This window comes from Spongiibacter marinus (assembly GCF_016906995.1).
Taxonomy (GTDB): Bacteria; Pseudomonadota; Gammaproteobacteria; order Pseudomonadales; family Spongiibacteraceae; genus Spongiibacter; species Spongiibacter marinus.
Window position 1 is genome coordinate 1 of sequence record NZ_JAFBBD010000009.1, and the last position, 57,041, is coordinate 57,041.

55 protein-coding genes (1 of these 55 running past the window's edge) are annotated in these 57,041 nt (G+C 53.9%); 21 read left to right on the forward strand and 34 right to left on the reverse strand.

Features of this window, described 5'->3' with window-relative positions:
* Positions 1-112: 112 nt before the first annotated feature.
* Positions 113-703: a DUF938 domain-containing protein gene (locus HNR64_RS14090; RefSeq protein ID WP_204997074.1), complete on the reverse strand. Its 591-nt coding sequence runs from the start codon at positions 701-703 to the stop codon at positions 113-115.
* Between the two features lie 99 nt (positions 704-802).
* Between HNR64_RS14090 and HNR64_RS14095 the strand changes: the two genes are divergently transcribed.
* Positions 803-1,261, forward strand: a complete 459-nt coding sequence (locus HNR64_RS14095) for an EVE domain-containing protein (RefSeq protein WP_204997075.1) — start codon at positions 803-805, stop codon at positions 1,259-1,261.
* 3 nt (positions 1,262-1,264) lie between these two features.
* Here the strand turns inward: HNR64_RS14095 and yaaA are convergent, their stop codons facing one another.
* Positions 1,265-2,038 (reverse strand): peroxide stress protein YaaA, encoded by a 774-nt coding sequence (gene yaaA / locus HNR64_RS14100; protein ID WP_204997076.1) that lies wholly within the window; start codon positions 2,036-2,038, stop codon positions 1,265-1,267.
* Between the two features lie 18 nt (positions 2,039-2,056).
* A complete protein-coding gene (locus HNR64_RS14105) occupies positions 2,057-2,554 on the reverse strand; it encodes a DUF4265 domain-containing protein (protein ID WP_204997077.1) in 498 nt (165 codons plus the stop codon).
* 126 nt (positions 2,555-2,680) lie between these two features.
* Here HNR64_RS14105 and HNR64_RS14110 point away from each other — a divergent pair, with 126 nt between their 5' ends.
* The 4 genes from HNR64_RS14110 (at position 2,681) to HNR64_RS14125 (ending at position 5,929) form a co-directional block, all read left to right on the forward strand.
* Positions 2,681-3,205 (forward strand): TRAP transporter small permease subunit, encoded by a 525-nt coding sequence (locus HNR64_RS14110; RefSeq protein WP_204997078.1) that lies wholly within the window; start codon positions 2,681-2,683, stop codon positions 3,203-3,205.
* The gene (locus HNR64_RS14115) at positions 3,198-4,565 is read left to right on the forward strand and encodes a TRAP transporter large permease (RefSeq protein WP_204997203.1); all 1,368 of its coding nucleotides are present in this window, start codon (positions 3,198-3,200) and stop codon (positions 4,563-4,565) included. The genes HNR64_RS14110 and HNR64_RS14115 overlap by 8 nt, the downstream gene beginning before the upstream one ends.
* A 78-nt stretch (positions 4,566-4,643) precedes the next feature.
* Positions 4,644-5,033: an acyl-CoA thioesterase gene (locus HNR64_RS14120; protein WP_027874832.1), complete on the forward strand. Its 390-nt coding sequence runs from the start codon at positions 4,644-4,646 to the stop codon at positions 5,031-5,033.
* A 35-nt stretch (positions 5,034-5,068) separates the two neighbouring features.
* A complete protein-coding gene (locus HNR64_RS14125) occupies positions 5,069-5,929 on the forward strand; it encodes an SDR family oxidoreductase (RefSeq protein WP_204997079.1) in 861 nt (286 codons plus the stop codon).
* A gap of 16 nt (positions 5,930-5,945) precedes the next feature.
* Here the strand turns inward: HNR64_RS14125 and HNR64_RS14130 are convergent, their stop codons facing one another.
* A complete protein-coding gene (locus tag HNR64_RS14130) occupies positions 5,946-6,365 on the reverse strand; it encodes a beta/alpha barrel domain-containing protein (RefSeq protein ID WP_204997204.1) in 420 nt (139 codons plus the stop codon).
* A gap of 42 nt (positions 6,366-6,407) precedes the next feature.
* On the opposite strand from HNR64_RS14130, the gene HNR64_RS14135 reads away from it, so the two are divergent.
* Positions 6,408-7,496, forward strand: coding sequence for a TonB-dependent receptor domain-containing protein (locus HNR64_RS14135; protein WP_204997080.1), 1,089 nt, complete (start codon positions 6,408-6,410; stop codon positions 7,494-7,496).
* Positions 7,497-7,508: 12 nt separating this feature from the next.
* Here the strand turns inward: HNR64_RS14135 and HNR64_RS14140 are convergent, their stop codons facing one another.
* Together HNR64_RS14140 and uvrD are read right to left on the reverse strand one after the other, a co-directional pair.
* Entirely contained in the window at positions 7,509-8,651 is a 1,143-nt protein-coding gene (locus HNR64_RS14140; protein WP_204997081.1) for a TRAP transporter substrate-binding protein, read from the reverse strand.
* A 34-nt stretch (positions 8,652-8,685) separates the two neighbouring features.
* Complete coding sequence (gene uvrD, locus HNR64_RS14145; protein WP_204997082.1) at positions 8,686-10,851, reverse strand: DNA helicase II; 2,166 nt, start codon at positions 10,849-10,851, stop codon at positions 8,686-8,688.
* Between the two features lie 136 nt (positions 10,852-10,987).
* Between uvrD and HNR64_RS14150 the strand changes: the two genes are divergently transcribed.
* Positions 10,988-11,842, forward strand: coding sequence for an SIS domain-containing protein (locus tag HNR64_RS14150; protein WP_036256936.1), 855 nt, complete (start codon positions 10,988-10,990; stop codon positions 11,840-11,842).
* An 8-nt stretch (positions 11,843-11,850) separates the two neighbouring features.
* Here the strand turns inward: HNR64_RS14150 and HNR64_RS14155 are convergent, their stop codons facing one another.
* The 5 genes from HNR64_RS14155 to HNR64_RS14175 form a co-directional block, all read right to left on the reverse strand.
* On the reverse strand, positions 11,851-12,954 hold the full coding sequence (locus tag HNR64_RS14155; protein WP_204997083.1) for a PepSY domain-containing protein: 1,104 nt from the start codon (positions 12,952-12,954) through the stop codon (positions 11,851-11,853).
* A 13-nt stretch (positions 12,955-12,967) separates the two neighbouring features.
* Positions 12,968-15,073 carry a TonB-dependent receptor gene (locus HNR64_RS14160; protein WP_204997084.1) on the reverse strand — a complete coding sequence of 702 codons (2,106 nt, stop codon included), beginning with the start codon at positions 15,071-15,073 and terminating at the stop codon, positions 12,968-12,970.
* A 69-nt stretch (positions 15,074-15,142) separates the two neighbouring features.
* Positions 15,143-16,756, reverse strand: a complete 1,614-nt coding sequence (locus HNR64_RS14165; protein WP_204997085.1) for an ABC-F family ATP-binding cassette domain-containing protein — start codon at positions 16,754-16,756, stop codon at positions 15,143-15,145.
* Between the two features lie 145 nt (positions 16,757-16,901).
* The gene (locus HNR64_RS14170; RefSeq protein WP_204997086.1) at positions 16,902-17,396 is read right to left on the reverse strand and encodes a GNAT family N-acetyltransferase; all 495 of its coding nucleotides are present in this window, start codon (positions 17,394-17,396) and stop codon (positions 16,902-16,904) included.
* 26 nt (positions 17,397-17,422) lie between these two features.
* Positions 17,423-17,833 (reverse strand): hypothetical protein, encoded by a 411-nt coding sequence (locus HNR64_RS14175; protein WP_204997087.1) that lies wholly within the window; start codon positions 17,831-17,833, stop codon positions 17,423-17,425.
* A 508-nt stretch (positions 17,834-18,341) separates the two neighbouring features.
* Between HNR64_RS14175 and HNR64_RS14180 the strand changes: the two genes are divergently transcribed.
* The gene (locus tag HNR64_RS14180; protein ID WP_204997088.1) at positions 18,342-19,052 is read left to right on the forward strand and encodes a hypothetical protein; all 711 of its coding nucleotides are present in this window, start codon (positions 18,342-18,344) and stop codon (positions 19,050-19,052) included.
* A gap of 19 nt (positions 19,053-19,071) precedes the next feature.
* Here the strand turns inward: HNR64_RS14180 and recG are convergent, their stop codons facing one another.
* From recG to HNR64_RS14195, 3 genes are all read right to left on the reverse strand, one after another.
* Positions 19,072-21,147, reverse strand: coding sequence for an ATP-dependent DNA helicase RecG (recG, locus tag HNR64_RS14185; RefSeq protein WP_204997089.1), 2,076 nt, complete (start codon positions 21,145-21,147; stop codon positions 19,072-19,074).
* Entirely contained in the window at positions 21,144-22,067 is a 924-nt protein-coding gene (locus HNR64_RS14190; RefSeq protein ID WP_204997090.1) for a LysR substrate-binding domain-containing protein, read from the reverse strand. Before HNR64_RS14190 ends, recG begins: the two co-directional genes overlap by 4 nt.
* Before the next feature lie 68 nt (positions 22,068-22,135).
* Positions 22,136-23,134, reverse strand: coding sequence for an NAD(P)H-quinone oxidoreductase (locus HNR64_RS14195; RefSeq protein ID WP_204997091.1), 999 nt, complete (start codon positions 23,132-23,134; stop codon positions 22,136-22,138).
* Positions 23,135-23,230: 96 nt separating this feature from the next.
* Here HNR64_RS14195 and HNR64_RS14200 point away from each other — a divergent pair, with 96 nt between their 5' ends.
* The gene (locus HNR64_RS14200; protein ID WP_204997092.1) at positions 23,231-24,091 is read left to right on the forward strand and encodes an SDR family oxidoreductase; all 861 of its coding nucleotides are present in this window, start codon (positions 23,231-23,233) and stop codon (positions 24,089-24,091) included.
* Positions 24,092-24,094: 3 nt separating this feature from the next.
* On the opposite strand, the gene HNR64_RS14205 is transcribed toward HNR64_RS14200, so the two are convergent.
* From HNR64_RS14205 to HNR64_RS14230, 6 genes are all read right to left on the reverse strand, one after another.
* On the reverse strand, positions 24,095-24,478 hold the full coding sequence (locus HNR64_RS14205) for a RidA family protein (protein WP_204997093.1): 384 nt from the start codon (positions 24,476-24,478) through the stop codon (positions 24,095-24,097).
* 52 nt (positions 24,479-24,530) lie between these two features.
* The gene (spoT, locus tag HNR64_RS14210) at positions 24,531-26,717 is read right to left on the reverse strand and encodes a bifunctional GTP diphosphokinase/guanosine-3',5'-bis pyrophosphate 3'-pyrophosphohydrolase (RefSeq protein ID WP_204997094.1); all 2,187 of its coding nucleotides are present in this window, start codon (positions 26,715-26,717) and stop codon (positions 24,531-24,533) included.
* Positions 26,718-26,738: 21 nt separating this feature from the next.
* A complete protein-coding gene (gene rpoZ / locus HNR64_RS14215) occupies positions 26,739-27,002 on the reverse strand; it encodes a DNA-directed RNA polymerase subunit omega (RefSeq protein WP_204997095.1) in 264 nt (87 codons plus the stop codon).
* 81 nt (positions 27,003-27,083) lie between these two features.
* Positions 27,084-27,704 carry a guanylate kinase gene (gene gmk, locus HNR64_RS14220; RefSeq protein ID WP_204997096.1) on the reverse strand — a complete coding sequence of 207 codons (621 nt, stop codon included), beginning with the start codon at positions 27,702-27,704 and terminating at the stop codon, positions 27,084-27,086.
* A 71-nt stretch (positions 27,705-27,775) separates the two neighbouring features.
* Positions 27,776-28,675, reverse strand: coding sequence for a transcriptional activator NhaR (gene nhaR, locus HNR64_RS14225; protein ID WP_204997097.1), 900 nt, complete (start codon positions 28,673-28,675; stop codon positions 27,776-27,778).
* A 139-nt stretch (positions 28,676-28,814) separates the two neighbouring features.
* Complete coding sequence (locus HNR64_RS14230) at positions 28,815-29,039, reverse strand: hypothetical protein (protein WP_204997098.1); 225 nt, start codon at positions 29,037-29,039, stop codon at positions 28,815-28,817.
* A gap of 50 nt (positions 29,040-29,089) precedes the next feature.
* On the opposite strand from HNR64_RS14230, the gene HNR64_RS14235 reads away from it, so the two are divergent.
* On the forward strand, positions 29,090-30,079 hold the full coding sequence (locus HNR64_RS14235; RefSeq protein WP_204997099.1) for a sodium-dependent bicarbonate transport family permease: 990 nt from the start codon (positions 29,090-29,092) through the stop codon (positions 30,077-30,079).
* A gap of 1 nt (position 30,080) precedes the next feature.
* Positions 30,081-30,395, forward strand: a complete 315-nt coding sequence (locus tag HNR64_RS14240) for a P-II family nitrogen regulator (RefSeq protein WP_204997100.1) — start codon at positions 30,081-30,083, stop codon at positions 30,393-30,395.
* A 61-nt stretch (positions 30,396-30,456) separates the two neighbouring features.
* On the opposite strand, the gene HNR64_RS14245 is transcribed toward HNR64_RS14240, so the two are convergent.
* Positions 30,457-31,770 (reverse strand): ATP-binding protein, encoded by a 1,314-nt coding sequence (locus tag HNR64_RS14245; protein WP_001189491.1) that lies wholly within the window; start codon positions 31,768-31,770, stop codon positions 30,457-30,459.
* 392 nt (positions 31,771-32,162) lie between these two features.
* Between HNR64_RS14245 and HNR64_RS14250 the strand changes: the two genes are divergently transcribed.
* The 6 genes from HNR64_RS14250 (at position 32,163) to HNR64_RS14270 (ending at position 39,953) form a co-directional block, all read left to right on the forward strand.
* Entirely contained in the window at positions 32,163-32,405 is a 243-nt protein-coding gene (locus HNR64_RS14250; RefSeq protein WP_017043889.1) for a helix-turn-helix transcriptional regulator, read from the forward strand.
* Positions 32,392-32,637 (forward strand): DUF927 domain-containing protein, encoded by a 246-nt coding sequence (locus HNR64_RS17615; RefSeq protein WP_239547882.1) that lies wholly within the window; start codon positions 32,392-32,394, stop codon positions 32,635-32,637. The genes HNR64_RS14250 and HNR64_RS17615 overlap by 14 nt, the downstream gene beginning before the upstream one ends.
* Positions 32,594-34,147, forward strand: a complete 1,554-nt coding sequence (locus HNR64_RS14255; protein ID WP_476749633.1) for a DUF927 domain-containing protein — start codon at positions 32,594-32,596, stop codon at positions 34,145-34,147. The genes HNR64_RS17615 and HNR64_RS14255 overlap by 44 nt, the downstream gene beginning before the upstream one ends.
* A gap of 316 nt (positions 34,148-34,463) precedes the next feature.
* Complete coding sequence (locus tag HNR64_RS14260) at positions 34,464-34,796, forward strand: HVO_A0114 family putative DNA-binding protein (protein WP_080540323.1); 333 nt, start codon at positions 34,464-34,466, stop codon at positions 34,794-34,796.
* 10 nt (positions 34,797-34,806) lie between these two features.
* Positions 34,807-37,947: a DEAD/DEAH box helicase gene (locus tag HNR64_RS14265; RefSeq protein ID WP_204997101.1), complete on the forward strand. Its 3,141-nt coding sequence runs from the start codon at positions 34,807-34,809 to the stop codon at positions 37,945-37,947.
* A gap of 5 nt (positions 37,948-37,952) precedes the next feature.
* Entirely contained in the window at positions 37,953-39,953 is a 2,001-nt protein-coding gene (locus HNR64_RS14270; RefSeq protein ID WP_204997102.1) for a DUF2357 domain-containing protein, read from the forward strand.
* A 198-nt stretch (positions 39,954-40,151) separates the two neighbouring features.
* On the opposite strand, the gene HNR64_RS14275 is transcribed toward HNR64_RS14270, so the two are convergent.
* The 7 genes from HNR64_RS14275 to HNR64_RS14305 form a co-directional block, all read right to left on the reverse strand.
* Positions 40,152-40,838, reverse strand: a complete 687-nt coding sequence (locus HNR64_RS14275; protein ID WP_204997104.1) for a hypothetical protein — start codon at positions 40,836-40,838, stop codon at positions 40,152-40,154.
* A gap of 468 nt (positions 40,839-41,306) precedes the next feature.
* Positions 41,307-43,715, reverse strand: a complete 2,409-nt coding sequence (locus tag HNR64_RS14280) for a TOTE conflict system archaeo-eukaryotic primase domain-containing protein (protein ID WP_204997105.1) — start codon at positions 43,713-43,715, stop codon at positions 41,307-41,309.
* A gap of 25 nt (positions 43,716-43,740) precedes the next feature.
* Positions 43,741-44,112 carry a helix-turn-helix domain-containing protein gene (locus HNR64_RS14285; RefSeq protein WP_010319432.1) on the reverse strand — a complete coding sequence of 124 codons (372 nt, stop codon included), beginning with the start codon at positions 44,110-44,112 and terminating at the stop codon, positions 43,741-43,743.
* Between the two features lie 29 nt (positions 44,113-44,141).
* On the reverse strand, positions 44,142-44,444 hold the full coding sequence (locus tag HNR64_RS14290; protein WP_001219935.1) for a type II toxin-antitoxin system HigB family toxin: 303 nt from the start codon (positions 44,442-44,444) through the stop codon (positions 44,142-44,144).
* Positions 44,445-44,639: 195 nt separating this feature from the next.
* Positions 44,640-44,978: a hypothetical protein gene (locus HNR64_RS14295; protein WP_204997107.1), complete on the reverse strand. Its 339-nt coding sequence runs from the start codon at positions 44,976-44,978 to the stop codon at positions 44,640-44,642.
* 1 nt (position 44,979) lies between these two features.
* On the reverse strand, positions 44,980-46,281 hold the full coding sequence (locus HNR64_RS14300) for a tyrosine-type recombinase/integrase (RefSeq protein ID WP_476749634.1): 1,302 nt from the start codon (positions 46,279-46,281) through the stop codon (positions 44,980-44,982).
* 264 nt (positions 46,282-46,545) lie between these two features.
* Positions 46,546-47,397 (reverse strand): YicC/YloC family endoribonuclease, encoded by an 852-nt coding sequence (locus tag HNR64_RS14305; protein ID WP_420853753.1) that lies wholly within the window; start codon positions 47,395-47,397, stop codon positions 46,546-46,548.
* Positions 47,398-47,540: 143 nt separating this feature from the next.
* Between HNR64_RS14305 and rph the strand changes: the two genes are divergently transcribed.
* Positions 47,541-48,266: a ribonuclease PH gene (rph, locus tag HNR64_RS14310; RefSeq protein WP_204997110.1), complete on the forward strand. Its 726-nt coding sequence runs from the start codon at positions 47,541-47,543 to the stop codon at positions 48,264-48,266.
* Between the two features lie 40 nt (positions 48,267-48,306).
* On the opposite strand, the gene HNR64_RS14315 is transcribed toward rph, so the two are convergent.
* Positions 48,307-49,089: an exodeoxyribonuclease III gene (locus HNR64_RS14315; protein WP_204997112.1), complete on the reverse strand. Its 783-nt coding sequence runs from the start codon at positions 49,087-49,089 to the stop codon at positions 48,307-48,309.
* 352 nt (positions 49,090-49,441) lie between these two features.
* Between HNR64_RS14315 and pyrE the strand changes: the two genes are divergently transcribed.
* Complete coding sequence (gene pyrE, locus HNR64_RS14320; RefSeq protein ID WP_027874795.1) at positions 49,442-50,095, forward strand: orotate phosphoribosyltransferase; 654 nt, start codon at positions 49,442-49,444, stop codon at positions 50,093-50,095.
* An 82-nt stretch (positions 50,096-50,177) separates the two neighbouring features.
* On the forward strand, positions 50,178-50,789 hold the full coding sequence (locus tag HNR64_RS14325) for a hypothetical protein (RefSeq protein ID WP_204997114.1): 612 nt from the start codon (positions 50,178-50,180) through the stop codon (positions 50,787-50,789).
* 3 nt (positions 50,790-50,792) lie between these two features.
* Here HNR64_RS14325 and slmA read toward each other — a convergent pair whose 3' ends face one another.
* From slmA to coaBC, 4 genes are all read right to left on the reverse strand, one after another.
* Positions 50,793-51,377: a nucleoid occlusion factor SlmA gene (gene slmA, locus HNR64_RS14330; protein WP_204997115.1), complete on the reverse strand. Its 585-nt coding sequence runs from the start codon at positions 51,375-51,377 to the stop codon at positions 50,793-50,795.
* A gap of 8 nt (positions 51,378-51,385) precedes the next feature.
* Positions 51,386-52,309: an acetylglutamate kinase gene (argB, locus tag HNR64_RS14335; RefSeq protein WP_204997116.1), complete on the reverse strand. Its 924-nt coding sequence runs from the start codon at positions 52,307-52,309 to the stop codon at positions 51,386-51,388.
* A 52-nt stretch (positions 52,310-52,361) separates the two neighbouring features.
* Complete coding sequence (locus HNR64_RS14340) at positions 52,362-54,836, reverse strand: phosphomannomutase/phosphoglucomutase (protein ID WP_204997117.1); 2,475 nt, start codon at positions 54,834-54,836, stop codon at positions 52,362-52,364.
* Positions 54,837-54,942: 106 nt separating this feature from the next.
* On the reverse strand, positions 54,943-56,160 hold the full coding sequence (coaBC, locus tag HNR64_RS14345; RefSeq protein ID WP_204997119.1) for a bifunctional phosphopantothenoylcysteine decarboxylase/phosphopantothenate--cysteine ligase CoaBC: 1,218 nt from the start codon (positions 56,158-56,160) through the stop codon (positions 54,943-54,945).
* Positions 56,161-56,274: 114 nt separating this feature from the next.
* Here coaBC and radC point away from each other — a divergent pair, with 114 nt between their 5' ends.
* Positions 56,275-56,949 (forward strand): RadC family protein, encoded by a 675-nt coding sequence (gene radC / locus HNR64_RS14350; protein ID WP_204997121.1) that lies wholly within the window; start codon positions 56,275-56,277, stop codon positions 56,947-56,949.
* Between the two features lie 6 nt (positions 56,950-56,955).
* On the opposite strand, the gene HNR64_RS14355 is transcribed toward radC, so the two are convergent.
* Positions 56,956-57,041, reverse strand: the 3' end of a protein-coding gene (locus tag HNR64_RS14355) for an NADH:flavin oxidoreductase (protein WP_204997123.1). Its footprint extends 1,030 nt past the window's final position; 86 of the gene's 1,116 nt are visible here — the last part of the coding sequence; its start codon lies beyond the right edge, outside the window; it ends in the stop codon at positions 56,956-56,958.

Sequence of the window (57,041 nt, forward strand, 5' to 3'; positions counted from 1 at the left end):
AGGCGGGAAGTCGGTTGCTGGTGGTTTTGGTCGATTACTATCAACCGATAACCCGCCTGTTTTTGCAACCTACCCACCTGAATTTACGAAGAACCTTTTTTTTGCCCGACGTTTAGCGCTTCCAGATTAGCAGGCGGTTATTGGCCGGCATTTCACAGTCGCTGTGAAGTGCAAAGCCTGCCTTTGCTGCCAAACCACTCACCGCCTCGGCATCGCGGATGCCACTCATCGGGTCGCGGCTTTTTAACCACTGATCAAACTCGGCGTTGCTGGCCGAGGTGAATTGCCCTAGGTAATTGAAAGGGCCGTAGATAAAAAGCCACTGCAAATCGGCGCCGTGTTCAGCAATGCGGGCGAACAGTCGCTCCACAGAGGCCCAACTCATAATGTGTAGGGTATTGGCTGAGTAGAGTGCCTGAAAATCGCCGCTGGGCCAGGGCGAGGAATTCACCTCAAAGGGCTGCGGCGCTGGAAGGTTGTCGAGCTTGGCCTCGTCCAGCCACTGTTGTATGCCGGGCAGGTATTCCGCCTGGTCGCAACACTGCCACTGCAATTGAGGGTGAAGGCGGGCGACGTGCACCGCGTGTTGCCCGGTGCCGCTGCCAATCTCCACCACGCTTTTTAGAGTGTTAAGAATGGGCTGCAAGGTGCTAAAGATAGGCAGTTTGTTGTTTTCGCAGGCCTGGGAGTAGGGTTTTTGCATTTCAGGTACCTAGCTGGACTTTCCAGGGAGGATGGACGGCCATAGCGACCGGCCGCTACACTTTTTGTTGGTGCACAGTGTCAGTGCAGAGGAGGAGTGATGCAATACTGGTTGGTAAAATCCGAGCCGGATGCTTTTGGCATTGATGATTTGGCGGCCTGCAAAAATGCCACCGAGCACTGGGATGGGGTGCGCAATTACCAGGCGCGCAACATCATGCGCGACAACATGCAGGTGGGCGATCAGGTATTTTTCTATCACTCTGCCTGTAAAACGCCGGGCATTGTCGGCATTGCCGAGGTCGTGCGGGAGGGTTATCCCGACCACACTGCGCGCGACCCCGAGTCCAAATACTATGATCCCAAGGCCAGCGACGAGGATCCGCGCTGGTATATGGTGGACATTCAGCTGCGCCGCAAGCTGGGGCGCCTGATTCCCTTGAGCGAACTAAAAAGCCATCCGGCGCTAAGCGATATGGCGTTGCTGAAGAAGGGTAATCGCCTGTCGGTGATGCCGGTAGAAGAGCGTCACTGGCAGACGATACTCAGTCTGGAATAGGACTTAGGCGACCTCGTCGCGAAGGAACACCCACTCCGTGGCAGTGGACTGCTCAGGGCAGTAATAGTAGCCATCGGTGTCGAATTGCTTCAGTTTCTCGGCGTCGGTAATGCGCTGCTTAATCACATAGGCGCTCATCAAACCTCGGGCCTTTTTGGCGTAGAAGCTGATAATTTTGTACTTGCCGTTTTTGTAGTCTTTAAACACCGGGGTGATCACGTCGGCGTTCAGCAGCTTGGGCTTCACGGCGCTGAAGTACTCGTTCGACGCCAGGTTAAGCAGCAGCGGGCCGGCATCGCTAAATTGGGCATTGATGGCATCGGTGATGCGCTCACCCCAAAATTCGTAGAGGTTTTTGCCGCCGCTGTTGGCGAACTTTGTGCCCATTTCCAGCCGATAGGGCTGAATCAAATCCAGGGGCCGCAGCAGACCATATAAGCCGGAAAGGATGCGCAGGTGCTGCTGGGCAAAGGCGAAATCGTCGTCGCTGAAGTCGTCGGCATTCAGTCCTGTGTATACATCGCCGCGAAAAGCCAATACCGCCTGCTTGGCGTTGTCGGGCGTAAACGGCGTTTGCCAGTCAGCAAAGCGCTGGTAGTTGAGTGTTCCGAGTTTGTCGCTGATCTTCATCAGCGCGGAAATATCCTGAGGCGCCAGTTCGCGCAGCTCATCGATAAGCTGCTGCGAAGCGTCCAGAAAATCCGGCTCGCTGCGCTGCTGAGTGTGAGAGGGGGTGTCAAAGTCCAGCGTCTTTGCCGGTGAAATCAGTATCAACATGCTTGGCTCCTTTCGCCGCTACGCTTTTAACAGGTCCTGCCACCAGTTCAGCGGCTCGCCTTGGTCGTCGTAGACATTGCCGTACAGCCAGCGGGCCTCGCCGGTCTTTACATTGGCATCGAGTAATTTTTCAATCGCCTGAAAACCTACGCCAAAATGAATGCTGTAGACCAAAGCGCGTTCGCTGCTAATGTCCAGGTGGCCGCCCAGTTTTTCGATCTCGCCGGTCAGTTGCTGCTCCAGCGCTTCATTGGGCTCGCGCATAAATACGCGCAGGCAGAGATTGCCGCCGCGCTCAACCACTTTAAAGCGACCGCGCGATTCATTATTCAGTTCCAGGGTGTCCAGTGCCGCTACGCCGCGTACAAACAGCGGTGACTTTAATAAGCGATACTGGCCCTCGGTTTCGCAGGGGCTGGCCAGGCACTGTTCAAACACGGGTTGCTGGTTGTTGGGGTGAATGCCGGCGAAGAGTTCCAGTCGGGTTTCTTTATCGGCGAGAGGCGGATGGCTCATAGCAGTAATGAATTTACCTTAAAAGGCGCAATGATAGCGTGTTTGCCGGTAATTCGCATGGCGATAGGGGGCGCGCTGCGACTATAATATTGCCCCACTTGGGTCGACATGCAGTTAATTACAATAATGAGAGCGACACTACGTTTCATCGACGCCTTCACCGAGGCGACTGGCCGCGCACTGGCCTGGTGTATTCCCATCATGATGCTGGTTACCGCCGCGGTGGTGGTTATGCGTTACGGCTTTGGCTATGGCCTGACGGCCATGCAGGAGTCGGTCAGTTATCTGCACGGCTCGGTATTTATGCTCGGCGCCGCCTATGCCCTGAAACACGGCGCCCATGTGCGGGTGGATATTTTTTATCAGCGCTTTTCTCCGCGCCAGCGCGCATGGATCGACAGCCTGGGCACGCTGATATTTTTATTGCCGCTGTGTGGGCTTATTTTGCTCAGCAGCTGGGATTTCAGTGCCAAGGCCTGGGAAATTCGCGAGGCCTCTGTTGAGCCCGGCGGCATTCCAGCCGTGTTTCTACTCAAGAGCCTGATACCGCTAATGGCGGTCAATCTTGCTCTGCAGGGCCTTGCCGAACTACTGCGCAATGCTTTGGTGTTGATAGAGGGCGATGGCGCGGAGGTGAACCGTGCTGATTGAGTTGTTGCCACTGCTAATGTTCATCACCATATGCCTGGTGCTCATGCTGGGCTACCCGGTGGCCTTTAGTCTGGCCGGGGTGGCGATGATCTTTGCCGGCCTGGGTATCAGCCTCGGCCACTTCGACCCCAGTTTCCTTGCCGCGCTGCCCAACCGGATATTTGGCACCATCAACAACATCACCTTATTGGCGGTGCCGCTGTTTGTATTAATGGGCGTACTGCTGGAAAAGAGTCAGCTCGCCGAGGAATTGCTCAGCAATATGGCGGCACTGTTTGGCCGCCGGCGCGGCGGCTTGGGTATCTCGGTGATTGTTGTCGGCATGTTGCTGGCAGCCAGCACAGGTATTGTGGGGGCTACAGTGGTGACCATGGGCCTGCTCTCGTTGCCGTCGATGCTCAAGCGCGGTTACGACCCGGCACTGGCCACCGGCACCATCTGCGCCACTGGAACATTGGGCCAGATCATTCCGCCCTCTATCGCCCTGGTACTACTCGGCGACACACTCTCCAGCGCTTATCAGCAAGCGCAGTTGGATCTTGGGGTATTCAGCCCCAAAACCCTGTCGGTGGGCGATCTGTTTATCGGCGCGCTGATCCCCGGTTTGCTGCTGGTGAGCCTATACATTTTATATATGGGCGGCATGGCGATTCTTCGCCCGGAAAAAGCGCCGCCCGCCAGTGACCTGCAAGCGCCGCCAATCGGCCAGTTGCTACGGGGCTTTGTTCCGCCAGTGCTGTTGATCGTTACTGTATTGGGTTCCATTCTCGCCGGGGCCGCCACGCCTACCGAGGCGGCGGGCGTCGGTGCCCTGGGTGCAGCGCTGTTGGCGCTGCTGCGCGGCCGTCTGTCGCTGGCGCGTTTGGCCGAAGTGTCGCGGGAAACCATGAAGGTCACCTGCATGGTATTTATGATCCTGATTGGCGCCGCGGTGTTTTCCCTGGTGTTTCGCGGCTTCGGCGGCGACGAGCTGATTCACGGCGCCTTTACGGCAATGCCCGGCGGAGTGGTGGCAGCCACCGCGCTGGTGATGTTAGTGATCTTCCTGCTGGGCTTTATTCTCGACTTTATTGAAATCACCTTTGTGGTGGTGCCAATCGTCGGGCCGATTCTACTGGCCATGGGCGTAGACCCAATATGGCTGGGCATTATGATCGCGCTCAACCTGCAAACCTCTTTTCTTACGCCGCCGTTTGGCTTTTCGCTGTTCTACTTGCGCGGTGTGGCTCCGGCCTCGGTGGCAACCTCGGACATTTATCGCGGCGTGGCGCCCTATATCGTTCTGCAATTAATGGTGCTGGCGATCCTGGCGCTGTGGCCCGGTTTGGCCACGTGGTTGCCGGCGCTGGTGCGAGGCTAGAAATTAGATTGACAATACTAGGCGTCATCCGTTAACTGGGCGCTCGATGAATAATTCAAACAGTAGGAATACAAACCTATGCGTGACATAGATGATGTGCCCCGCCCCAATGGCGAGTTAGCCATGCAGGTGATCGCTATGCCTGCAGATACTAATGCCGACGGAGATATCTACGGTGGCTGGTTAATGTCGCAAATGGATCTTGCAGCCGGTATTACTGCCGGGCGACGCGCAGGTGGCAGGGTCGCTACAGTAGCCGTTGCCAGTATGGCGTTTTTGTCGCCGGTAAATGTTGGCGCGGTGGTGAGCTGTTATACCGATGTGCTCGAAGTTGGACGCAGCTCCATTCGCATCAATGTGGAAGTCTGGATCACCGAATACGACGACGAAGAGCCGATAAAGGTGACCGAGGGCGAATTTGTATTTGTCGCCATCGACGACAACGGCCGCACGCGGAGCGTCGATTAAGTTAAACCAAAACCAATAGTGCAAGGACAATAATAATGAGCATGACGGGAAAAGTGTGTTTGATTACCGGCGCGACCAACGGCATCGGCCGCGCGACCGCCAAGGCGCTGGTGGAGCAGGGTGCTGAGCTGTTTATTCTCTGCCGCAATGAAGAGAAGGGCCAAGCGCTATTGGACGAACTGCGCAGTTTACGACCCGACGCCGAGTTGTCTCTGTTAATTGCTAACCTCGGTAAAATGGCCGACATTCGCCGCGCCGCGAAGCAGTTTCTCGATACCGGCAAACCGCTTCACCTGTTATTGAACAACGCCGGTGTGGTGAATACCGAGCGCAAGCTCAGCGCCGACGGCATAGAAGAAACCTTCGCCGTGAACCACCTTGCCTATTTTCTACTGACTGAGCTGCTTCGAGAGCGCATCGTCGCCAGTGCGCCAGCGCGTATTGTGTCGGTGGCGTCGGAAGCTCATGCTTTCTGCAAAGGCGTACAGTTTGACGACCTGGAGTTTGCCCGCCAGAAATACAAAACCTTCAAAGTGTATGGCCACTCCAAGCTCTGCAATATTCTGTGGACCCGCCATCTGGCCAAGCAACTCGAAGGTACTGGCGTAACGGTAAACTGTGTGCATCCTGGCGCAGTCAGCACCGGCCTCGGCCAGCAAGACAATGTCATCATCGGGAAAGTGTTAGGGCTGGTGTTAAAACCGTTTTTCCGCAGCCCCGACAAGGGCGCCGAAACCTCCATTTATGTGGCGACCTCGACCAGCTTGGAAGGGGTTACCGGCGAGTACTTTGCCGACTGCAAACCCAAGCGCATTAAGCCCTGGGGCAAAGACGACGCAGCGGCGGAAAAACTGTGGTCGTTCAGCGAGGCCTACACCAAAACCACCGTTAGCTAATGGTGTGAACAGGCGCCTAGAGAGCGCCTTTCTCTATCTGCCGCTCAATCCACTGCGTGGACTTGGCAACGCCAGAGCCCGGTAACAATTGCTGGGTTAGCCTGGCCGCCGCTGCCAAACCCGCCAGGGAAATTCCCGTTTCATAGCCTTGCTGATTCAGCATCAGCACTAAATCTTCCGTGGCTATATTTCCCGAGGCTCCCGGTGCAAAAGGGCAGCCCCCCAAGCCTGCAATAGACGCGTCAAAGCGCCGCACACCGCTTTCGAGTGCAGCATAGGCATTGGCGATACCCATGCCTCGGGTGTCGTGAAAGTGACAGGCGATTAAAGCGCTACCAAATTCGCGACATAATTTATTGGTTAGCGCTGCAGATTGCTGCGGCGTCGCCGCGCCAATCGTATCGGCTAAGACAATTTCTTTTGCGCCTGCGGCGATTAATACCTCGGTTTGTTACTGCCTGCGCTCGGTTTGGATGTTGTGACCGATCTGCTTGGCGGGGTGCTGATGCCATTGCTTGACCCCCTCGATAATCTATTGGGCGCGTTAACCACCGATGCCTTGCACCAGCGTTTTATTCAACATACCGAAACCCTGGCGCTGTTCTCGCAACTCACTTGGAATATTAATGACCGATTGAGTCTGGTGGCGGGCTTGCGGGCATCGGAGGAAAAGAAAGCCGTAGATCTGGACCAGAACTATGAGCAAACCGGCTTGCTGTTGCAGTCCGCCTTCGGGGTGACCGAGTACCAGCTGAAGGACACGCGGGAAGAGTCCAATATCGCCCCCAAGCTATCGATGAAATACAGCCTGGACGACGACTTGATCTACGCCAGCTATTCAGAAGGATTTAAAGCGGGAGGCTATAACCCGCTGGCACGCACGGCGGATGAGTCCGGCTTTGATCAGGAACGCGCCAAGGCCTATGAGCTGGGCTACAAGCTCACTGCCTACGACGGCGTACTTACGATTAATACCGCGCTCTACCACACTGAATTTAGCGATATGCAAATTCAGGCATTTATCGGCAACGGCTTTATTGTGAACAATGCCGCGAAGGCGACCACTGAGGGGGCGGAGTTTGATATCAGTTGGCAGCCCTGGCGTGGCAGCCACTTCTTTGCGAGTTGGGGCTATAGCGATGCCCGCTTCGACAGCTATAAAGACGGGCCCTGCCCGGCGTCATCCAATGAAGAAACCTGCGATCTAAGTGGATCGCAGCTACCCCGCTCACCAAAAATCAGTGCCACCGCCGGCTTTAATGTTGCCGTACCGTTGTGGCAGGAAAAAGTCGCCATGATGGTCGGCGCTGATATGAGCTGGCGTGACCGGATATTGTTTGACCTGGATGCCGACCCCATCGACAGCCAGGATGCCTACCACTTGATCAATGTTCATGCCGGTCTGGTAGATCCTAATGGCGGTTGGCAGTTGATGGCGCATATTAAAAATGTAGAGAACAAAACCATTCGCCACTTTGCCGCGGATATGCCTATTTTCAGCGGCTCACACATGGGCTTCTTGATGCCGCCCCGGATGTTTAGTGCTGAGCTACGGTTTAACTATTAAGCCTTTAACTGCCTATAGGTCTCGGGCGTTAATATAGGCTTGCTCGGAAATATGGTGGTAGTTTTTCGCGCCTTCCAGGAATTGCTTCCAACTGGTGTAAACCCGCTGGGTGAGTTCATCAGTTTGCGCCAGCTCCGCCAGGTAGTCGTCAGAGGTTTTGTGCAGCGCGCGAATCACATCATCGGGCAGCTTGCGTAGCTGTACGTCGTGTTGCTCTACCAGTTCTTTTAAGGCGTTATTATTGCGCGCGGTATATTCGTCGAGCATATCGGCGTTGGCATAGCGCGCCGCAACCTCAACAATGGCTTGCAGGTCTTCGGGCAGAGCTTCAAAAGCCTGCTTGTTCACGATTAGTTCGAGAGTCGAGCCGGGCTCATGCCAGCCTGGATAATAGTAATAACGCGTGACCTCGTGAAAGCCGAAGGCCAGATCGTTGTAGGGTGCCACCCACTCGGTGGCGTCGATCACGCCGGTTTGCAACGATGTGTACAGCTCGCCGCCCGGCAGCGTTACCGAGGTGCCCCCCAGGCGGTTTAATACTTCACCGCCCGAGCCGGGAATGCGCATTTTCAGCCCTTTGAGGTCGTCGACCGAATTAATCTCTTTGTTAAACCAGCCCGCCATTTGCACGCCGGTATTGCCGCCGGCCATGGGAATCAAATTAAAGGGGGCATAGGCCTCGCGCCACAATTCCAAGCCGCCGCCGTGGTAGAGCCAGCCATTCATTTCCTGTGCGCTCATACCAAAGGGCACGGCGGTGAAGAAGATTGATGAGGGCAATTTTCCCTTCCAATAATAGGCCGCGCCGTGGCCCGCCTGAACGCTACCGGCAGAAACGGCATCGAATACGCCGAGGGCAGGAACCAGTTCACCGGCGCCATAAACGCTGATTTGCAGGCGGCCGCGGCTCATGCGGTTGACGACCTCGGCAAACTTTTCTGGTGCGGTGCCCAGGCCGGGAAAGTTTTTCGGCCAGGTGGTGACCAGTTTCCATTGATACACTCGCTCACCGCCCAGGGCGGCAGTTCGCGCGTTGTCATCGGCGACATAGTGCCGGCTGCGCTCGCCCACATAGAGCCAGCTCATGGCGACCAGCGCGGCAACCAGGGCCAGAATAATGAGCGGTGTAGTGCGCGCGTTTGAAGAGCGGTTCATAGCGTTACCTTATTATTGTTGTGAGCCGGTGTGATTACAGCAGCTCCAGATTGGCGTACTGCAATACCAGCCATTTGCTGCCTTCGTCCTCAAAATTTACCTGTACCCGAGCGCTGGCGCCCTGGCCCTCGAAGCTGAGCACGGTGCCCGCACCAAAAAAACTGTGCAGCACGCGCTGACCCAGAGCAATACCGCAGTCGGCGGCGGCCTGAGCAGCAATATTGCCGCTGGCAAAGCTGCTCGGACGGGTCACAGTATTGTTAATACGCACTTCGTTGATGAGGTCGTTGGGGATTTCGCGGATGAAGCGCGACAGACTGTTGAAGTTCTCTTGCCCGTGCAGTCGCCGTGACTCGGCGTAACTCAGAAACAACTGCTGCTCGGCGCGAGTAATACCCACATAGGCGAGGCGACGTTCTTCTTCAAGGCGTGCGGGGTCGTCCATCGACATCTTGTGGGGGAACAGGTTTTCCTCGACGCCCACCATAAACACGATGGGGAACTCCAGACCTTTGGCGGAGTGCAGAGTCATTAGTTGAATGCTGTCTTCGTGCTCGTCGGCCTGCTGTTCACCGGCATCGAGGGCCGCTTGGTCGAGGAATTCGCGCAGCAAATCAGCATCCGGGTCTTCCGGGGTAAAGCTACGCGCGGCACTGACCAATTCCTGCAGGTTTTCTATGCGCGCCTGACCCTTCTCGCCTTTTTCCTTTTGGTGGAAGGCGATCAGTCCGGCTTTGTCGATGACTAAATCCACCTGCTCATCCAGCGACTGGTCACTGCACTGTTCGGCGAGGTCTTCGACCAGTGACAGGAAGCCGCGCAGGGCGTTGCCGGCGCGCGCGGTGAGGGCGCCGTTTTGAATCATCGCCATGGCCGACTGCCACAGCGACAGTTGATGGTCGCGAGCGTATTCACGCAGCATCTCCACCGTGCGATTGCCGATGCCGCGCGTGGGCGTGTTGATCACCCTTTCCATGGCGGTGTCGTCGTCGCGCAGGGCGATCAAGCGCAAATAGGCGAGGGCGTTTTTAATTTCCAGCCGGTCATAGAAGCGCTGGCCGCCGTAGATGCGATAGGGTTGGCCGCTGCGAATCAGCGCCTCTTCCAATACCCGCGACTGGGCATTGCTGCGGTATAGAATACCGATGTCGGCGCGGCGATAGTCCTGGCGGAGCAACTCGTCGATACGGTCGGTGACAAAGCGCGCTTCGTCCTGCTCATTGAACGCGGCAAACAGGGTGATGGGCTCGCCGTCTTCGCCGCTGGTCCAAAGCTCTTTACCCAGCCGCTGGCTGTTGTTTTTGATCACCGCATTGGCGGCACTGAGAATGGTGCCGGTGGAGCGGTAGTTCTGCTCCAGGCGAATAATGCGGGTATCGGCAAAGTCCTTCGAGAACTGCTGAATGTTCTCAATGCGCGCGCCGCGCCAGCCGTAAATGGACTGGTCGTCATCGCCCACGGCGGTAATAGGCATGCCATTGCCGGCAAGAATCCGCAGCCAGGCGTATTGCACGGCGTTGGTGTCCTGGAACTCGTCGACCAGCACATGCTTAAAGCGCTGTTGATAGTGGGCGAGTACCGCCGGGTTGTCGCGCCATAACTCCAGGGCGCGGAGCAGCAACTCGGCGAAGTCGATAACCCCCTGCTGCTGGCAGATCTCCTCGTAGCGCCGATAAACCTTCAACATGGTTTGCAGGTACAGGTCGCCACCCGGGTCATCAATGTGGGCGCTGCGTCGGCCCTCGTCTTTGTGGCCGTTGATAAAGTAACAGGACTGGCGCGGTGGCCAGCGAGAATCATCCAGTTGCAGTTCGCGGTGGATGCGCTTCATCAGCCTCAGCTGGTCGTCGCTGTCGAGAATCTGAAAATTCTCCGGCAGACCGGCTTCGCGGGCGTGGGCCTTTAATAGGCGGTGGGCAAGGCCGTGGAACGTGCCCACCCACATACCACCTTGCAGGCTGCTGCCCAGCAGCTCCTCAATACGGCCGCGCATCTCCCGAGCCGCCTTGTTGGTAAAGGTAACCGCCATAATGCTGTACGGCGACAGGCCCTCTACCTTTATCTTCCAGGCTATGCGGTGAACCAGCACGCGGGTTTTGCCACTACCGGCCCCCGCCAGCACCAGTGTGCCCGGGCTGTCAGCGGTTACCGCGTCGCGTTGCGCGTCGTTGAGTTGATCGAGAATATAAGATACGTCCATGGGCGGCTATTCTATCGGGAATGGCGGGTTCTGGCACCGTCGCTGAGTAGGAATCTCGTCATCGGCGGCCTTGGGTTACAATACGCGGTAGGGCTTGCTCGGTGAGCCGCTGTTAGCCAAGCCGGTGGAGAAACGCTTGAAACCCAGAAATATCATCCGCGCCATTGAAACCAGCCGCGAGGCCATGCGCCGCAGCGAGCGCAAGGTGGCCGACTATATCCTCGCCAATCGCCGCGAAGTGATTCATATGCGCATTGTTGATCTGGCGCAGGAGGCCCACGTTAGCGAGCCAACTGTGGTGCGCTTTTGTCGAGCGGTCGGTTGCGACGGTTTTCAGAATTTCAAAGTGGCCCTGGCTCAGCATGTGGCGCACAGCCCTGAATATGAGGCGGTGAGCTACGGCGATGAAGACAGTGCTCGGCAGTACACCTTTAAGGTGTTCGACGCCACTATGGAAGCGCTTAAGCGGGTGCGCGACAGCATAGAAGTGGATGCCATTGAAAAAGCGGTGGAGCTGCTCAGCAATGCGCGCCGGGTGGAGTTTTACGGTTTTGGTGCTTCGGCAGCGGTTGCCCACGATGCCCAGCACAACTTCTTTCGCCTGCAAATCAGCGCCAGTGTCTATGCCGACCCCCACGTGCAGGCCATGTCGGCGATGTCCCTGCACGCCGACGATGTGGTGGTGGCTATCTCCCAGTCCGGCCGTACCCGGGCCTTGCTAGATGCCATCAAACTGGCCAAGAACAACGGCGCGCCGGTTATTGCCCTGGCGCCGTCTGGCAGTCCTATCGCAGAGCTGAGCGACCTACCAATCTACGTGGATGTCGATAACGACAAAGGCGCTTATACGCCGCTACCTTCACGGCTGGCCCATATGACGGTGCTCGATATTTTGGCGGTGGGTATTTCCGCCAGCAAAGCCGGCTTGCGCGAGCACCTTGAAAGTATTGAGCAGGGCCTGCAGTCGCTGCGCTTGGAAGGGCCTGAGTAGTTTTGCCGCTACCGGGCTTTGGCGCGTCGTTTTTGCCACCGCTTGTAATAGTGTAAGCCGCCGGTAAGGCACAACCACGCCAGCGCGATACCGCTGAGAAGGGTTAACAGGCGGTAGGGGGTGTTCATGCCGAAGCCGGAGTGGAGGGGGTAGAGCTGGTTCAGCAGCCTACGTGTTGTTGGCATGTTGTCGGCGCGCTCGGTGCGACGGAGTTCTCCGCTGCGAGTATTGAGCCAGACGGTAGTGCGGCCATTGAGGTGCCATTCGCCATTGAGGCGGAAGCGCACTTTTAGCGTTACATCCCCTTGTTCGCGGCCAATGGTGATGTAAGTGGGCCAGCTTCCGTCTATTTCACTATGTGCCAGCATGTAGCCTCTGCTTATTGCCGATGTCGGGGTTTGTGGCTCAGCGCTTTTCACCGTGAAGACGGGGTTGGGTGGCAGCAGGGGGAAAATGAGTTTTTGCCAGAGCATCAAGCTGCCGGTGAGTAGGATCAATAATAGAATGGGGCTGCTCACGGCGCCGGTATGCCGATGGTATTGCAGCCATTGTGAGGGGCGTAATTTTTTGGGGAGCACCCAGCGCCAGCGAAATCCGCGGCGGCCTGGCCACCATAAGATGACCCCGCTGATACAGAGAAATAGTGCGAGCACGCCAGCCACCAATAACAACGCTTCGCCGATCTCACCGCTGAGAAGATCAACGTGCAGCTCGCGAATAAATGAGATGACGTCGAGAAACCAAAGATTATTGGCATAGGGCTGAAGGCTGCCCAAGGCCAGCAGTTCTAACCCCTCTGCGTGGCGCACCGCCCAGTAGGGCTCCAGTTGGCTGGGGGCTTTTAATTTCAGCGCCGGGTCGATACCCCGCTGGCTCGCCAGTGCCGAAAGCTCCTCGGCCAACTGTTGATGGCGGTAGTCGGCAGGCAGGCTTGCATCGGGAGTGACAATCGCCGCGACTAACTCCTTCTGATAGACCAACAATGCACCACTGACGGCCGCGACAAGTAATACGCCAAGCCCGGCAAGGCCGGCCCATAAATGCCAGCGCCACAGGCCCGGCGCGCGAACTTTGCGCGGCCGCCGGGGTGGGTTTGAGGCTGTGTCAGACACTGCGAAAAGCGCCTTAGAAATTCAGCTGGTAGGCCATACCAAAGCTGCGACCAATGCCTTTGAAGTTGCGCAGGTCGTTGGGGCTGCTCTGCGAATAATAGGTGTAGTAGTCGCGGTTAGTCAGATTCTGGACTGACACGCTCAGCACGCCGGGGCCGACATTCATCTCAGCGCTGGCATCGACGGTGGTGTAGCCGTCAAACTGATTGACGGTAACATCGTTGCTGTCTTTCACGCGGCGTTCGCGCAGGTGGTTCACCTGAATACGCGAGCTGAGCGCGGGGGTCCACTGGCGCTGCCAACTGAGGTTCACGCGGTCCGGTGAAATGTTGGTGCCGCCGAGGTCTGAGTCCACTTTACCGTCCTGGTCAGAGTCGTAACGACCCTCTGCCTGTGCGTAGCGCAGGTCAAAGATGTCGGCCTCCGTGGCATTCCATGCCAGGCGCATTTCAATGCCATCAACTTCGGTTTTCTCGCGCTTAACGGTGTATATCCCGTCTGCGCCGCGTTGCAAACGCTGGCCGAAGTCCGAGTCGGAAACATAGTAGCTCAGCTGTGCATTCACGGTGCCGTTGTCGTATTCAACGCCAAATTCGCTGTTTTCAGTGAGAATAGGCTGCAGGTTCAAAAAGGACTCAACGTCCTGGTCTGGCTGATCAATGCCTCGCAATACGCGGCCGACATCGGGCATGGAAAAGGCCTCGGCGTAATTGGCAAATGCGCGCCAGCGCTCGGTGAACTGATACGTGCCGCCGATGTTGTACAGGGTTTCTGAAAAATCGGGCGCGCCGCCCTTCACGAATTGGCTGCCGTAGCGGAACAGGGTGGTAAAGTCATCCACATCGAGCTTGGATTCTTCGTGGCGTACTCCCGCCGTTAGTGTGGCATTTTCAATGCCGGTGAATTCGGCTTGCAGGTAGGGTGCGTAGTTGTTGTAGCGGGTTTCTGGTACCCAGGCGCGGCCGGTTTGCACCAGCTCTTGCCAGGTTTTGTCTTGCAGGATGTCGATGCCGTAAACCAAAGATAGCGGCAGGCCGCCGACCTGATCTTTGGCCAGGGTAATTTTGGCGCCAATTTTCTCGGAGTTATTCTGCGACTGGTCAATCAGGTCTGGCCCGTACGCTGGGTCCTGAAACGTGGCTATCGGGGTAATTTGAGCCCCGTATGTGGCTTCGAAATCTTGCTTGAATGCCTGAACCCGCAGGCTATGCCCGAGTATCTCGGGGTTCTCGTAGCTTAAGCCGATAGTGGTAACGCGGTTGCGCGCACCTTCGGCGGGCAGTTCCGCGCGGATGGCGGTGGTGGGGATGTCGGCATCCACGTCGCCGGGAACCGAGGTCCACTTGTGGTCGCTTTCGACATTGAAGCGATTGACCATCAGTTCGACGCGCTGGTCATTCCAGTTGTAACCGGTTTTCAGGAAGACATCATATTGCTCAGAGGCCATGGTATCGCCCTGTGTGTTGTCGACCCCAATCACCTCACCGTTGGCGTCGTATGCGATGCCATTGTCGCGAAAGCCCACGCTGGCCAACACGTCGAATTGGTCGATACGATTGGAAACGCTGTAGTGCACCCCCCGGTCCAGGCTTTCGCTGACGCGCTCGGTTTGAAAGCCGACGTCAACGCGCAGGCTTTGCTCAAGGGTTTCCGTGGGGCGTTTGGTGATCAGGTTAATGATACCGCCGGCCGCGCCGAGCCCGTGAATGGCGTTGGCGCCGTGCAAGACTTCCACACGTTCGAGCATCAGTGGAGAGATGGTATGGCCGTCGCGGCCACCGCTGCGCAAGGGGTTGGATTGGGGAATGCCGTCAATCAAATACAGCGGCTTGCGGCCTCGCAAGGTCTCTCCGGCGTTGGTCATCTTTTGGCGCGCTGGCGAAAAGCTGGGGATCAGTTTTCCCAACACACTGGAAAGATCGTTTTGAATAGACAGCTGCTGAGCAAGAGCTGCTTGATCAATAACGGTGACGGTATTGGGGATCGTGCTCAGTGGTTTTTCGACACGGCTGGCAGTGACTACCACTTCTTCAACCTTGTCATCGGCATGGGCTGGCAATGCCAGTACGGTGAGGCTGGTGCAAAGTAGGCAGCGGTAAAACGAAGGTGGCTGGCGCATGGTCGGTCCTTGAGAGGGCGAGAAATTTTGGGAATGGTAGAGTAGTTGATAATCGTTATCAATAATAAATTAGTCTCGCCAGGGTTCCAGTTGCCAGTGCGGCGGGCTGAGTTGTAGTCGATGGCTTAACTGAAGCTCAGATAAAAAGTAGCTGTCGTGAGAGACCACCACCAAACAGCCGGAATAGTCGCGCAGCATAGATTCCAGAGCGCTCAGTGAGGGCAGGTCGAGATGGTTGCTGGGCTCGTCCAACAATAGCAAGTTGGGTGGTGAGTCGGCGTATAACAGGCAGGCCAGATAAGCCTTAAGTTGCTCACCGCCGCTGAGCTCGCGGCAGGGGGCAAGCAATTTATCGGGCCCTAAACCCAGTTGGGCCAGGCGCATGCGCTGCTGTTCTTCGGGGGTGCCGGGGCTGATCTCACGCAACTGTGCTAACGCCGAGCGCTGCGGATCCAGGGCGCTGAGGTGTTGGTCGAGGTAGGCGCATTGCTTCGTTGTATAAACGTCGCCACTGCGGGGTTTCAGTACCCCGGCAATCACCTGCAGCAAAGTGGATTTGCCGCTGCCATTTGGGCCGACAATCCCGACCTTATGCTGCGTGGTGAGCGTAATGTTCAGCGGTGTAGAGTGCGAAACGAAGGGCAGCTGAACGTCGTTGAACTCGGCAACACGGCGGGAGTGGCGGCCCTGGTTGGGGCTGTGCACCGCGATAACGGCGGCGTTATCGAGCGCTTTTTGCGCGCTGTGAATGGTCCCCACCAGCGAGTTTCGTCTGGCATCATGTTGGCGTTGCAGTTTTCCAGATGCGTTTTCGCTGCGCTGCTGCCGGCTGTCGAGGATGAGCTTTGATTGGCTGCCTTCCCTGCGCTGCGTTTTGCCCCGCGCCTGACGACGAGCGATACGCTCGCGGTGTTGCTGCATGCCGCGCTCCTCGCGCCTGCGTTGTCGTTTACTCTGTTGAAGGGTTTCCAGCGCCACACGCTGTTCAGCTGCCTTGCGCTGTGAATAAAAGGCGTAGTTGCCGCCGTAGTGACTCAGGCCAGACGGAGAAAGCTCGATGATATGTTCAAGCGTATTAAGCAGCTGCCGGTCATGGCTAATGACGAGCAGGCCACTCTTCCAATTTTGTAGTTGCTGAATAAGGGCCTGGCGATGCTCGCCATCCAGGTGATTACTGGGCTCGTCCAAAATCAGCAAGTCGGGTTTTGCGTGCATTGCTCCGGCCAGCGCGATGCGCATGGCCTGGCCGCCGCTGAGCTTGCAGGCGAGCGTTGCTGCGGGGGTGGCGGCGAGTCCGGCCGAGGCGACTATTTGCTGTAGTTCCTGACGAATATCCCAGCGCTCCCCGAGTATTTTGAAATCATTGGGGTCAACACTGCCTTGCTCAATACGTGCCAGCGCACCGATTTCGGGGCCCACCCCGGCCAGCTCGGCCAGCGTTGTCTTGGCAGTTAGCGGCAGTTGTTGCGGCAGGTAGTACACCGACCCGTAGTGATGGCAATGACCCGATGTCGGGGCCACTTGCTTGGCGAGGATGCGTGCTAACACACTTTTGCCCACGCCATTGCGGCCCACCAAGCCCACTGACGTGTCGCTGAGTTGAGCGTGTACATTTGTGAAGAGAGTGCTGCCATTCGGCAGTGAATAAGACACATTTTCCAGTGTCAGAAGAAGCTTCGTCATTGTGAATACCATAAACGCCAAGAACCACCCCATAGCACTGGGGACGAGAACGGCCGTCTTAGAGACGGAGGCATTAATTGTTCACTGGACGAAGACTCCTTATTGGGAGGAATGTCCGATGACTATAAATGATTCGTTCACAGGGTCAACTTTCTGCTGCCAGCCACTTGTACATTACGAAGGCGTCAACGTATCCCTGCTTTGGGTGATTAAAGGCATTGGGAATGTGACCAACGATATCAAAGCCAAGTTTGCGCCAGAGTCTAACCGCTCCCTCATTGCTCGACGCAACGAAATTGAACTGCATTGCTTTATAGCCCAATTCAAGTGCAAGACGTTGAGAGTGCTCGCACATCGCGGTGGCAAGCCCTCGGCCTCGAGCTGCGGAGGAAACCATATAACCGCAGTTACATACATGATTACCGGGGCCGGCTTGATTCGTTTTTATGTAATAACTGCCGAGTACGACACCGTCTTCCTCTGCTACAAAGGTGCGTCGAGGTAATTGCATCCACAGGTTTTGTGCTGCGTGTTTGTCGATGTCCGGTTCGTAGGCATAGGTTTCTGCCGCTTGTGCAATATCTTGGAAAAATGGCCAGATTTGATCCCAGTCACTGTCTTTGGCGTCTCTAATTTGCATAAAAATATACCTGCACACTACCGTGATTAGGCGAGGGGCTCTTGGCCACGCACGCCAAATAAAAAGAGGCCAAGCGTAATCAATGCTGTCGCAAAAACTGAGCCCCAGGCGATAAATTGTAGGCTGGCGCCCCACTGACTCCATGTGCCGATGCTCCCGAAATACAGGAGGTACAGACACGCTCCGCCGTTGCTGACGATGCCCACCCAGATCGGCCCTATCAGGCGCCGCCCTCGGAGAGCTTCACGCAGCGCAAAGCCATAACCCACACACAGGGCTAAATATGCCCAGCCCAGTAGGCGAACGAACATATAGCTGTTCTGCGCCGGGAGGCCGAGGCTTTCCAGCATGGTCGCCGGGAATAACAGCAGTGGTAGGCACCAGAGGATTACGGTGCCGAGGATCTTAAAAATTAGTACTAGAGAAAGTGGGTTCATTGTTCTCTCAACACGTTAATAACCGCTTAGCGCGTTTGTAGCCACTGGGCGATAGCCTGGCCGATTTCCTGCGGGGAGTCTTCATGAATAAAGTGCCGGGGATTACACTACTGAGCGCATTTCCCATGCAATCCAGCAACATCGACAGAGCTGACTCAGCAGGCCACCGGCAGTTTAACTACTATTCAATAGTGTTATTTATGGTAATTTTTTTGCTCTACGTTTTGAGTATGGATACTTAGAATACTGATAAATTCAAGTAATCAGTCAAAGGGAAATATTCAATTGAAAATGGATTTTAATCGTGAATTTTCAGTGGGGCTACTTGTACTAGTAGGTATTTACGCCGGAATTTATCTTAATAGTGATTATTTTGATGTGTTTACGGCGTCATTTGTCGATCTGAGATCTGAATATACAGCTGTAGAGCAGCTGTCCAAGTTCGGCTTGATCCTGTCTATGTTGGCTTGTTTGTATTCATTCCATTTCACACCGGTCTACATATACCTTGAAAGCAACCGCGAGCTTGTTCGCATTGCTTTTAACAATCTATCTCAGCGAAAGCAATATGATTAGGGAAAAGTATCAGCCAGTTTTTGGTGGAATACTTATTATTGCGACTGCATATTGGCTGCTTAGGGCAAAAGAGTTCGTTGTACTCGTATTGTTTTGCACGGGTATTGGCATCGCATCTTCGGGGTCGCTGCATGATTTTCTTCAAGAGTCCGAGTCGTTCTTGGCGCTAGTCCCGTCTAGTATTACCAGCTTCATCCTCAGTTTTAATGAAGAGAGTATAGATACGCTGGGTATTGGTGTTATTTGCCTTTCGGTAGCGTTTCTAGCTCCACAGCCGCTATCGAAGTTAGTTGATAAAGGGTGGGGGTATTTTTTTCTCGTAGTCATAGCCGCAAGCATAGTTGCGATCGGTAACGGGCTTGCACACTACCAGTATGACCCGAGTACTGAATTGCTGATTGTTAGCTCGTTGCTATCGCTGATGGGCTTGAGCATTTACTATATTCTGGATAACGCCGTTAAGGATGAGCATTTCAAGCATGTCGTCGAGAATAAAAAAATCCTCTACGTGGCTACAATTTATTTATTTTTTGTTCTGCCGGTTCTATGGGCTGATTACAATAACTTCACCGCAGTGTCATTTTGGCTACTCAGTATTTATCTAGGCAAAAAAATGTACGAAAAATCGCTAAAGGCTATATAAGCGGGTTTCATGCACTTTATTATACGCTGGCGTAAAGTGTGCGCTCGGCCAGCCAGCGATCGATGAGAGGCTGAACATTTTGTGGGTGGTGTTCACTGAGTAGGCGCGCTTGTTCTCGCACGCTGTCCAGTAATTCTTCGTCGCGTTGCAGGTCGGCAATTTTAAAGCTCATTAGCCCGGTTTGACGGGTGCCGAGGACTTCGCCGGGGCCGCGAAGTTGCAGGTCTTGTTCGGCGATGACAAAGCCGTCGTTGCTGTCGCGTAGTGCAGATAAGCGCTGGCGGCCATTGCGCGACAACGGACTTTGGTAGAGCAGTACGCAATGGCTTTGTTGATGTCCTCTGCCCACTCGCCCGCGCAGTTGGTGGAGTTGGGCGAGTCCCAAGCGCTCGGCATTTTCGATAATCATCAGCGTGGCGTTGGGGACATCAACGCCGACTTCAATAACCGTTGTTGCGACCAGCAAATCGACTTTTGCGGCCTTGAAATCTGCCATCATGGCGGCCTTTTCGGCGGCTTTCATGCGCCCGTGCACCAAGCCGACATTCAATTCCGGCAGTGCGTTCTTGAGTTGTTGCCAGCTCACCTCGGCGGCTTGCGCCTGTAATTTGTCTGACTCTTCGATCAAGGTGCATACCCAATAGGCTTGTTGGCCACTTTGACAGACGGCGCGCAGCCGTTCGACAATTTGCTCGCGCCGGTCGTTGGCAAGCACCACGGTATTTATCGGGCTGCGCCCCGGTGGCAACTCGTCGATGACGGAGGTATCCAGGTCAGCGTAGGCGGTCATTGCCAGCGTTCTGGGAATGGGCGTGGCCGTCATAATCAACTGGTGGGGATGGCCGACCTGATCCTCGCCTTTCTGTTTGAGAGCGAGGCGTTGGTGCACACCGAAGCGGTGTTGTTCGTCGACAATAACCAGGCCGAGTTTGGCGAATATTACCTCGTCTTGAAACAGCGCGTGGGTGCCTACCACCACGTGCGCTTTGTGCTCGGCAATGCGCTGTTGGGCAGCGGTTCGGGCTTTGCCTTTTTGCTTGCCGCTGAGCCAGGCAACCTCCAGATTGAGCGGGGCCAGCCATTGGCTGAAGTTGTGGAAGTGCTGCTCGGCGAGGATCTCGGTGGGCGCCATGATGGCAACCTGATAACCGCTGGCGGCGGCGCGCAGCGCGGCGAGTGCAGCAACGGCGGTTTTGCCACTGCCGACATCACCTTGCACCAAGCGCAGCATAGGCGCGCCCTGGTGTAGGTCGCGGCGGATTTCATCGGCAACGCGCTGCTGCGCTGAGGTAAGGGTGAAACCCAGGCCGTCGAGAAAGGCGTTTTCGAGATCATCGGGGCCGTCGAGCCGGGGCGCGCCAAAGCGGCGGGCCTCGACGCGCAATTTTTGCAGCGCCAGGTTATGGGCCAGCAATTCCTCAAAGGCGAGGCGCTGCTGACTGGGGTGCTGGCCAGATTGCAGTAGCTCAAGCGAGGCGTCTGCCGGTGGATGATGCAAATAGCGCAGTGCCTCGGCCAGTGTCCAGCGGCCTGGCAGTGCCGTCGGCGGTAGCCATTCGGTAATGGGGTGAGTATCGAGATAGTGCAGGGCTTGGCCGCATAGTTTTCGCCAGCTGGTTTGAGCAAACCCCTCCGTGCTTGGGTAAATGGGCGTCAGCCGGTCCTCGACGGGAGCAACTGCCTCCCCTTGCCGAACGGTGTACTCCGGATGGTAAAACTCCAGGCCGCTGGCGCCGCGCCGGGCCTCGCCAAAACAGCGCAGTCTCGCGCCTTTACTGAGTTGTTGTTTCTGCGCGGCGTTGAAGTGAAAGAAGCGCAGTGTTGTGGTGCCAGTGCCGTCGCGCAGCCGACAAACCAGGCTGCGCCGTCGCCCGAAAGTGATATCGGCGGCGAGTACTTCGCCTTCGATCACCACATCGTTGCCGGGTTGCAAGGCGCCGATAGGGCAGATGCGGGTGCGATCCTGGTAGCGCAGTGGCAGGTGGAAAAGCAGATCTTGCACAGTGTGTAGTCCGAGCTTTTTGAGCTTTTCTCTCAGCTTTGGACCTACGCCCTTGAGCGAACTTACATCAAGTTGGTGCAGGGCTTGGGTCATGTGGTGGGGTAATCGCTGTGGGCGGTTTTGATCGCCTGACTGATAACGTCGATGGCTTGGTGGCGGGGGAAGCTGGCCCGCCAGGCCAGGGCAATTTCCCGCGTGGGCGGTGTGCCGGCAAAGGGCCGAGTGCACAACATACCGTCGCCGTAGGGCCCGACTTGGGCGGCGGACAAAGGCAAAATGCTGATGCCGAGTTTGGAGGCCACCATGTGTTTGAGGGTTTCCAAAGAACTGCCCTCAACTACTGACTGAAGCAGGCGGTCACTGCGGGCCAGGTGCTGCTGTAGTCCGGGGCAAGCGGCGAGCACTTGGTCGCGAAAACAATGGCCTTCGCCCAGCAACAATACGTTTTGCTGATACAGGTCGCTGTGCTTAATATGGGACTTCGCGGCCAGTGGGTGATCGCCCGGCAGCAGCACCACAAAGGGCTCGTCGTAGAGCGTTTGGGTAACCACCTCGGGTTCATTGAAGGGCAGGGCAATAACGATGGCGTCGAGCTTGCCGCTGCGCAGGCGACCGCGAAGAATCGCCGTCATATTTTCCTCAACATACAGTGGCATTTGCGGCGCGAGTTCGCGGATGCGGGGGATGGCGCGCGGATAAAGATAGGGGCCGACGGTGTGAATGGCGCCCAGCGCCATGGGGCTGCCCAGAGGGTCGCGCCCCTGAGCGGCCAGTTCGCGAATCCGCTCGCTCTGTTCCAGCACGTACCGGGATTGCTCGATAATCTGCTCGCCGATAGGTGTGCAGGTCACCTGGCCGCGGCTGCGTTCGAACAGGCTTACCGCTAATTCCTCTTCAAGCTTTTTAACCGCCACACTGAGGGTGGGTTGGCTAACAAAGCAGCGCTCGGCGGCCTTGCCAAAATGTCCGGTTTCCTGAAGCGCGATGATGTAGCGTAATTCTGTTAGCGTCACAAAATTGCCTGGTTCGATAGTTTTAGACTATAGCGCAGCAGTGTACACCGACGACTCTGGCCTGCCTACTAGTGGCGCTGCAGATCCAGTATCAGCTTGCCAATATGCTCGCTGCTCTCCATGCGCGAATGGGCGTCGGCAACCTGCTCAAGGGGGTAGACACTGTCGATGGCGGGCTGCAGCTCACCGCGAGCCAGCAATGGCCACACGCGTTCGCGCAGGGCGCTGGCAATGGCGGCTTTTTGGTCTCGGCTCTGCGCGCGAAGGGTGGATGCGCTGAGGGTGAGCCGCTTCATTAACACCGGCAAGAAGTTCAGCTCGGCGGCAAAGCCACCTTGGAAGGCGATAAAAACAATGCGGCCATCCTCGGCGGCAAGGTCGATATCGCGGCGGATATAATCGCCGCCAACCATATCCAGAATCACATCGACACCGCGGCCGTTGGTGGCTGCGCGCAGTTGTTCGACAAAATCCTGCTCCCGGTAATTGACGGCAATGCTCGCGCCAAGCGATTCGCAGGCGGCGCATTTTTCGGCGCTGCCTGCGGTGGTGAATACCTTAGCGCCGAAGGCGCCAGCCAGTGCGATGGCGGTGGTGCCGATACCGCTGCTGCCGCCGTGTACCAGAAACGACTCGCCGGGTTGCAAGGCGCCGCGCTCAAAGACATTGTGCCAAACGGTGAAGTAGGTCTCGGGCAGTGCCGCTGCTTGCACGTCATTTAAGGCATCGGGAATGGGTAGGCACTGCCCGGCGGGCACGGCGACGTAGTCGCTATAGCCACCGCCGTTACACAGCGCGCACACGCGGTCGCCAATTTGCCAGCCGCTTACGCCTTCGCCGATGGCCGCAACACGCCCGGCAACCTCCAAGCCGAGAATCGGACTGGCGTCAGCCGGAGGGGGGTAAAGGCCATAGCGCTGCATTAAGTCGGGCCGGTTAACACCCGCAGCAGACACGGCAATCAACAGTTCGCCGGCGCCGCATTTAGGCAGCGGCTGCTCGCCAATTACCAGGCTGTGGTCATCGTTGACGTTAACGCAGCGAACGTGTGTTGGAAGCGCTGTCATTGTTGTTCCCCTTTGCTATGCTCCCCGACCTGCGAGGGCGAATGTGCCCAAGTATGCCTGAGCTGAGCTTGGGCTTGAACCGACTAAGGTGGGAACATGAACGCGAGTACGAAGCGGCTGTTGATCGTTGGTTGCGGCGATATTGGTGGTGGACTGGCGGCACGCTACTTGGCCAAGGGCTGGCATGTGCAGGGTATGCGCCGTGATGTTAGCAAGTTGCCAGCGGGTGTAGAGGGTTTGTCAGCTGACCTTGCGCAGCCCAGCAGCATACGAGCTTTGGGGCCCTTGCAGGCCGACTACATCGTAATGACGCTCACGCCCAATGGCTATAACCCGGAAGGCTATCGCAAAATTTTTGAAGAGGCGCTCGCGGTGATTTTGGAATCTATCGTCGAGCCGCCCAAGCTGCTGTTATTTGTTTCCAGCAGTGGTGTGTACGACCAGAGCAGCCACGAATGGGTCGACGAAGATAGTCCGACGACCCCCAGTCGCTTTTCCGGGCAAAGCATTTTGCGAGCAGAGCAGCAGATTGCCGACACGGGCTGGCCGCACAGTATTGTGCGTTTCGCCGGTATTTATGGCCCGGGGCGTTTGCAAATGATCGCTAAGGTGAAGGCGGGTGAGTGTGTGCCGGACGAGCCACTGCACTACAGCAATCGTATTCACCGGGACGATTGCGTTGGGGTGCTGGCGCACTTGATTGATAAGGTTGACGGCGGTGAGTCAGTGGCGAGTTGTTACTTGGGTGTTGACGACCTGCCGGTAGCGATCCAAACCGTGCAGCGCTGGTTGGCCGAGCAGCTCGACGTCCCCTACCTGCAAAACGGGGCACCCATTTCACGAACCGGCAGCAAGCGCTGTAGTAACCGCCGCCTGCGCGACAGCGGCTACGAATTCCTGCACCCCGACTATCGCAGCGGCTTTGTTCAAGTGCTCAGCGACGCGCGGTCGGCTTGACTGTTAAAGGGCGAGAATAACCTCAATCTCCACCATCGCGCCGCGCGGTAAAGCGGCAACTTGTACGCAGGCGCGCGCGGGGTAGGGCTCATCAAATACCGACGCCATCACCTCGTTTACGGCAGCAAAGTCGCCGAGGTCGGTGAGGGAGATATTCACTTTTACGGCATCGTTCAAACTGCCGCCAGCGGCCTCGGCAACGGCGGTCAAATTTTTAAACACTTGCTGGCTCTGTTCGCTTATCCCGCCTTCGATCATTTCCATCGTTTCGGGGATCAATGGGATTTGGCCCGACAAAAACACCATGTTGCCGGTTTTTACCGCTTGCGAGTAGGGGCCAATGGCCGCTGGGGCCTTGTCGGTGCTGATGATGGTTTTAGTGCTCACAGAAGTATCCTTATCGCCACGCCGGTGGCCGACTAATGAGTGTTAACAGGGGCTAGTGTTTTTCGCGGGTCACTTTTATTACCGCGGGAATATTGCGAATACGGCGCATGATGCTGGCGAGGTGAACACGTGAGCGCACGCCAATCACTAAGTGGATGGTGCTGATCTTCGGGTTCTCGTCTTCAACACTGATCTTTTCTATGCTGGCCTCTGCGCCATTTACCCGAGTGGCAAGCACGGCAATGATGCCGCGCTGTTTGCTCAGCTCGACTTTGAGCTCTACGGAGAAGTCGCGGTCAATATCATCGGCCCAGCTCAGCGGTACGACGCGCTCAGGGGTGTTTCTCAGGTCAATGCTGTTGTGGCAGTTCTCACAGTGCACCACCACGCCTTTCTCTGCGCTGACGATACCAACGATGTGGTCGCCGGGAATGGGGTAGCAGCAGCGGGCGAAATTAACCAAAAATCCTTCGGTGCCGTGAATGACCATGGTCTGCCGCTGGCTGGTGGCAGGCGGTGCATTGTCATCGTCGTCGCTGAGTTGGTCGCGCAGGGTCAGTAACTGTCGGGCGGTGAGGTAGGCAACGCGGTTGCCCAGGCCTATTTGTTCAAAAATATTGTCGGCCGATTTGCTCTGCGTAGCGTCGACGAGCTGTTCCAAGTGCTCGTCGCTGAAGTTATCCAGCTGCTCATCCATGCTGCCTAAGGCGCGCTCCAGCATTCGGCGGCCGAGGCTCACTGCCTCGGTGCGGCGCTGATGTTTTAGGAAGTGGCGAATGCCGCTGCGCGCTTTTGCGGTAACCACAAAGTGCAGCCACGCCGGGTTGGGCTGGGCGCCGGGGGTGGTAATGACCTCAACGGTCTGCCCGCTTTGCAAGGCTTCAGACAGCGGTGCCAGGCGGCGGTTGATTCGGCAAGCAACGCAGGAATTGCCCACATCGCTGTGTACCGCGTAGGCGAAATCGACCGCGGTGGCGCCAGCCGGCAATTCCATAATGTCGCCGCGCGGGGTGAATACATAGACCTCGTCCGGGAAGAGGTCGATCTTCACGTTTTCGATAAATTCCAGCGAGTCGCCAGCGCGTTGCTGCATTTCCAGCAGGCCTTGTACCCACTGGCGAGCGCGTGCATGGCTGGAATTGCCGCGGGCATCTTGCTCGTTAGACTTGTACAGCCAGTGGGCAGCAATCCCGTTATTGGCCATTTCCTCCATCTCCTGCGTGCGGATCTGGATTTCAATGGGCACGCCCTGCATGCCGAAGAGTACGGTGTGCAGGGATTGATAACCGTTGGCTTTGGGAATGGCAATGTAGTCTTTAAATTGCCCTGGCACAGGTTTGTAGAGGCCGTGGACGCAGCCGAGTGCGCGGTAGCAGCTGTCGACAGAGTCGACAACGATGCGAAAGGCATACAGGTCCATGATTTCTTTCAGCGACTTCCGCTTGTTGCGCATTTTGCTGTAAATGCTAAACAAGTGTTTTTCGCGACCGACAACGTGGGCTTTGTGCCCCTCTTCCAACAGGCAGTTTTCCAGGCTTTCCTGAATATTGGCGATGGTTTTGCTGCGGTCGCCAAAGCGTGTGCGAATGGCCTTGCTGATGCGCTGCGCGCGCATGGGGTGCATGGCCTGAAAGCCGAGGTCTTCAAATTCCACGCGGATGTTGTGCATACCCAGGCGCTGGGCAATGGGGGCGTATATTTCCAGTGTCTCGCGGGCGATACGGCGGCGTTTTGGCGGCGGCATCACACCGAGGGTTCGCATATTGTGCAAGCGGTCGGCTAATTTGACGAGAATAACGCGAATGTCCTTGGCCATTGCCAGGGCCATTTTCTGAAAGTTTTCCGCCTGCTGCTCCGCTTTGGACTGGAATTCAATCCGGGTCAGCTTGGACACGCCGTCTACCAGCTCGGCAACCGCGTCGCCGAATTGCTCGCTGAGGTCTTGCTTGCTAACGGCGGTGTCTTCGATGACGTCGTGCAGCATTGCCGCCATGAGGCTCTGCGCATCGAGGCGCATTTCCGACAATATGCCGGCCACGGCTAGAGGATGGGTAACATAGGGTTCGCCGCTGCGGCGATTCTGCCCTTCGTGGGCTTGTTCGGCGTAGTAATAGGCGCGCCGAACCTGATCCACCTGTGAGGCAGAGAGGTAATTACTCAGGGTTTCGGCGAGGGCGTCGATGGATTGCGCCGGTTCAGGCTTACCGTGTTGGTAATTGAAAAAGCTGTATTGGTGCATCGACACCCCGGGCCAAGGTTTTTACAGAGGCTGAGCGCCCAGCTCAACACCCAGGTCCAGCTCGGGCTCTTCTGCTACCGCGTCGGCGGCCATGATTTCTTCGCGGGTAATTTTGCCTTCGGCAATTTCACGCAGCGCCAGTACTGTTGGCTTGTCGCCTTCCTCGGTAACCAGTGGCTCTTTGCCGCCAGTGGCGATAGCGCGAGCACGCTTGCTGGAAACCATTACCAACTCAAAACGATTGTCTACTGCCGAGAGGCAGTCTTCTACAGTAATACGGGCCATGAAAATGTTCCTGAATGTGCTGAATCGCAGTGGTAACAGGCACCACCGCCAGTTATCCACAGTCTATCAAACTTCGCAGCGCTATGTCAGCAGTGCCGTGAGTAAGTCACGGTGACGCTGTTGTTGGCGGTTCAGGCGCAGGCGGTGACTCAGCAGAATGGCCTTTAGCTCTTGCAGGGCGGTTTCAAAATCGTCGTTGATCACAACGTAGTCGCCTTCAACAAAGTGCGACATTTCCTCGACGGCAGCGGCCATGCGGCGGCTAATCACCGACTCTTCATCCTGCCCGCGTCCGGTTAGGCGTTCACGCAGAGCGTTTTGGGAAGGCGGCAAAATAAAGATTGATACCGTCTCCGGCAGTAATTTGCGGACCTGTTGAGCGCCCTGCCAGTCGATCTCGAGAATCACGTCGCGACCGCTGTTTAAGGTGTTCTCAACCCACTTTTGGGAGGTGCCGTAGTGGTTGTCAAAAACCTGGGCGTGCTCCAGAAAGGCGGCACTGCGCAGCATCGACTCAAAGGTGTCGTGGCTGACAAAGTGGTAATTGACGCCGTCCACCTCACCGGGGCGCATATCGCGGGTGGTGTGAGAGATCGAAACTTGCACGTCGTCCATCTCGTCGAGCAGTCTTGCAACCAGGCTGGTTTTGCCGGCGCCCGAGGGGGCGGATACGGTAAAAAGGGTGCCCTGGCTTTGCTGCATTGTGGCGGTGTCCTGTGATGTGGTTATCGGTGACGGCTGGTTATTGTGGGTATGTTCGCACGGTTTGCAGACTATTTGAATAATTGGTCGCGAGCGTTTTCAGTCAGCGCGATGACCGCCGCTTTCTTCAGCTTTTTCTCGGTGGAAATGGCGTAAAACTGCTCGCGAATACCCTCTATGCGCCCGGCCAGGGCAACGGAGTATTGTTTGCACACCTGCTCTTCAATGGCGCTTGGGCAGGCAAAAAAACCGGCGCCGGCGTGGCCGAAGGCTTTTACCAGCGCGCTGTCGTCAAACTCGGCCACAATGTGGGGCGCGATGCCCTGCTCGGCAAACCATTGCTCTAGTGCACTGCGCAGGGTGTTATTCGTGGTTGGCAGCAGAAACGGTTGATGATTCAAATTATTGGGGAACTCGCCCGCCGCGTCGTCGATCAGCGACGGCGCCGCCAAAATGCTAACGCCGCACTCGCCCAGGCGGTGATTGTATAGCCGGAGGTTCGGCGCAGGAGGAACCGGCCGATCACTGAGTAGCACATCTAATTTATGCATCGCCAGTTGGGGTAGTAGCTCGTCAAACTTGCCTTCTTTGCACACCAGACTGGGGCTGGATGCTTGGCCGATAAATGGTTTTAGCACCAAGTGAGTAATCAGTTTTGGCAGAACATCCACCGCGCCAACCGTGAGTTTTTCGGCCTGATCCAGCTGCTGTTGCTGCAGGGCGATGTCTAACTCGGCACCCAGCGAGAAGATCGCATCGGCATAGCTCTGCACAAATTTACCGGCTTCGGTCAGGCGCAAGCTTCGCCCCTCGCGGGTGAATAGCGGCACCTCCCAGCGTGATTCCAGCGTAGTGAGCTGGGCGCTGATGGTTTGCGGCGTAATGTTTAACGCTTCGCTGGCGCGACTAATCGAGCCTTCGCGGGCGACCATCCAAAAGTAATAAAGATGCTTAAAGTTGATATTCTGCATGGCAACTATAATCAACAAAAAGTTGATTATTAGTCATTAAAAATCGACTTTTTCGTTATTTGGTCCCTCGCTAAGCTAGCACCTCCACCTGCTAGGAGGGAATGTTATGCGCTTAGAAATTCAAACAAAGGAAGTGGTATTAAGCCCGAATCTCATCGCTAGGATTGAGTCTAAATTCAGTGCTCTGCGCCGGCGATCCTCTCGCAAAGTGATGGCGATACATGTTTTGCTCAGCCGGGTCGCCAGCAAAGGCGGCCTGTGCTGCCTGCTGGTCGTGCAGCTCAGGCGTCGGCGGCAGTGGGTTTTTCAGGCAGTGTGCGATGACATTTTGCTCGCCGTGGATGGCGCTTGGCAGCGTTTGCACAATGAACCTCAACTCGTGCCACTGGCCCTGCCGCCAGCTAGGGAGGGGTGATGGAGTCGCTACTTGCCACGGCGATTGCCAACTTAACCAGCCCGGCGATCTTGTTCTTTGTGCTGGGGGTGCTCGCCGCAAGTGCCAAGGCCGACCTCGAGCTTCCCGAGGGTATGGGCAAGGCGCTATCTATTTATTTACTGCTGGCTATCGGCTTCAAGGGCGGCGTCGAGTTAAGCGAAAACGCGATCACGCCCGCGCTTATCGCGCTGCTACTTGCCGGCATTGCACTGAGTTTCCTCATCCCCTTTATTGCGTTCGCCTTGCTGAAATTTGCCACCCGCGTGCAACCGATTGATGCGGCGGCGATTGCCGCACATTACGGCTCGATTAGCGTTGTGACCTTTATGGCGGCGGTGGGCTTCCTAACCCAGCAAGGCATTGACTACGAGGGGTATATGGTGGCGATGCTGGCGCTAATGGAAACCCCTGCCATTCTGTCGGGCCTGATTCTGGCAGCGCCGTATTTGCGCCAACAGGGCAAGCAGAATAACCGTCCAAAACTGCGCTTAAAAGACAGCTTGCTCAACGGCAGTGTCGTGATGTTGCTAGGGAGTTTGGCGATTGGTTACCTGGTCGGTAAGCCCGGGTTAGCGCAGGTAGACGCCTTCGTTAAAGCGCCTTTCTACGGTTTGCTCTGCTTGTTCTTGCTCGACATGGGCTTATTAGTGGGTCGCCGCCTTGGGGAATTTCGCCGAGTGGGCGTTGCGCTGGTCGCCTTTGGTCTCTACATGCCGCTAATTGGTGCCGCGCTCGGCTTGGCCGTTAGTGCCTTGCTGGACTTAGGGTTAGGTGAGACCACATTGCTGGCAGTGCTGTGCGCCAGCGCATCATACATCGTTGTGCCCGCCGCAATGCGCCTGGCACTGCCGCAAGCCAAGGCATCGTTGTACATCACCACCTCCCTTGCGGTCACTTTTCCCTTCAACGTTATCGCGGGTATTCCACTGTATTTTCAACTGGCGATGTTACTGCAAGGAGTGAATTAACATGCTGCAGAGACACCGGAAAAAGCGTATCGAAATTGTCGCCGAAGCGCTGTTGTTAGATCGGCTGCTGGAGTTGATAAAAGAAGCCGGGGCGACGGGTTACACCGTTCACCACTATGTTTCAGGGGCCGATTTCAACGGCCGGCAGGGCGAGCCCGACGACCTGAGCTTAGTGCTGAAAAACATCCAGCTCAACGTGATCACCGACGATGAGGTTGCCGAGCGGATTGTCGAAGGCTGCGCAGAGTTCTTTGACGACTACGCGGAGATCGTCGTGATCTCCGATGTTGAAGTCATACGACCTGAGCGGTTTTAGGGGCTACTCAATATTCTGGATCTGCTCATTGTGTAGACCTTCGGGGCTAGGCAACGTGCCTTTACCATCTCTCTGGTAAATACTGCGTGAAATACAAAGGCATCACGATATTGGTTTGTTCTAACGCTGAAGAGCCTTGTGTACCCGTTAACTTAAAGGTTTTATTTGGAGTACATTTTTCAACGTAGGATGCCAACGATTTTGCTCTTGTACGTTTACCACTTTTGACTTCCACAGGGATGATATCGCCTTCATCGGTCGCCAAAATAAATTCGATTTCGGCGCGGGCGTCATTCCATGAATAGCTTGGGTCAACGCCAATAGCTGTGAGCTCTTGTTGCACAAAGTTTTCAGCCACATAGCCTTTGTATTCATAGTTTTGTTGCTTAATCTCTTTATAACTGCTGCCCAGCATATGATTGAGCAGGCCCACATCAAACAGAAATAGTTTAACCATATTGTCTTTTTTATAGGCCGCCAACGGAGATTTAGGTAATCCTTCAATAGGGTAGTTTGGCAAAGCTAAGCGGCAGCAGTTAAGCCAATGGATCGCGGTTTCAAAATCGCTATAACGAGATTTACGCTCATGCACATGCTTAAATTTAAAGCGTTTAACTGACTCATCGCTGACAAGTGATAGCTGGGCTGGAATGCTATTAAACACCGATTCAATCAGTGTGGCATCGACCTTGCCCGCGTACTTACCGAAATCGCGGCGATAACCTTCAACTAAATCGGCATGAATTTTTGTGACTTTTTCAACACGCTCTAGAATGCTTGAATCCTTAAACTGATACCAAGCAGAAACGGCTTCCGGCATACCACCGGTAAAAAAATAGTCAGTGAGTTTATCCATCAATTTAGTGTGCACCGCCGGTGTGCTTGCTTGACTATCAAATGCTTTGATCAGTGCTTGCTCGTTGGATGCGTAAATAAATTCTTGGAAGGTCAGTGGTCGTAAATTGTATTGTTCTACCTTGCCCACAGGGAAGGTGTTGAGCAAACCAATATTTGAACCGCTGGCTGCGACAAAATAGGACGGTGCTTTTTCGGCAAAATACTTCAGCGAAGTAACGGCTCGTTCACATTCGCCAATTTCATCTAATATCAGCAAGTCGGTGTCTGGATTGAACGCTTGGTTGGTTAACAACTCAATGTTCATTACTAGCTCGTCAGGTGACAACGAGCCATCGAACGCTTCTTTGTAAGCTGGGTTTTCAAGGAAGTCGATACGAAGGATGTTGGCAAAGGTATTCCCAAACAACTCTTGCAGTAGATAGGTTTTACCTGTTTGTCTTGCGCCATCGATCAATAATGGCTTGCGCACAGGTTGACTTTTCCATGCTATTAGGGCGTTGAGTAAGTTGCGCTGCATTGTCATTTCCCGCCAATTAAGACTGTTAACTGCCTGTAGTATAACTCAGTCTACACTTTTACGCGCAGAAAAGTGCGGAATTTTACATTTTTATGCGCATAAAAATGTTATGACGTTATCGTTGGGCAAGGCTTTCCCTTTTGAGATGGCTTTGGGCACTTACCCTTTGGGCATCTGGGGCAGCTTGGGCAAAGCCTTAGTTCACGCCACTTAGCCACACACCTACCCTGCCCACACGGTATTTATTACTTGGGGCATTATGTAAATTCTGGGGCAGCTAGCTACCTGTACCCTCAGAAAGCTGCACGATCTGGGCATTTATCTGCCTACTGCGTCCGTTTAGTACTGGCAAACTCCTAACTGAACTTAACAGATCAGTGAGGAAGCAAACGATGAACCCAACCACACAATCACCCACAAACTCAGTACACCCAGCGCGTCAGCAGCGGATTTTGCGCTTGCCCGAGGTAAAGGCAAAAACAGGCTTTGGCCGCAGCACCATTTATGCCCTGATGGCCAACGGTGAATTTCCGCGATCCATTCGTATTGGTGCGCGTGCCGTGGGCTGGTTAGAAAGCGATATCGACCAGTGGATTGAAACCCGCCGTATCGGTGCTGCTTATGGCCGTGGATAAACCATCAGCATTAAACCAATTATCTGCCAGTGATATGCCTAGCAACGAGCCAAAATTACCAGCTGGTTTTGCCTATAACGCGCAAAACTGGCTGGTGATGCAACCAGCGGGGCAAGATAGCCCAGTCAAAATCTGTTCTTGGCTGCAAGTAGCTGCTCGTACTCGCGATCCGCAAGGGGACACTTCTCTTGAAAACAAAAGGCGGCTATTTATTGCACTGGTTAGACGATGACAATCGCCATCGCTACTGGGCCATGCCCGCAGAACTATTGGCCGGAGACGGCAGCGAGTACCGTCGGATATTACTTAGCCGAGGCATGCGGCTGAGTAACAGTGTCAAAGCGCGGCAGTTGCTCTCGCTGTTTATTCAACAAATGGGCGAACTGGCTACGCAAAAGGCCATTAGCGTGAACTGCATTGGCTGGCATCACCACGCTTATGTGCATCCGCGCCTCACCTTTTACCCAAGCGAACACAACAACCCGCGCATGGTGCTGCAAACCATGCACCCGATAGAAGGCTTTATTCAACAAGGTAGTAGCGACAGTTGGCGGCAGCACGTTGGCCGTTATTGTCTTGATAACCCGCTATTGATTGTTGGTGTCTGCGCTGCGCTGGCCGCGCCTTTGTTGCACTTGTGCGGAGTGGATGGTTTTGGTTTACACCTCTACGGTGCCAGCAGTACTGGTAAAACTGCGGCGCTGTATCCGGCATTATCGGTGTGGGGCGAACCTAATCAACTGCGCCACAGTTGGCGTGCCACGGCCAACGGTTTAGAAGGCACTGCGTTAGCCCATAACGATGCCTTGCTGGCGCTCGATGAAATGGGCGAAGTTGACCCAAAAGAGGCAGGCGATGTCGCTTATATGCTTGCCAATGGCCAAGGTAAAACCCGTGCAGGCAAATACGGTGAAATGCGCTTACCAGCCCGTTGGCGTTTGGTGTTTTTATCTACTGGTGAAGTGACGCTCGAAAGCCATCTTGCCAGTATCGGCAAACGCGTGAAAGCGGGGCAGCAAGTGCGCGTGATTGATCTCAGTGCCGATACCGGATCGCAAATGGGCGTGTTTAACCAGAGTCATGGTATGAACGCCGCCGATTTAGCCGATCATCTAAAACAGCAAAGTCGCCAACATTACGGCTGCTTGGCCTTGGACTGGTTACGGTATTTAACGCAGCACGGCGCACAGGTGCGACCCGTTTTCCAAAACGTACGCCAACGCTTTTTAACCAGCTTACCAACCGAGGCTGACGGCCAAGTGCGCCGAGTCGCCGAAAAATTTGCCTTACTGGCTAGTGCTGCGTTGTTAGCCATTCAAGCCAAGGTGCTCGATTGGCCAACTCAAAGTGTCGAAGCGGCCTGTTTAAGCCAGCTTAACCAATGGATACTTGCCCGCGGTGGTGTGGCTGCCAATGAAGACCAACAAGCCATTCGTCAGGTGCGCAGTTTTATTGAGCAGCATGGCGAAAGCCGCTTTACGCCCAAACAAACCGGTTACAGCAGCCAAGTACGCCAACGCGCGGGTTGGCTTGATACTACTGGCCCACAAACCCTCTACCTGTTTTACCCAACTGGCTGGCGTGAAGCTACCGAAGGCCTCAGCCCAGATCGCGCCGCCAAAGCACTGATGGCCGCAGGCTACCTAATCCCCGATGGCAACCGACCACAGCGCAAAGTCAGCCTGCCCGACAACACCCGCCCGCGAATGTACTGCGTGAAAGGCTGTATTTTGGATGACTAACGAGGCGATTAATCTTGTGTGGGCTTGTCGCCTTGCAGTGAACCGCCAGTCAACATAGGTACTTAGCAAGGTTTAAAGTTTAAAGCTGACAAGACCGCTAGTGTACTGGTTGTGTAATTCACGCGTATGGAGATTGCTATTGTCCTAAACGGAGAATATTCTTGCGATATTATCAGTAGTTGATAAGATGCTAGGCTTATGTATAGGCATACAGTCTTTTGATTGTTTAAATGCTGTTTTACGCATTCGCTGGCAGTGGCCTTTTGTGAGTGAAGAAGGCAAGTAGAGAGTGCAGGCAAACAATCCGAGTAAAGTAATGAAAAACGCAAAACAATCGCGCTGTGTAATCGGGATTAAAGGCCAAACACCCGACCCCGATTTCCCCGTTGATATCTGGTTCGACTCACTGAAATCGGTGGCCAATGTGCTGTCGAAAGAAAACCAGCAGTTGTTAAAAGTGATTGCCGAGCAACAGCCGCAATCGGTCACTGAGCTGGCCACGCTGACAGGCCGTGCTGTCAGCAATGTGTCGAGAACACTCAAAACATTGGGCAAGTACAACTTGGTTGAAATGCAAAAATCACGAAATGGATTGGCGGTAAAACTGCGATATCAATCGATGTTGTTATTGATCCAGCCATTAGAATAAAAGGAATATCATGCAGCAAGTTGGAATTTATGAGCAGTTAATAACACAGCTGATTGCCAGTCGCATTGACCGAGAGCGATTCTATGTCGGCGAACGTGAGCTCAATAGCAGTGAAGCATCCGTCTGGCTATCACGTTTCTTATCACACATTCTTGAGTATGCGATTGAGTCAGTCCCCTCTAGCGATGATCGCCTACAACAGCAAATTACTTTATCCAACCAATTATTACTCTGGCTAAAAACAAAAATTCAAGATAACGACTTTATCGAAGACAATTTGCTCGCCAGTCAAGGTAAAATTCTGACTGCGCTCTATGAGCTCGAAAATCCTGTCTCAGCCGATTTAAAAAATTATATTAACGACATTTTTCCACTAACAGGGTTAAGCCAAAGCGAGCTGTTTTGTGGCAGTAATGCGGGATTGTCGCTTGAATCTGAATTAAAGCGGGAGATCTTGTCTGCGGATAAGATTTACTGGTTAGTGTCATTTATTAAGTGGGCAGGGATACGAATTTTTCGCAATGAGTTAGAAGAATTTACCTCAAGTGGTCGCGAGCTAAAAATCATCACCACCTCATACATGGGAGCAACGGATGCCAAAGCGGTTGAGTATCTGGCGAGTTTACCGAATACCGAGGTGAAGCTGAGTTACAACACTGAGCGTGAACGTTTACATGCCAAGAGCTACTTATTTTTACGCAACACGGGTTATCACACTGGTTATATCGGCTCTTCCAATTTATCTCATTCCGCGCTGACTAACGGCCTTGAATGGAATCTAAAGATCACCTCTAAAGAAATCCCACACATTATCAGTAAATCATTGAGCACCTTTGAAACCTATTGGGCTTCTAATGATTTTGAACACTTTAGTGGTGATGCACCAAGCAGTGAAAAACTCAAAAAAGCCTTGAGTCAGCAGCGCGGAGATTTTGAGGCTAGCCCAACGCATTTCTTCGACATTTCGCCGTTTCCGCACCAGAGTGACATATTGGAGCAATTGGCTGTAGAACGTAGTGTTCACCAACGATTTCGCAATTTAGTCGTTGCCGCAACGGGCACCGGAAAAACCCTGATTTCAGCCTTTGACTTTGCGCGCTTTATTAAAGAGAAACCGCAAGCAAATTTCTTGTTTGTTGCACATCGTGAAGAAATATTAAGACAAGCAAGAGCTGCTTATCGTGGTGTATTGAGAAACAGTGCTTTTGGTGAGTTGTGGGTAGGTGGACAAACGCCAGCTCATTATCGTCAGCTGTTTGTGTCGATCCAAACCCTCAACAACCAGCTGGTTCAACTCAACCTAACTGCTGACTATTATGACTACATAGTGATAGATGAAGTGCATCATGTCGCTGCTGCAAGTTATCGTGGGTTACTGGACTATTTCTCACCCGCTATCTTGCTTGGTCTCACGGCCACGCCAGAGCGCCATGATGGTGGTGATATTTTGGCAGATTTTGGTGGTGTGATTGCTGCTGAAATTCGTTTGCCCGAAGCGATTAATCGACGCCACCTTTGCCCATTTCAATATTTTGGTATCGATGATGATACCGACCTGCGAAATATTCCGTGGAGTCGGGGGCGCTATGATATTGCTCAACTAACCAACCTTTATACTCACAACCAAGCGCGTTTTAATAAGATCTTCTTCAGTATGCAGGAAATACTGACAGACATTAGCAAAATGAAAGCGCTCGCTTTTTGTGTGAGTAAAGAGCACGCCCAGTACATGACACAGCAACTCTTATTAAAAGGCATTAAAGCGGATGTGCTGACCAGTGATAACAGCCATGAGCGGCAACAAAAGCAACAAGCGATTCGTTCTGGCAGCATTAACGTGCTTTGTGTGGTCGATATCTTCAATGAAGGTGTAGATATTCCCGAAGTGGATACCTTACTGTTTTTACGACCGACAGAAAGCTTAACTATCTTCCTGCAACAATTGGGGCGAGGTTTACGTTTAGCTGAGGGAAAAGAGTGCTGTACCGTGTTGGATTTTGTTGGCAACTCACGTCCTGAATATGATTTTGCCAATAAATTTAGAGCCTTAGTGGGGAAAAATCATCGAGCGATCAGCGAAGAAATAAAGCAAGGCTTCCCCCACGCGCCACTGGGTTGCCGCATTGAATTAAGCAAGCGTACGCAAGAAATGGTGCTTAGCAATATTCGCCAAGCTTCATTAACCTTAAAGCGTTTAGTTGCAATGATACGCCAATATCCAGAGCACTCTACACTACCGTTAACACTGGCGAACTTCTTAATCATAAACCCTCATATCGACTTGAATGAACTTTATAAGCGAGGAAGTTGGTCGCAGCTGGTTCAGCAAGCTAAGTATGAAATCAACGAAAATTCAGTTGATGAAGATCTGCTGAAAATGCTTAGAAAGGCCATTCATAACCGAATTTTGACCTGTGATGATCATGCCTATTTGAGTTTCTTAAAACAGCTTTGCCAAAGTAACTTTGTTATTAAAGATGCTGACCATCGTTATGCCTTGATGTGTCATTACGATTTTTGGCAGAAAACGGGGCCTGAATGTGGATTCGATTCCATTGTTCAAAGCTTAGCGAAACTGAATGCTTGCGAGTTAAAAGCAGAGTTAATGGATGTTGTGAATTGGCAACTCGCACAAACCAAGCATGAGCAACCAACAATGCAGGCTTTGCCTGAGGTTTCACTAAGGCTGCATGCACGTTATGCGCGTGAACAAATATTAGTGGCATTTGGTGCGACCACGTTTGAGCGCCAGCCGCCAGCACGCGAAGGTGTGTTTGTGCTGAAAGATCAAAACATTGAACTGATGTTTGTCACTTTAGACAAAAATGAAAAGCAATTTTCGCCAACCACCATGTATCACGATTACGCGATCAACGACCACCTGTTTCACTGGCAGTCACAAAATAGCGCACGGCCAGATAAAGGCCGTGGTTTGGAGTACATCCAACACCAAAAAATCGGTAAGCGTCTGTTCTTATTTGTGCGTGAGCAAAGCAAAGATGAATACGGCCGAACCATGGGTTTTGTGAATTATGGTGAAGTAGACTACGTATCGCATACAGGTTCACAACCGATGAGCATTACTTGGCAGTTAAAAGAGCCAATGCCACACTTTATGTGGCAACAAGCTGCGAAGTTGGCAGTAGGGTGATTATCATGACGCATTTAGCCATCGACAAAGTATCCCCCCTTTGGCGCTTTAGTTTGGTCGAAAAAACCGAACAAGACGCAGCGACTAGCCAACAACGCGGGCATTTTCCACTGATGTGGTTGGCTAATTTTGCCGCGTTACGGGCGCGTTTTGAGCAAGGCTTAAAGGTGATTTGTGCCGCCCCCCATAGCCGCTTACAACCGGTGGTTGCCAATATCAAAGCGGCTAAATTAAAAGGCCGCCTACCTCATAAGTTAGCCGAGAAAGTTAAGCAAGACTTTGCGAATGGCCAGTACGATAAGCGCTATGCAGTCGAAAAAAAGCAACTGAGTGTCGATACCCCAGAAAACCGTTTTATCAAAATGGCGGTGAGTAAAAGTAAGCGGCAATTAGCGGAGTTTGAACAAAAGCTTAGGCAGAGTAACCAAGCACCAGAACGGCAACGGTTGTCAGATTCATTTTTAAATGAGCTGCATAGTTGGCAACAACCGCTGCAAAAAGTGTTAGGTCAGAGTTTTTTAAAAGAGGTGGGTGCATACACAGGGTTAAGCCGTGAGTCGTTAGTGCTACAGCAAAAAACTGGTTACAGCGCGGTGTATCGTGTTTGGCAGGAGCTGAAATTTTATTTAGATGTGTTTGGCAATCAGTCGAGCATTTCAATGAAGTCGGTGGCCGAGATTTACGAAGTGTGGTGTTTTTTGTGTTTGAAACAGATTTTAGAGCAGGATCTCGGCTTTGAATTGGTGGAAAACAGTGCGACTAAGCTCGCCCAGAATGACTTTTTTGAGTACCAACTAAAAGATGGGTTTGCCGGTGCCTTTCTTTTTAAACGCAGCGATGGTGTGACCGCTAGGCTGGCACACGAGCCGAAATTTACCAAAAAGGGGCAATCAATCCGCTCGTATTTAGTGAACCAAGAGCCAGATATTGTATTGGAAGTGACACTGCCGAAAAGCGCTGATTTAACAAAAGCAGACTCATCAGAAGAAAAGCAGTTTATTTGGCTGTTTGATGCCAAGTACCGCATTAAAACCGAGAAAAACCGCTTTGATGACAGTAATGATGATATTGAAAGTACGGATTACGTACCGGACGATGCTATCAACCAAATGCACCGTTATCGGGATGCTTTGATTCGTTTATCAGAACCGCGCGATTCTAAATCACCATCAAGTGGAAACGCTGGCCAATCTCCTAAGAAATGCCGCCCTGTTTTTGGTGCGTTTGCTTTATACCCAGGTTTTTTTGATCAAGCCACAAAAAACAACCCCTACGCAGCCGCGATAGAAGAAGTGGGTATTGGTGCGTTTGCCCTCTTACCTAGCCAAAACGAACTTAGTCAAACTGAATCAACCCAGACTAAGAGCTGTTATTCCGGTCACCAGTGGTTGCTAGAGTTCTTGCAAGCGCAAATTGGCACAGCGCCGAATGTACAAACAGGGCAAGGCAATGAGGCCATGTATCCTGTGGCTGGCATGGCGGAAAGGCTCTACGTACAAGACGCAGCACGCATACCTTATTACGGCATGCGCCAAGTGCTGTATCCTGATTTGACGATGACCGTGGCATTGGGTGGGCAACGTGGCCGTGATAATGGCTACTTTGAACAATTTGAGCAAGGCACAGCGCTGTGGTATCACCTGCCGCAAAGCACGTTTTTGCAGAAATTTAAGCAGCATATTGCCGAGGAAATTCGCTATTTAGCACTGGCATCTACCTCAGACACTCAAAGTTCAACCAAGCAAATTGACAAGCTCTGGCCAGTTAAACGAGTCACAGTGTTACCACGTTACGCCATTACCGAAGATCAAGCAGGTAAGAAGTCAGGTTCTGCTGATTTGTATTATTTATTTGAGCTTGGCAAACCACTGTCACTACAAACGCCAGTGACCAACGTGCCACATCGCCCAATTAAAAACTCGATGAAACTCACAACCTTAACTCGCCTAGAGAGCGTCACTAAGTTTACCGAGGTTGAAAGAGTGTACGAAGCGGCAATGGTGTGAGCGAGTGTTATTAATTATGCAGAAGATGAATTGGCCGAAAATGCAGTTGTTCGGTTATTCCGAACAACTGCTAAGTAAAATCGACATCAAAAAATATCGAGCTATTTGGCGCTTTTGATATTAAAATCGCATCAACAACACCCCTCCCGCTACCCGTTAGATCAGCGCCCCGCGAGGGGTTACTCGTTTTTAAGGCTTCTAATTTTTGCTACCGTAATCAGTTACGGAACCAAAATTAGCTTCCAACCACACATCATTCTCCGGCCCACAAAGGTGGTGCAGTAGAGCTAGGTTGATTTGGTGGCTGATCACGTTGCCGTTTCGTTTTTGGCTCTCCTTTCTAAAACCTCTCAGTAATAACCCTGTGCATGATTTTCCTATTTGCTCCGGCGAACTGGGCAGGCAAAAGGCGCGGTTTTGCTGTTTGGGGTGCAAGTTAGCTCGCTTTCCTGTTTTAGATAAAGGCGTAATGCACCAAAAAATACGGGCGTTGGCAGGTGTGTTTGCGTGCAATGTGTTGATTTGAATCGTGCCATCACTATATGTAGGTAACAAATGTGCCGGTAACACAACCAACCCGCCTTGCGCGTGGCCTTCAACCTCAGGTAAAGGTAGCCAATACAGGTTTGGCCATTGCTCGGGGCTCTGCCATTTTTCTACGATCACTTGTGCGCCAATGCTATTCAGCCATTGGTGAATCGGGCAGCCTGGGTGCGCTTGTTTAACGCGCGGTAAGTGATAGGTCAGCCAGCGGGTTAAGCGTTCGGCGGCATTATCGCACTGGCTTAATGCTGGGTAGAGGGTAAACGCGCCATGCCCAACCACCAAGGCGACCACCTGCTGTATCCATTCTCTATCCCAATCGTTACCACTTGCCCATAACACGTCACTTATCACCTTGTTGGTTCGTCATGCCGTCTATTTTCAGTGGTCGGACGCAGACTCGGTGGTGAAATAGATGAAAGAAATGGCCATCAAACTAACCAGTCAAATCAGTTTTTTCTGATGACCTGTGCGCTGCTAACTATTTGATATACATAGTCCAATACGGCGCTGTTTGGCGGCATTTGGCTAGTGAAAAAAATCGAGACGCCAAACGATCGTTTGCATTCTGGGTTTAAAAAATCAAACGGTTTGTACTTTGGATTCGAGGTTGGTTTAGGGTGAAAAAAGTGCCAAACCTTGCTTTGAGCCTGTATTGGCAAGGCCTGCCGGTTTTGGACTTCAATCGAGACGCCAAACAGTAAATGGGCTAATTTCCCTGTTTGGCGTTTCGATCCAAAAGCCAAACGGATAGTGGTTTTGGCGTAAGGGGGTAAAGGCATGGGGAGGTGTTTAATGAAGTGCTGCTGTTTATTTTGGCTTGGTATTTGGTGAAGGGATGTTTTCTAACTTCAATGAAGGTTGCTTGTTACTGTTGTCATCAATGTACTCAAGGGCGTACCCCATAGCCTTGTAGCTTTTCTCGCGTTTTTTAAACATGCGTTGCAGCATTGGGAGGGCGCAGTCTACATAGTCGTGAATGGTGACTTGTGTTTTGCCTTCCGATTCACGATGAATACGACCGGCATATTGGGCCAACGTACCTTTCCATGCGATTGGCATGGCCAAAAACAACGTATCCAGTCTTGGCAGGTCAAACCCTTCACCCACATATTTTCCTGTTGCGACGACAACTTGAGCCGATTGCAGATGATTATCTGCATTCTTGCGTTCCGCAGCTTTCATGGCGCCTTTGAGTACGACAGTGCTTATACCCATCTCGGTAAGTCGTGAGTGTATGTATTCTGCGTGCTCTCTACGCTCTGTAAGGACTAACGGGTGTCCGCCATTTTGAACACACTGAGTGGCGCCTGAGACAACTTTTGAAGTGCGCTGCTCATTATTGACGAGCCAGCGGTAGGCATCGCTTATTTTTGGGCGCTCATCTGTTTTTATTAGCTCAGCTGGCGGTATATCGTAGAGCTGATGAATCATCACGGTTTGAGTAAATTGCTCATCAGGGCTTTGTTTCACTTTGTAGCGAATGGGCCCTGCCGCCATAAAAATGATTTTTTGATGACCATCTTGTCGTTCTGGTGTTGCTGTTAGGCCCAATACATACTTTGCTCTTACCTCGTTGAGTACCATTTCAAACCTTGGCGCGGATAAGTGATGGCATTCATCAACAATAATGTGGCCGTAGTCTTGGATGAGAGGCGTGATGGAGTTGTCTTTTTTATTAACCAAGCTTTGGTAGGTGGCAATGTCGATAATGCCACTCGGCTTTCTTTTACCCCCGCCTATACTGCCAATGGTTACTTCTGGTAGGAACGTGCGTAATCGCTCTTGCCACTGCTCAAGCAGTTGTCGGCTATGAACCAGTATTAGGGTATTTACTTTGCGTTTTACGATCATGCCGATGGCAGTAACCGTTTTTCCAAATGCGGTCGGCGCATGCAAAATACCGAAGTCATGTTTAGATATTGCGGCCACTGCGTCTCGCTGGTTCTTTCGCAAAGTGAACTCAGGGGTAAGTTTTAATAATGGTCTGCCGATTTCACGCTTATCGTCAAACAGTGGTGAAATATTGTGCTCTTGTAGCAAAGCAATCGCGTCATCGAGACAGCCTCGCGGTAGTGCTAGGTAATCGTTTTCAATACGAGCACAGGAAATAAACCTTGGAATGCCATGGGTTGAAAAGCGCAACGCTTGCGTTTTAAAAAACACAGGATTAGAAAAACTAGCTAATCGCTTTAGTCCTGCCAGTAGTGGCCCAGGTAACTCGCTCATCAAAAAGTAGATATGGTTGGCCAAGGTAATGGTCACGGTTTTCGGCAAAGACTCTAATTTTATTGGTGCGGCTTTGGCTGTGATTTCCCAAGGAGGGCGGTTGTCTATTAGACCTTGTTCGGACAGTAATAGGGTATTGGGTGAAATGGTTGTTATGAGTTGATCAATACTCGATTGCGTGAGCGTTTTAAGCTCAGCAAGGTACCGCCATTGATCGTCAATGGCATTCAGGTCATTGTCAACAAAGCAGCTACGGCCTGAAAGGCGAGCCTCCTTTTGAAGTGGTAGCGCAATGAGATTGCCAAACCCGCCTTCAGGAAGGACATCTTGGTTAGGAAATAGCCTGTCATAGGAGTCAAACGATAGATTTGGAAATATTTCCATGGCCTTATCAAGCAAAGCGAAACCAAGTGCCCGAGCTTGGTTAGCTGGGATGTTGGTTTCAAAAAAGATCCATAAGTGCGCCCCGTTGCCAGAACGCGAGATTTCTATCGCGTGTGGAATATCAAGCGCTTGACACGCTTTAGACATTGCTTTGACCTCTTCTTGCCAACAGCCTTTGTCAAAATCGGCTGCCAACAAATAGCACGTATTATCTTTCAGTAAGGGATACAGCCCCACCACTTGATGACCGGCAAGGTGCCTGTAAATAATGCGCTCGTTTAGTTCGCTAAACTTTCGGTGTGAACAGTCTTGGCATTTAATGCGGGGTTTGTTGCAAACCCCGTTTACCCATTCATTATCACAGGCTACGGAATAGCCACTGCGGCCCTGTTGATTTTGCCAACGATTGGCGAAGATATCCTCTCGCCCACGAAATCGTTGTCTGAATAGGGCGACTTTTTGTTCTGGCGTGAATGTCTGTACTGAACACTCGTTTTGAGCGCTACGCAAAGCCTCTCTTAATGCGAGAAGCTGCTGCTTTTCGTTTTCAAGCTCAGCTAGCCTGTTATCAATAGCCGAAATGTTTGGGTAGCGAGCGTCATTCATAACAAACTAATTTTGATTCGCAGCACTATGAAGCGCGAACTTGCGGCGGTTTGATGAGCGACTCTGCTGGAATACCTAGCCCTTCATGAAGTTTCCAAATCATTTTTAGCGTGAGTGATCGCTTATGGTTTAGGATTTCATAAACACGATTGCTTTTACCTATCATGGGTTCAAGATCTTTAACCGTTAAGCCTTTGCGCTCCATCTCAAACTTTATTGCCTCAACAGGGTCTGGCAAATCCATTGGGAAATGCTTTGCTTCGTAGGCTTCAATTAACGTAACCAAAATGTCCAGCTTTTCGCCTTCAACGGTATCAGGCTCCGCCATCATTAGGTTTTCGATGTCGTTTAATGCCGCTCGGTAGTCGGCATCTGTTTTAATAGGTCTGATGTCCATTATATACCTCTTGTTACTACCTTTTGGCTTCAAATCGTTTGCACATCAATTTTATCGTATTGCGCATGGCTGCCGATAAACCGTATGTAAACCACCTTGTAGGCATAATTGATCCAAACAACTAACCGGTATTTATTACCGGCAATGTTAAATACGACACGCCCATCTTTGAGGATGCTGGCATTTCTAAAGTCCTGTTTCACATCCGACGGTGATCCCCAATCAGCGTTTAATGCATGCCTATACCACGCTAACGTTGGCTCTTTCGCGTCAATGTATTCTGGGCTGTCTTCCCAAAATGTTTTTAAGGTTGATAATGCGATAATTCTCATAAATAGATGCTAGTCCCATTTTGGGACTTTTGCAAGTTTGGAATTTTTGATGCGGTTAGGAGTTCTTACCGCATCCCCGATTGCCCCATTCCTTGGGGCAGTTTAATTACCTCTTATTCACCCTCTAAAGCTTGCTGTATCTAGTTTTGCCCCATTGTCCCAACTGCCCACAGTAAGTGAGCAAACGGGGGCTTGCTAATTTCGCCTGATTGGCTTTTTCGGCATACGGCTGCGTTTGCCATCGAAGAACGCCAATACTCTGAACCAATAGAGTGATTCTTCATAACCTAGGCTGTACGTTGGACGTGCAGGCGGGATGAGTCCTAGTTTACGTCCTAGGCTGACAATCACGTAGAACGTGAGTTTTAGCGTCAGCCACGGGGCGAGAACCACCAATGTCGTCAGGCAATATCGGGTAAGTGTGTAGCCTACGCCATGAGATTGCTCGAGTAAGGCAATGCCAATACACCAGCCAAGGCCTGCCATCATGGCTATTGGAAAGGTAATGGGGGTGAGTCGCATCATCAGTTGCATGTTAACGCCCTCCTGTGTGGTGTTGTGAAGCGGGCTCAAAGTTCACCAGTGGTTCAACCACATCAGCCACGGTTTGGTGGGCAATACGGCGCTCTTCAAAGTAATCGTGGCGGTCGTAGATGCCCTCAACGCCTTTTAGCTTATGGTTAAGACAGCGTTCGGCCACATTGCCTGCAATGCCCAAAGAGGCGGCAAGGCTGCGAAAGGTGCGGCGCAAATCGTGTACGGTGAAGTGTTCAAGTTTGCCCATTTTATTGGGAGGCTGTTTTTTGCGCCCAGGCTCGCGACCAAATAGTTTAGAAATGGCGCGGTTCAGTGTATCTGGCCCCATATGTGGACGGTGGCTTGCTCGTCTGGCTGGGAAAACATAAGGCGATCCACAAGCACGGATTTGCAGCTCGTTAAACCAGGTAATGGCTTGGCGCGGTAAGGGGATGCTGATTGGCACGCCGGTTTTACTGCGTTCTTTGGGTAGATCCCATACGCCCGTGGTTAAGTCCATTTCACGCCACATGGCTTCACATAGTTCGCTTTTACGTACGCCCAACACCAAAAACAGACAGCAAGCGAGGTAGTTATCGCGGCCAAAGCTATTGATATGGGTATGAAACACACTAAAGGCGTAGTGAATTTCCTCTTTGCTAAGCATCCTGTCTTTACTGGACTCCACGCCACCGGCATCGTCCACGGTAAAGGCTGCGGCTGGGTTGTTCAGCGTTAAGTCGAGCTTTATCGCATGTCGAAACAGCTGCTTCATGTACATCAAGGTATCGTTGGCGATGGTAGGGCGGTTACTTTCTCGAATGCGCTCTAATACTTCGCGCACATCGCGTGCGGTCACCTCAGCAATACACTTAATGCCAATGACTGGGCTTATGTCTTTAGTGTAAACCCGATACGGAATCTTGGGATGCTTTAGTCGTCTACTCAGATCGGTTCGATACCAGTCATGGAACAGTTGATCTACGGTTTCAATGTCAGGTAACTCGATTTTCTGTTTTTCTAGAAGAGGATCTATGCCGTCACGTACTTCCTTTCGAAAGTATGCGGCGGCAATTCTGGCGTCTGCCAACGACATTAAAGGAAATTGCCCCAAGGTTGCTTCTCGTCTTCCTTTGGCTGTGGTGTAGCGGATCATCCAGTAAGGCGAGCCTTGTTTGCGGACGCAAAAGTATAGACCTTCACCATCTGAATATTTTTTGGGGTCGGCTTTGCTGTATGCAATAACCTGTTTTGCTGTGAGTTTTCCCATGTTTACTCCATAGTTGCTGAAATAATGGAGGGGGCAATAATGGCTGCCCACCACCGATTTGCTTATTGAATCAGCAGCTAACCTGTTGTGGTGGCGAGTTAAATGCGAAAATTGGGTAACTTACTGCCCACCAATTTGCTCACCGCAAAATGCTTATTGAGCCAAAATGAGGGTACTGCCCACCATTCTGCCCACCACTAAACAGGTAGTTGGTAACGGACATCTGCAAACCGATTTGGACGGGAAAAATAAAAAAGCCCTGTATTTACAAGCAAATAACAGGGCTTCTAAGACATTCTTGGACGGGTGAAAAAACTATTCGATGTTTTGAATCTGCTCGCGCATTTGCTCGATCAGTACTTTCAGTTCAACTGCGGCCTGGGTGCTTTCGGCAACAACGGCTTTGGACGACAGGGTGTTGGCCTCGCGGTTGAGTTCCTGCATTAAGAAGTCGAGCCGACGACCCACTGCGCCGCCTTTTTTGAGTACACGGCGCACTTCTTTTACGTGGGTGTCGAGGCGGTCGAGTTCTTCGTCGACATCGGCTTTCTGGGCAATCAGGGCCATTTCCTGTTCGAGTCGCTCGGCATCGAGTTCGGCTTTCAAGTCGGCAAGTCGCTGGCGAAGTTTATCCCGTTGGCCACTGACGATTTCCGGCATGCGCTGACGTAAATCGGCGACGATGCTGTCAATGCTGACGAGGCGTTGCTCGATCAGGTCGGCGAGTGCCAGGCCTTCGCGCTGGCGATTGTCGCATTGGTCTTGCAGGGCTTGCTCAAAGCTGGTCAGCAGCGCCTTGCTAATGGTGTCGCTGTCGATCTGGGCATTTTGCATGACGCCAGGCCAGCGCAATACTTCTAGTACGTTGATAGGCGCAGCATGGGCAATATCGGCCCGCAGGGCGTTTGCGGTGTTGAGCAGCTGTTCGGCCAGCTCTTGGTTAAGCGTCAGGCTTTGCTCTTGTTCTTGCAGGTTAATACGCAGCGAGCATTCCACTTTGCCGCGTTGCAGCGTCTTGCGCAGCCGATCGCGTAGCTCCGGTTCCAACTGGCGCCAGTTCTCGGGGAGTTTAAACGACAGCTCCAGGTAGCGGTGATTGACGGAGCGCAACTCCCAGATGGCGGTACCCCAGTCATGTTCACTGCGGCGGTGGGCGAAGGCGGTCATACTGCAAATAGTCACGGGCATCCCCTGTTAGTAGCGTCTTGTCACGGTATTGATACGCAGGCTTGGCATTGTAGCGGGAAACGGGTTTCGCTTCAGTGCCTGTGCGGCAGGTATACTGTCGCGCTTCAGTAGAGGAGATTGCTATGAGTTTTGTTCGACCGAGTGGCCGCAGCGCCGATGAAAAACGCGAGCTGCGTATTACCCGCAACTACACCTGTCACGCCGAGGGTTCTGTATTGATCGAAACCGGTGCAACGAAGGTGCTGTGTACGGCCTCGGTTGATGCTAGCGTTCCGCCGTTTTTGCGCGGCAAGGGACAGGGCTGGATCACGGCTGAATACGGCATGTTGCCGCGCAGTACCGGCAGTCGGATGGGGCGCGAGGCGGCGCGCGGTAAGCAGTCGGGCCGCACTCAGGAAATTCAGCGTTTAATTGGCCGCTCGCTGCGTGCCGCGGTGGATTTGAGCTTGCTGGGTGAGCACACTATTACGCTGGACTGCGATGTTATCCAAGCTGATGGCGGCACGCGCACAGCATCCATTACTGGCGCTGGCGTTGCATTGGTTGATGCCATTCGGCATTTGCAGCGCAGCGGCGCGATCACCGCTGACCCCCTCAAGCAAATGGTGGCTGCGGTTTCCGTTGGGGTTTATCAAGGTCAGCCAGTGTTGGACCTAGACTACATTGAAGACTCGTCAGCAGAGACCGATATGAATGTGGTTATGGACGAGGCGGGCGGCATAATTGAAGTGCAGGGAACCGCTGAGGGTGCAACTTTCAATCGCAATGAAATGAATGCGATGCTGGATTTGGCAGAGAAGGGTATCGCCGAGTTGATCGCGGCGCAGCAGGCCGCTTTAGTGGAGTAGCGGGCGTGTGGCGGAGGCTCAGCCTCCGCCGCTTATAAGCTTAAAAGGCGCTTTCTGGCAATTCGTAGTCGTAATCCATGATTACCGGCGCGTGCTTGCCGAATTGCTGCACTTTGTAGATGGCGCCGTACTCAACGCGCGGAATCAGCCTTTCTGACACCACCTGATAGTCTACGCGCCAGCCGTTTTTGCCTGGCTCGCCGTCGGGCCAATAGCTGAACTCATCGGCATCGGTATTCACCAGGCGGAAGGCGTCAGCGTAGTGTTCTTCATGGAACAAGCGTTCCATCCACTGCTGCTCTTCAGTAAGGCTGCCTGATACGCCGTGGTTGCCCTTCACATCCTGAATATCACTGCTTTTGTGGGCGATGCCCCAGTTGCCGCAAATGACGAAGTCGCGGCGCTTGTTGCGGACTTTGTGTAGGTGGTTGTAATACTGCTCAAAGAAGTTATTTTTGCGGATCTGCGCCTCGCTGTCGCCGTCGGGGACGCTGGGTGCCAGCAGGCTGCCGATGCTGATATTGTCGAAATCGGCCTGGATGTAGAGGCCATCCATATCGAAATCCATGAAGCCGAGGCCAGTCATAATGGCTTTGGGTAGCTGTTTGCAGTAAATCGCGACACCGTTACTTTTGCCATCGGCGGCATCGAAAAAGTACGGGTTATACTCGCGGGGGAAGAAGACGTCGTCGCGAAGCTTGTACTCGGCTATACCCAGGTTTTGCAGGCAGATGATATCCGCGTCCTGCTTGACGACCCAGTCAAAAAAGCCTCTTTCCGCAGCATCAGTGATGCTGTCAGCGCAAAAGCTGATGATTCTCATGTGCTTCCCGTGTGTCTACTAAGCGGGCCTGATGCCCTTATTCAACGATACTGTCGCCCGCCATTATTGGGGCAGAGTAGGCCGTGCTGTGTGCGTTGCAAGCCTCTAAAGGAGATTGCGATGCGACGAGATCGACACTTGCAAAGTCCGTACTAAACAGGTGTTTAGACTACAATGAAACCCTTTTTACGACAATCAATTGGGCGTGAATGTCGGCAAAAACACCATGATTGAGGGCGTTCCGCGGAGTTTTGCCTACAATGCCCGCGCTTCGCTCTGGGCCGCGGCCACTGCGGTGCGTACAATAAGGGGCTCTACAATCCAGCTTTTGTGAGATGAGTCGTAGCCGCCCATGAGTATTAAGCCTTTTCAGCAGCAGTTTATCCGCCAGGCCATCGACAGCGATGCGCTGTGTTTTGGTGAATTCACCCTGAAGTCGGGACGTGTCAGCCCGTATTTCTTTAACGCCGGCCGTTTTAGCAGCGGTGGCGCCTTAAGCGCATTGGCGGCCTGCTATGCCGACGCCATTGTGGACTCGGGGGTGCAGTTCGACGTGCTGTTTGGCCCGGCATACAAGGGGATTCCTCTGGCTGCGGCAACAGCCTGTGCACTTGCAGAGCGCCACAATATCGACATTCCCTTTGCCTATAACCGCAAAGAAGCCAAAGACCATGGCGAGGGCGGTACCTTGGTGGGCGCGGCGCTGCAGGGCCGTGTATTGATTATTGACGACGTGATTACTGCGGGTACGGCAATACGCGAGGCCATTACAATGATCGAAGCCGCGGGCGCCAGCGTGGCGGCCGTGGCGATTGGTCTCGACCGTCAGGAGCGCGGCAAGGGTGAGCTGTCGGCGATTCAGGAACTGGAACGCGAGCGCGACCTGGCAGTCATTAGTATTGTTGGCCTTAACGATATTGTTGAGTATCTGAATGCCGGTGCAGGCGATCCTGAACTAGTATCTAGGGTAAGTGCGTATCGTGAGCGCTACGGTGTGTCGTTATAGTTCTCAAAAAACAGGAGAGTGAGAGTTTATGCCTTGTTGGTCGTTACGGTTTCTCAGCCCACTATGCCTCGCGTTGGCCGTAGTGAGCGCGCCTGCCCTGGCGGCAGAGAAGCTGTTTTATCGCTACGTCGATGCCAACAATAAGGTGGTTATCCTCGATCGCTTACCACCTGATGTCGTGCCGCGCGGCTACGATGTGATCCGCGCTGACGGCAGTGTAGTGAAGAGTGTGGCCGCGCAGCTGACCGGCGCCGAGCGGGAGGCGTGGGAGCGCGAGAAAGCGGTGGCAAAAGCGCGAGCTGAAGCCGAGGAAAAAATGCGCGCTTGGGATGAGTCCCTGTTGCTGCGTTACAGCGATACCGCCGATATTGACCACGCCAAGGCGCGCGCACTCAACGATATACGGGTACGTATTTCGATACTGAAGAGCAATTTGTCGGCGCTGAAAGGCAAGGTTAGAAAGAATCAGTCGGAAGCGGCCGAACAGGAGCGCCGCGGTCGTCCAGTGCCAGAGGCGCTGGCAAAAACGCTAAATGACTTGCGTCGCGAAGTCAGTGCAACGGAGAGCGACCTTGAGCGACGCAACGCGGAATTGTTCGAAGTGGAAGAGGCCTACGAACGAGACAAGGCCCGCTTCTCTCAGCTGCAGGAAAACGTAAAACGACGCCGCGCTTTTCACAGCGAGAACAATTAGCGGCTAGCGGAAGACGGTCGCTCGCAGCAGCTGCCACTGGTCATCCCAGTCTGCGCTCGGCAGGCGCTTGAATTCACTGCGCACAAATTGCCCGATACGCCCCTCTACGCAGGCCATCAGTAAGTTTGCTGTGGTATTCGCGGTGGCCCGGGTGCGCAGCCCCTCGCGAAGTTCGGCTTCGCGCAATATTTGTCGCAGCTGCATTTCCAGTCGGTCGTAAAATTGTTGCACGCGGCTGCGCAAGCGCTCGTGCTCGCCCGCCAGGGCATCGCCATTGAAAATGCGAGTAATGCCGGGGTTGCGCTCGGTAAAAGCCAGCAGCAGGTGAAGGATTTTAGCGAGCTGGGCTTCTGCCTGCTCCTCTTCGCTGCAAATCAGCGCAACGCGACTGAAAATAGCCTCTTCTACAAACTCAATCAGGCCCTCAAACATCTTCGCCTTGCTGGGGAAGTGGCGGTATAGCGCCGCCTCGGAAACACCGACTTCGGCAGCCAGTTTTGCCGTGGTAATACGGCTGCCCGGCTGACTTTCCAGCATGGTGGCCAGAGACTGCAGAATTTCGTCGCGGCGAGAAGGTCGCTTAGTCATGGCCTGCCTTATTCGCCGCTGTCTGCAGCTTGCACGCTGCTGTTGGTGATGAGGGTGCCCACACCGGTGTCGGTGAAGATTTCCAGCAGGACGGCATGGGGCACGCGGCCATCGATAATATGGGCGCTGTTCACGCCGGCATTCACGGCACTGAGTGCGCAGCCGATCTTCGGTAACATGCCGCCATAAATGGTGCCGTCTTCAATCAGCGCGTCGACCTGTTCGGTACTCAGCCCGGTGAGGACTTTGCCTTCTTTGTTTTTCAGGCCCTCTATATTGGTGAGCAGCATCAGCTTCTCAGCCTTCAAGACCTCGGCAATTTTCCCTGCAACCAAGTCGGCATTGATGTTGTATGAGGCGCCATCCGGGCCGACCCCGATGGGAGCAATCACCGGGATAAAGTCGCTGTTGACCAACATATCCAGCACGTCGGTGCTAACACTTTCCACCTCGCCAACATGGCCAATATCGATAATCTCCGGGGCCGACATTTCCGGTGTTTTATGGCGAACCTTGAGCTTGCGGGCGCGAATTAATTGGCCGTCTTTGCCCGTTAGGCCCACGGCCTTGCCGCCGTTGTGGTTGAGCAGTGAGACAATTTCTTTATTGACGCTGCCGCCCAGCACCATTTCGACCACGTCCATGGTGTCGCTATCGGTCACGCGCATGCCTTCCACAAAGCGCGATTCGATTTGCAGCCGTTTCAGCAGGTCGCCGATCTGCGGGCCACCGCCGTGAACCACCACGGGATTCATGCCAACCAGTTTCATCAGCACGATGTCTCGCGCAAAGTGCTCCTTGAGCTGGTCGTCGACCATGGCGTTGCCGCCAAACTTTACAACGATGGTTTTGCCGGTGAAGCGCTGAATATAAGGCAGTGCTTCGGTCAGAACGCGGGCGACATCGCCCGCAGCGTCGCGGCTGAGTGACATAGTGTTTCTCGTGCTGGGGGCCGATTAGTCGGCCGTATAAAAAGGGTGACTATTAAAGACCATCTGCCAGGGTCGGATCAATCTTCGCCAGGGTTTGTGCGAAGCTTTCACGAATTCCATCCAGGGCGGCTGGGCTGTCTGCTTCAAATCGCAGGGAGATTGCTGGCCCGGTATTCGAGGCGCGCAATAAGCCCCAGCCATTGCGAAATTCGTAGCGCAGGCCGTCAATGTCGATAAGTTGGGCGTCGTCAAACTTGGCGTGATTCGCGAAGCTTTGCACCAGCGAGAATTTTCGCTCGTCGTCCACGGCGATCAGTATCTCCGGGCTACTGTGCAAGCTCGGGTAGCCGGCCAGTTCGTCGTCGAGGGTGGTGCCGGCCAGCGTGAGCGCTTCAAGCAGGCGCGCCGCCGCGTACATACCATCATCAAAGCCATACCAGCGCTCTTTAAAAAAGATGTGGCCGCTGAACTCGCCGCCGAGCAGTGCATCGCTGTCGGCCATCTTGCGTTTCATATGTGAGTGGCCGCATTTCCACATGGTGGGGCGGCCGCCGTGATTCACAATAAGCTGGCTGAGCAGCCGACTGCATTTTACGTCGAACAATACCTCGCAGCCGGGGTTGCGGCTCACCATGTCGTCGGCGAGCAGCATCAGTAATTCGTCGGCGCGGGGGCGTCGGCCACTGGCGCTTACTACCGCCACGCGATCGCCGTCGCCGTCAAAGGCGATGCCGATATCCGCCTGGTGCTCGCTAACCGCTGCGGCGAGAGCATCCAGGTGCTCCGGGATCGTGGGGTCGGGGTCGCGGTTGGGAAAGCTGCCGTCGATGTTGCAGAACAGCGGCACCACCTCGCAGCCCAGTTCTTCAAACAGTGGCACAACAATGTTGGCGGTGGCGCCATTGCCGGCGTCGATAACCACTTTCAAACTCTGTGCGACCACGACGTCACTGCATATTCGGTCTATGTAGCGCTGCTCAATGCTGTCGTTGCTGAGTTGGCCGTCGCCACTGGCGAAATTCAGGCTTTCAATGCGTCGCGCCAGGGACTGTATGTCGTCGCTCGTGAGGCTCTGAAAATCCAACAGCATTTTCATGCCATTGTGGTCAGCGGGGTTGTGGCTGCCGGTGATCATTACGGCGCTGCCAATATTCAGGTCGTAGCAGGCGAAGTTGAGCATGGGCGTCGCGATAATGCCTAAATCGACAACATCAACGCCACTGCCTAACAGGCCTTTGAGTAAGGCTTCGCGAATGCGTGGGCTGCTGTTGCGACCATCGCGCCCCAGCAGCATTTTGCTGTGGCCGCGCGCCTGGGCCTCGCTGCCCAGCGCCAGGCCAATTTGCACGCAGTGCGCGTCGCTAAGGTCGCGGTCGGCAATGCCGCGGATGTCATAGGCGCGAAAGCAGTTCAATGCCAAAGCCGGGCCGCTCTCTTCCGGCGCTGTATCTGCCGCTGGCTGGGGAGCAGGAGGCTCGGCGTGCGCGGCGGTTTTTTTCCGCAGTGGTGCCGCTTCGGGGAGGGGCGGGGTTAGGCTGCCTTGGGGGTTAAATGGCGCCGTACCTTGGTCGCTTTCACTGGGCTTTCGCGCAGCCAGTTTGCGGGCCAGTTGCTGCTCGAGGCTGGGTGGCGGTGACTTGGTGGCAGGGGCGGGTTGTGGCGCTGGGCTGCTTTGCTGTTGATCGGCGCGAAGAAAGAAAATGCTGTGGCTGCCGACGATGATGCCAAGGCAAAGCAAACCCGCAAGCCAAATAAGTGTACCGTCGACGCGCAGTGTCTCTAGCATTGCCGACTGCGGCAGCACATGCAATGTCCAGCCGGGCACGGGTAGGTTCCGGCTCACCATATACTCGCTAAATTGTTTTGAGTCAGCGGCAATGACGATGTCTTCTCGGTCTTTGTAGCGCTGCACCAACTCGCTGTGCACGCTGGTGCCTGCAATATTTCGCAGGATGCGCGCAAAAAATTGGCTGTCAAAGCTAACGATAATGGCGCCGCGTGCATTCACTTGCTGCAGCATCGAGATGATCCACTGGCCGTCGTGGCGGTAGGCCTCTATGGTGAGCTTGCCGGTGTCAGTGGCTTTGCGCAGCATGTCTATTTCTATGTGGTTGCGCAGCCGATCCGTTTGGCTGCGCTCGTCGGCGATACCCTGATCGCCCAGCTGAATAAGCTTGGCATCTATTGCCGCAGGGAAGCTGCGTTGCAGGTCGCGCTCCTGCTGCTTAAGCCGCTGTTGATCTCCGCGGATCAGTGCCTCGGCGATGGAGGGACTTGCCGCCTGGGCGCTAACCCGCTTGCCGATGGAGTCGACAACATCAATAACGACTTTGCGCTGGTGTTCGGCGATATTGCTGGTAACACCAATAACGTTTTGATTCAGGCTGCGCGGCAGCTGGATGGTTTGGATCCAGTAGAACGCGCCGATTATCAGCGCGGCGCAGACAATACCGGAGGCGAGAATATCTCTGCGCGCAGGAGAAAGTGGAAATTTAACGGCCGCTTTGGCGCTACGCTTTTTTGTCATGGGCCTGGCTGATCTTCTGCAAAAGTTGGTTTAGAACTTTCATCATGGTAGTGCATTGGGCTGCTGTCTAGCGAAAGGCGGCACAAGCGGAGAATCTTTGCCCGCCTCAGCCGTTGTGATCGCGCTTTTGCTCGGCGTATCGCGCGGCGATAAGGTCGATCAATTGTTTCGCGAGTTGGCGCTTACCCATCTGCTCCAGTTTTTGTTGTCCGCTGGGGTCGATGATCGTCACGCTGTTCTCATCAGAATTAAAGCCGATACGTGTGTCCGAGACGTCATTGGCAATAATCATATCGAGGTTCTTTTTCTCGAGTTTGCCTTTAGCGTAGTGAATAACGTCTTGCGTTTCGGCAGCGAAGCCCACCGTGAAGGGCCGCTGAGCGTGGCTGGCTACAGCGCTAACGATATCTGGGTTGCGCACCAGCTCGATATGCATCGACGTGTTCTGCTTCTTTATTTTCTGTTCTTCGATGTGGACCGGGCGGTAGTCTGCGACTGCGGCGCAGGCGATGAAAATATCGCAACTGCCCATATTTGCCATGCTCGCCTGATACATGTCGTCGGCGCTGATGACATCTACCCGTGTCACTCGCGGCGGGCAGGGCAGCTGGGTCGGGCCGCTAATTAAGGTGACGCGGGCACCGGCGTCGGCAGCCGCCTCGGCCAGTGCGTAGCCCATTTTGCCGGAGCTGTGGTTGCTGATATAGCGAACCGGATCAATTGCTTCGCGCGTGGGGCCGGCGGTAATGCTCAGGGAAATACCATCCAGCGCGCGGCTGTTAAATAACCCGGCTGCCAGCTCTGCCAGTTGCTCGGCTTCGAGCATGCGGCCGGGGCCAACATCGCCGCAGGCTTGTTCTCCGGCTGCGGGGCCGAACAGGGCGACACCGCGTTGGCGCAGCGTGTCGGCGTTCGCCTGGGTTGCGGGGTCGCGCCACATCCCCTGGTTCATTGCCGGGGCCAGCGCGATGGGCGCGGGTGTTGCCAGGCACAGGGTGGTCAGTAAGTCGTCGCCGCGGCCGCTTGCCAGGCGCGCCATAAAGTCGGCGCTGGCCGGCGCTACGAGGATCAAGTCCGCCCAGCGCGCCAGTTCAATGTGGCCCATACCGGCTTCGGCTTCGGGGTCGAGCAGTGCCGTGTGCACCGGGTTGCCCGACAGCGCTTGAAGGGTGAGCGGGGTAATGAACTCCATTGCGGCGGCCGTCATTACCACTCGCACATCGGCGCCGTGATCTTTGAGGCGGCGCACTAGCTCGGCGCTTTTGTAGGCGGCGATGCCACCAGTGATGCCGAGAAGGATTTGTCGATTACTGAGCTGCTTCATGCCTGGGCTCGATATTGCCAATAAAGCCGCTATTATGAACTTTCAAGGCGATTGGCACTAGGCGGAGCGTCCATAAACATCGCTTTGCTTTGCAGCATCACCAAGGAGGGTGGTATGGCAATCTGTGATTGGCCCGCGGATGAACGGCCCCGTGAAAAACTGTTGCAGCGTGGCGCTCAGGCGCTGTCCGATGCCGAGTTGCTCGCCATTTTTCTGCGAACCGGCGTACGCGGCAAGTCGGCGGTTGATCTCGCGCGGGAGTTGTTGGCGGAGCACGAGGGGCTGGCGGCACTGATGTCGGCCTCCCAGCAGCGCTTCTGCCAGTCAAAGGGGCTGGGCGACGCCAAGTACGTTCAGCTGCAAGCAGTGATTGAGATGTCCCGCCGCTACTTGGCTGAGGCTCTCCAGCGCGAGCAGGTGTTCGCCAGCGCGGCCGCGACCAAACAGTATTTGTGCGCGCAGTTACGCGGCGAGCGGCGTGAGGTTTTTGCGGTGCTATATCTGGACAACCAGCATGCGCTGATTGCCTATGAGCCGCTGTTTTTTGGCACGATTGACGGCGCCGCTGTCTACCCGCGGGAGATTGCCCGTCGTGCTCTGGAGCTAAATGCCGCGGCGATAATCGTTGCCCACAACCACCCCAGTGGGGTCGCCGAGCCCAGCGACGCCGATGTGCGAATCACGGCCCGCATCCGCGAGGCCGTGCAGCTGTTGGATATTCGTTTGTTAGATCACTGCATTGTGGCCGGCCCCGAGGTGATTTCCCTGGCGGAGCGCGGCCTTTTGTAAAGCGCTCTAGCTCAGGGCCATCATCGACTTTACATCAAAGCTTTGCAGCTCGTCTTCGCGGCCATCGCGCAACTTGGCGACCCAATTGGGGT

Coding starts and splice junctions, on each gene's coding strand:
- slmA (WP_204997115.1), bottom strand. CDS start 51,377: ATGACTAAGCGACCTTCTCGCCGCGACGAAATTCTGCAGTCTCTGGCC.
- HNR64_RS14160 (WP_204997084.1), bottom strand. CDS start 15,073: ATGCGCCAGCCACCTTCGTTTTACCGCTGCCTACTTTGCACCAGCCTC.
- argB (WP_204997116.1), bottom strand. CDS start 52,309: ATGTCACTCAGCCGCGACGCTGCGGGCGATGTCGCCCGCGTTCTGACC.
- recG (WP_204997089.1), bottom strand. CDS start 21,147: ATGACCCAAGCCCTGCACCAACTTGATGTAAGTTCGCTCAAGGGCGTA.
- rpoZ (WP_204997095.1), bottom strand. CDS start 27,002: ATGGCCCGTATTACTGTAGAAGACTGCCTCTCGGCAGTAGACAATCGT.
- HNR64_RS14140 (WP_204997081.1), bottom strand. CDS start 8,651: ATGAACCGCTCTTCAAACGCGCGCACTACACCGCTCATTATTCTGGCC.
- HNR64_RS14165 (WP_204997085.1), bottom strand. CDS start 16,756: ATGACGAAGCTTCTTCTGACACTGGAAAATGTGTCTTATTCACTGCCG.
- coaBC (WP_204997119.1), bottom strand. CDS start 56,160: ATGAAGCAGCTCAGTAATCGACAAATCCTTCTCGGCATCACTGGTGGC.
- HNR64_RS17615 (WP_239547882.1), top strand. CDS start 32,392: ATGGCCGTGGATAAACCATCAGCATTAAACCAATTATCTGCCAGTGAT.
- yaaA (WP_204997076.1), bottom strand. CDS start 2,038: ATGTTGATACTGATTTCACCGGCAAAGACGCTGGACTTTGACACCCCC.
- HNR64_RS14295 (WP_204997107.1), bottom strand. CDS start 44,978: ATGCAACTGATGATGCGACTCACCCCCATTACCTTTCCAATAGCCATG.
- HNR64_RS14280 (WP_204997105.1), bottom strand. CDS start 43,715: ATGAATGACGCTCGCTACCCAAACATTTCGGCTATTGATAACAGGCTA.
- HNR64_RS14125 (WP_204997079.1), top strand. CDS start 5,069: ATGAGCATGACGGGAAAAGTGTGTTTGATTACCGGCGCGACCAACGGC.
- HNR64_RS14105 (WP_204997077.1), bottom strand. CDS start 2,554: ATGAGCCATCCGCCTCTCGCCGATAAAGAAACCCGACTGGAACTCTTC.
- HNR64_RS14175 (WP_204997087.1), bottom strand. CDS start 17,833: ATGAACCCACTTTCTCTAGTACTAATTTTTAAGATCCTCGGCACCGTA.
- HNR64_RS14170 (WP_204997086.1), bottom strand. CDS start 17,396: ATGCAAATTAGAGACGCCAAAGACAGTGACTGGGATCAAATCTGGCCA.
- gmk (WP_204997096.1), bottom strand. CDS start 27,704: ATGCAGCAAAGCCAGGGCACCCTTTTTACCGTATCCGCCCCCTCGGGC.
- HNR64_RS14305 (WP_420853753.1), bottom strand. CDS start 47,397: ATGACCGCCTTCGCCCACCGCCGCAGTGAACATGACTGGGGTACCGCC.
- HNR64_RS14245 (WP_001189491.1), bottom strand. CDS start 31,770: ATGCAGCGCAACTTACTCAACGCCCTAATAGCATGGAAAAGTCAACCT.
- HNR64_RS14095 (WP_204997075.1), top strand. CDS start 803: ATGCAATACTGGTTGGTAAAATCCGAGCCGGATGCTTTTGGCATTGAT.
- HNR64_RS14110 (WP_204997078.1), top strand. CDS start 2,681: ATGAGAGCGACACTACGTTTCATCGACGCCTTCACCGAGGCGACTGGC.
- HNR64_RS14120 (WP_027874832.1), top strand. CDS start 4,644: ATGCGTGACATAGATGATGTGCCCCGCCCCAATGGCGAGTTAGCCATG.
- HNR64_RS14250 (WP_017043889.1), top strand. CDS start 32,163: ATGAACCCAACCACACAATCACCCACAAACTCAGTACACCCAGCGCGT.
- HNR64_RS14200 (WP_204997092.1), top strand. CDS start 23,231: ATGAACGCGAGTACGAAGCGGCTGTTGATCGTTGGTTGCGGCGATATT.
- pyrE (WP_027874795.1), top strand. CDS start 49,442: ATGAGTATTAAGCCTTTTCAGCAGCAGTTTATCCGCCAGGCCATCGAC.
- HNR64_RS14235 (WP_204997099.1), top strand. CDS start 29,090: ATGGAGTCGCTACTTGCCACGGCGATTGCCAACTTAACCAGCCCGGCG.
- HNR64_RS14340 (WP_204997117.1), bottom strand. CDS start 54,836: ATGACAAAAAAGCGTAGCGCCAAAGCGGCCGTTAAATTTCCACTTTCT.
- nhaR (WP_204997097.1), bottom strand. CDS start 28,675: ATGCAGAATATCAACTTTAAGCATCTTTATTACTTTTGGATGGTCGCC.
- HNR64_RS14195 (WP_204997091.1), bottom strand. CDS start 23,134: ATGACAGCGCTTCCAACACACGTTCGCTGCGTTAACGTCAACGATGAC.
- HNR64_RS14265 (WP_204997101.1), top strand. CDS start 34,807: ATGCAGCAAGTTGGAATTTATGAGCAGTTAATAACACAGCTGATTGCC.
- spoT (WP_204997094.1), bottom strand. CDS start 26,717: ATGCACCAATACAGCTTTTTCAATTACCAACACGGTAAGCCTGAACCG.
- uvrD (WP_204997082.1), bottom strand. CDS start 10,851: ATGGACGTATCTTATATTCTCGATCAACTCAACGACGCGCAACGCGAC.
- HNR64_RS14090 (WP_204997074.1), bottom strand. CDS start 703: ATGCAAAAACCCTACTCCCAGGCCTGCGAAAACAACAAACTGCCTATC.
- HNR64_RS14260 (WP_080540323.1), top strand. CDS start 34,464: ATGAAAAACGCAAAACAATCGCGCTGTGTAATCGGGATTAAAGGCCAA.
- HNR64_RS14290 (WP_001219935.1), bottom strand. CDS start 44,444: ATGAGAATTATCGCATTATCAACCTTAAAAACATTTTGGGAAGACAGC.
- HNR64_RS14270 (WP_204997102.1), top strand. CDS start 37,953: ATGACGCATTTAGCCATCGACAAAGTATCCCCCCTTTGGCGCTTTAGT.
- HNR64_RS14285 (WP_010319432.1), bottom strand. CDS start 44,112: ATGGACATCAGACCTATTAAAACAGATGCCGACTACCGAGCGGCATTA.
- HNR64_RS14240 (WP_204997100.1), top strand. CDS start 30,081: ATGCTGCAGAGACACCGGAAAAAGCGTATCGAAATTGTCGCCGAAGCG.
- radC (WP_204997121.1), top strand. CDS start 56,275: ATGGCAATCTGTGATTGGCCCGCGGATGAACGGCCCCGTGAAAAACTG.
- HNR64_RS14315 (WP_204997112.1), bottom strand. CDS start 49,089: ATGAGAATCATCAGCTTTTGCGCTGACAGCATCACTGATGCTGCGGAA.
- rph (WP_204997110.1), top strand. CDS start 47,541: ATGAGTTTTGTTCGACCGAGTGGCCGCAGCGCCGATGAAAAACGCGAG.